A 46,372-nucleotide genomic window follows, 5' to 3' on the forward strand; every position below is an offset into this window, starting at 1 on the left:
AACTCCAAGTTCTCCACTAGCTCTTTTTCCCAAAATCAATCCATTCGCACCGTTAAGAAATGCATTTCGGGATGAAATGGTAGATCCAACGGCCGCAATTCCTTCCAATCTTACGGTAGAGGCTCCGCTTACCAATCCGGTGGAATGAGCATCTATAGGATTAACGTAGGGAAATGTAGGATTGGCCTGCTTCCAACCTGTCGGAAGCTCCACGCTTCCTTCGAAACCAGTCGAATAAGGGAAAGCGGAAATATACGTTTGATCTGGTACACGGACTTCAATATTATCTATAAAAACACCTCCTCGTGAACTGGTGGAACTGGCTCCAAAGTAAGCATTGTCATATTGTTGGAACCTGACAATAAATGAAGATGAAAGTGTCAATCCGTAATGACTTGCTAACCTGTCAATATCCAAGGGAGGCATTTTGCTGTAAACATTGCCCTGCCAATTACTCCCATCAAAGTCCAAGACTTTAATAAAGGTTGACCCATCATTATCACTTATATAAATTCCGTCCTCGGGATGGGTCTCATCGTAATAATTGTTCATGTAGAAATCCATTTCTACTTGAGAATAGGTGCTTAGGTCTAATTTAAGATCTAATCTATTGGTAACCAAGCCTCCTACCGAACTGGTCTTACCCATGGCTAAGCCATTGCTCCCTTGATAAAAAGCATTCCGTCCTTGTATCTGACTTTCGATCCCAACCACCGCATTCTCCGCACCTGGAATTGCTGTCCATTCTGTTTTCAGTGCGCCACTCTCAAAATCATCTTCAAAGATTACCTGTGAAAAGGCTGTGGGTAATCCCCCCAGTATATAAAGCATCAAACAAACAAAGTAAAATTTACTATCCATAGCGATTCAATTAAGGTTCTACTTAACAAAGTAATTGAGTCACGGTATAACTGTAAATATTTATCGTGAACCTATAGAATAGTTTCGTGAAGGTATCCAATACCAGTGTGAACAATTTCTTGAATATTTTTAAATACAATAGAATATCTTTCACACTAAATAATTTGTATTTAAAAAAGAAGCCAATTTTAAATAAGAGGTTATTTATAATAGCCTTAGAAATCAATTCATCAAGAAGTAAATCCCTATAAAATTAAAATTGAGTATAATAATTAATCCGTGTACGTTAACAATAATAATTACCATTCTAATCATTGCATAAAAAGCCACAAACTTCTACCGTACATATAAAAAACATCTTGAACACCTATTTTATTAATATAAAATGATTACATTAAAATATGGAATATGGATTTTGAATACAAAATATTACAGCTTAGTTACTTTAAATTGTCTTTCAAACCATTGAATTTACTGAACCACCCATAACCATTCAATGATTTACAACCTATAATAAATTTAATAATAAATAAAGCCTGAAATATACTGGATAATAGATAAAGTACCCATACCACCAAACCTATATGAAAGTCCTAATTGTAGAAGATGATCCTTTTATAGCCGATGATCTAAAATTTGAAATAAGCACAAGATTTCCTTCTGAAATTTCCGAAATAATTGGAGCCGCAACAAATTATGCAGATGCTGTTTCTTTGATCTATTCTTCGTCACCAGACTTGGTTTTACTTGATATTTCTTTAGGTGAAGACAAGGATGCAGGAATAAGGCTTGCCCATTTTATAAATCAACAGATATGTATTCCCATTATTTTTTTATCAGGTTTACCAAAGCAAATGGGCTTTGATCAAGCTAAATTTTTATGCCCTTTTGATTTTATTCATAAACCATTTGACCCAGACATCCTGGCTGAAAAAATTGAATTAGCCATCATTTATCAGTCTCAAAGAAAAAACCTGGGCCAAACAAATTTGACTTCTAACCCGGGAATTCATAATAAATTAATGGTAACTACAGGATTTAATGAAATCACGGCAATACCTGTTCGAGACCTAATTCTATTAGAGGCCGATGATAAAATCATTAGGGCTTTTACTACCAATAACAAACAAAGTATAGATTTCACTTCTCCAGGATTGAAGAACTTTTATCAAAACAATCTTTTTATGCTGAAGGACTTCTACAGACTCAACCGTAAACATGTATTTAATTTGAATATGGTTCACAAGATAAAAGACAATCATATATTTCTACCAAAACTCCCTAGTAGATTGGGAAATAACATAGAAGGTTTTTTCCAGTTACCAATTCCTAAAAATGGTGACAGTAAAAAGTTGCTTTATGCCAGATTGGGTTACAAAAACTAAATAGTTAACATCTTTTTCTTATTTTCAACTTTACTGAAAGCACAAAAAAGGCATGAAGAATATTCCCTCATGCCTTTTTCATGTAATAGTGCTAATTCTATTACTTTTTTGCTCTATGTTCTAAATAAGAATCGAGGTAGTGTTGATTAAGCTCATCACTGTCACCATACTTCTCCCTTGTCTCTTCCAACTTTTCGTGCATCATTTTTTGAACGTCTGCATAGGCTGGATCATCATATACGCTTTTCATTTCAGAAGGATCCTTTTCCAAATCATACAGTTCCCACTCGTCTATATCATAGTAAAAATGAATGAGTTTGTAACGCTTGGTAGAAACGCCATAATGCCTTTTAACCTGGTGTTCTGCTGGATATTCATAATAGGTATAATAAACGGCATCTCTCCATTCATCTGTCTTGCCTGCTACCAAATCTCTGAAAGATTCCCCTTGCATTTCTTCAGGAATAGCTACTCCAGCATAATCTAAAAAGGTAGGTGCAAAATCAAGGTTCTGAACCAACTGATCGAAACTGCTTCCTGCCTTAATTTCTTTGGGATACTTCATTAATAACGGAGTCCTGAAGGATTCCTCATACATAAAACGCTTGTCAAACCAACCGTGTTCACCCAAATAAAAGCCTTGATCAGAAGTATAAACCACAATGGTGTTTTCATCTAATCCGGTCTCTTTTAGGTAATCCAGCAATTCTCCAACACCATCATCTACAGATTTGATCGTTCTTAGGTAATCTTTGATATAGCGATTGTATTTCCATAAAGCCAATTCCTTACCACTTAGATTAGCATCCAACATGGCCTTATTTTTGGGTTCATAAGCAGCCAACCAATCTTCCAATTGCTCCGGATTCAATCGCTTTAATTGATTGAACAACCAGGTAGTGTCCCCATTAGTAGGGTCTATCTGAAATTTAAAATCATGTCCCCAACGGGCATCACCAGCAATTTCCATTTCCTGGGTTTTTGCAGCAGTACCTCTACCTTCGTAATCGTCAAAGAAATTAGCTGGAGGGTCAAAAGTTACATCATCATATAAAGTCAAATATTCTTGCGCAGGCTTCCAGTTTCTATGTGGAGCTTTTTGGTGGTAAAGCAAAAGAAAAGGCTTGTCTTCCTTTCTATCATTTTTTAACCAGTTCAATACAGCATCTGTGATAATGTCTGTGCAATAGCCTTCAATCTGCTTCATTTCCCCGTTAATGAGAAAATCAGGGTTATAATAATGTCCCTGACCAGGAAGCACCATAGAAAAGTCAAAGCCTTGTGGCAAACCATCCATGTGAATTTTTCCAATCATAGCTGTTTGGTATCCATTGGCTTGAAGCAATTTCGGAAAATTGTCTTGATCCCAATCGAAAGGTTGAATATTATCCACCTTGCCATTGATAAAACTGTGTTTACCAGTCAGCATTACCGCACGACTTGGTGCACAAATAGAATTGGTCACCGTGGCCCGTTGAAAAATAGCACCTTCATTGGCAATTCGATCAATATTAGGCGTTTCATTAAGACCAGAACCATAAGCGCTTATGGCTTGATAAGCATGGTCATCGCTCATTATAAAAATGATATTTGGCCGGGTATTTTCTTTTGCTTCCTCCGGTTTGCAACTTATAACACCTGCGCCAAAGGCTATGTACAGGCTTAATAGCAGTAGTCTTTTCATATTTTTTTATAGATCTATCGGTTTAAAAAGAAAATTAAGCCGTAAGTTAAATATTTAAATTTAAATTTTCACTTATCAATTCCCAGTACACTTTAATTAAAAAACAAACAGAATTAAAATTGATGGTCGCTTCTAAACCCCGCCAATCTAAATTTCTTTTCTTTTCAAGGCATTCACAGCATGATCTACCGCTCTGGCTGTAAAGGCCATATAGGTAAGGCTCGGATTTTGAGTACCTGTGGAAGTCATAGAAGACCCATCGGTGACATATACATTCGGGCAAGCATGCATTTGATGGTGACTACCTAAAAGGGAGGTTTTAGGATCTCTACCCATTCTTACTCCTCCCATTTCATGAATATCCAAGCCTGGTGCTTGACCACTGTCTTTTTGCACGATATCCTTACAACCGGCCTTTTCTAGCATTTCTGCTCCCTGGTCCAAAAAATCCCTAAGTGACTTTTCATCGTTTTCGTCATAGCCCACATCTACTCTCAGTTGCGGCATTCCCCATTTATCTTTTAATTCACTATCGAGGTAAACCTTGTTTTCAAGCTTAGGAATGGTTTCCCCCTGCATCATCATATAGACGCCCCAATCCCCCACTTCTGAGTTGGCTTCTTTAAAACCTGGTCCGAAATCTGTATTTCTTGAATTGCCCCAACCTCCTCTTCCGGCGGAATAAAAGGTCATGTACCCCCTGAGAAAATCCACCTCCTGTTTTTTCACATTTCTGAAATTAGGCATCATGATGGCTGTAGGTCTCCGCCCGTAATAGTAACTATCAAGAAAACCATCCATTTTCGCAGACAATGAACCTCTGTAATTGTGAAACGCAATATGGGTTCCTAACAAACCATTGTCATTTCCCAATCCTTCAGGAAATCGTTTGGATTTAGAATTAAGTAAAATTAGGTTTGAGTTTAAGGTAGAAGCATTAACAAATATCACCTTGGCGTAAAACTCAGTCGTCTCCATGGTCTCTGCATCCACCACTTGTACGCCTGTCACTTTACCTTTCACATCGTCGTAAATCAGTGAATGAACTACTGAATGCGGCCGAATCGTAAGATTCCCCGTGGCTTCGGCAGCAGGTAAAGTGGAGGAGTTAGAACTAAAGTAAGCACCAAATGGACAGCCTCTCTGACACATGCTTCTTGCCATGCACTTCCCTCGTCCCTGCGCCAAATGATGGGCCGCAGGCTGCGTAAGGTGGGCACATCTGCCAATTACAAAATTCCGATCAGGATAGGCTGCATTTACTTTTTGCTGAATGGATTTTTCAACCTTGTTCATTTCCCAAGCAGGTAAAAACTCACCATCAGGCAAGGTTTCCAAGCCATCTTTATTACCACTGACACCAATGAATCGCTCCACATAACTGTACCAAGGCGCTATGTCCTCATACCGTATAGGCCAATCTACCGCAAACCCATCTCTACCAGGCCCCTCGAAATCATATTTACTCCATCGTTGCACCTGCCTCGCCCAAAGCAAGGATTTGCCACCGACCTGATAGCCTCTAATCCAATCAAAGGGTTTGTCTTGAACATAGGGATGTTCCTTGTCTTTTACAAAAAATGATCTGCATCGTCTTTAAACGCATAACACTTAGAAACAATAGGGTTTTCTTTCTTTGCCTCAAGAGACATTTGACCACGTAGGGGGAATTCCCAAGGCGGCGTATGCATGGTTGGGTAATCTTCCTTGTGTGTTACATTTCTGCCTCTTTCAAGAACAAGGGTTTTTAAGCCTTTCTCGCAAAATTCCTTTGCTGCCCATCCTCCACTAATTCCAGAGCCAATAACAATGGCATCAAATGTATTGTTATTCATTTATATAGTATTTATTCGTACCGTAGTGATTCAATAGGGTCTAGTTTACTGGCTTTGTAAGCGGGCAATAGTCCAGAAAACAACCCCACCAAAATACAGACAACAAATGAAAAAATTATCCACACCCAGGGAATAAGGAACCCTCCCGGACCCACTGTATTGCCTACAATATTGCCTATACCAATCCCCATAATCACTCCTAGAACCCCTCCCATAACACAAATCACAATGGCTTCAATTAAGAATTGTTGGCGAATACGCAATGGTGTAGCCCCCATTGCTTTCCTGATACCAATTTCTCTGGTTCTTTCTGTTACGGACACCAACATAATGTTCATCAACCCAATAGATGCTCCTAAAAGGGTAATAAAGCCTATTCCAAAACCTCCAATCCGTAGGTACCCGGCTATTTCTTCAAGGCTATCTCCAAGGGTCTGAGATTTCACCACCTCAAACGAATCCTCCATACCTACACCATCTTCACGGACAGTACGCATAATGCCTGTTGCCTGGCCCATTTCGTTTTGTAACTGTAATGGGTCCTGTCCAGCGATGGTGATTGTATATCTAAAACTACCCCGGTTATCAAGGTTTCGAGCATTTAGAATTGGAATGATAATGGCCCGGTCAGCACCAGAATCACCTCCTACCCCTCCTTGCTTCTCCATAATCCCAACGATGGTATAACGTTTTCCATAGAATGAAATGTACTGATTTAGAGGGTCTTCAAAATCTTCAAAAAGGGTCTTTTGGATTTCCGTTCCTATAACACATACATTGTTCCCATATTCAATTTCTACATTACTAAAACTTCTTCCTTTCTCTATTGACACTCCCTTTATTAAAAAATAATTCTCGTCGCCACCGATTACCCGGCTATTGGGATTGGTTTTTTTTGAGGCTTTTTTAACCTCTGCAGAACCTGATACGAAGGTAGTAATCGTGGATACTCCTCTCTGATTGTATTTCTCCTTAAATTCCGAAGCTTCTCTAAAGGTAATGTTTGGGTAATTTTTGGGTGCGATTCCTGAAGAAGTGGCCCTTCCTCCGGAAAAACCTTTGCTTCTTACATCAAAGTTATTGGCACCAAAGCCAGAAAGGCTTTCTTCGATTTGCGCCTTCATTGCATCAATGGCCGTGAGCATTCCTACAAGGGATGTTATGCCAATTGCTATAATCAGACCGGTAAGGATGGTTCTGAGAAGGTTTGATTTTACTGATCTAAAGGCTTCTCTTATATTTTCGAGCAGATTCATAGCTTGTCCGTAATTGGCCAATAATTAATTTTATTCCTGTCTTTACCGTTAATATTAACCAAAAATACCCTTCCTAAAAAGGATTCAAGCGTTTTTAATTGTTTTTAACCTTGAGGAACAATAGCAAGTCTGAAAAACCTTAACCTAAAGAGAATGAGGCATTACTTGACTGCAGGTAAAGCACTTTCAGAAATCAATAATAATTGGAAGTGTCTTTATAGATTTAATTTTAATGCATTCTATCGCCTCTGATCTCCAAGTCCTTCAATACTTCTTTTTCATGTTCCAGCCATTCCTGCCAGCGCAATTCAACCATTTCGGGATCCTTGTATTTTTTAGCCAACTGGATAAAATTCACATAATGACCCGCTTCAGAAATCATGAGTTCATGGTAAAAATCGCACAATTCTTTGTCTTTCAGGTTTTTCCACAATAGCTTGAATCGTTCACAAGACCTGGCCTCAATGAGGGCATTCATTAATAATAACTCTGTTAGTTGATCACTTCGACTCCCTCCTTTTTTCAAGAAGGACTGAAGCTGAACAACATAATTGTCTTTTCTTGGAAAGCCAAACTTATATCCTCGTTTTCTTATTTGTTGCATCACAGCATCGAAGTGCTGCCATTCTTCTGCTACCACTGGGGTAAGGACATCTACCATCTCGTCAAATTCCGGGTATTTTATGATCAGTGAGATGCATGAAGAAGCCGCCTTCTGTTCACAATAAGCATGATCGACTAAAATAGCTTCCAAACTTATGCTCGCTATGTCTACCCACCTGGGGTCGGTAGGCAATTCCAAGCGCAACATTTTATTTTTGTCGATTCCTGCCAGCTCATTTTATCTTTAATCAAAAAAGTACCAACTTATCCCAACGTCCAACATGCCCTTTAGACCTGTATAATCTGGAGTAATAAAATAGCCATCATTAGACATTTGTCCCGCATTCAGATGATTGTATCTGAACAATACCCTTGTCCTGTTGATCCGGAAATTAAGAAATGCATCAGCAACTGGATAAGCATAAACATTGAAATTATCCTGTAGATAGAATTGCTGGGTGGCAGGCATGTAGGCCGGCGCATAATTGTCACTTCTATACCTTCCTTCTATACCCAACTGCACATAGACATGATCGTCAAATAATGGACCATCAAAGAAAAATCTGGTGTTTACAAAAAGTTCTGGGATACGAAATTTATCTGCAGCGCCTCCAGTTATCAAGGTGTAATAAGCCTCAGATTGCCAATGAAATTTTCCCGCAAAAACCAAATGGGATTCCAAGCCTGGAATTACCATAAAGGCTTCAGCCGAAATCTGTTCGGGCACCATTTCTTCATTGTAGAAAATGTAATTGTTAATTCTATTGATGGTTAAATTCGGTCTAATCTTGAAATTCTTAAAATCCCCTTTGATTGTACCTTTAATTTGATCTACTCCTGTACTTGAAAAATCATTGCTCCATTGATAATGATTGCCGCTATATTGCTGCTGCATCATATTTGGTTTGTAAAGCGCTTTGGTATAACTCACATCCAGAAATGGGGAAATGAATAATCCTTTTATGCGATAACCATCCGGAATAAGGTATTCCCCTTCTGCTTCAAAAATCCAGTTTTCATTTATTTCTCCCCTGAGGGCACCGCCAAGGGACAGCTCAGTAAAGGAGTTGTTGGAGGTGAAAAACCTACTGGCCATTCTTCCAGTCCTTAATTTTATAAATGCATTGTAATAAACAGGTCCAAAATCACCTTTAAACCCTACTTCATTCTTCCATTCGGAAAAATGATTGTGGTTGTTTGTTGTATCCTCTTTACTGAACAGGTTGTCTTCATTTTCTGAATTGAACCGATTACTATTAAAAAAGGTAGAGTCTGAAGTTCCTAAGTCAGAAAAGAAAGTTACAGCTTGTTTCTTTTTGTCAAATACATGATAAGCTTGCCATCCCTTTAATATTTCGTATTCCTGATAAAGGTGGTAATTCTGTCTTAAATCAACCGCTTTGGAGTTACTCAGCCATACCTTTGCATCCTCATAAGTAAAGTACAAGGAAGTTGTGTCTACACTTGGGGGTATAATCCCTCCTTGTTCATTTACATTGTGCTTCATCCTGGTAATGGTGCCCAACAAAAAATACTTGCCATTATCCGACTTATAATTGGAATGGATCTCATAAGAATCATTCACCACATTGTGGTCATCTCTTGTGGTTGGATTGAGTGTTTTGGTTGCCCTGATGGTATGGTAGCCTATCCCGATATTCCAATTAGGAGTGATGTTTCTGGCAAAGCCAATATCCAACTTGTTCCGGTTTCCTCCGCCAAAAAACGCCTCAATTTTTGTATAAGGAGATTTGGTGTTATAATACCGGATGCTGTCTGGAGTATTGTGGTAAATGTCATAGGAATGAAAGCCTGAAGTTCTACCAATTTGAGCGGGGACATCATAAAAAACAGGCCTGGCCGCTGTTCCCAGATTACCAAGGTCCTGGTATTTGTACCAGGTATTGGCCACGGCCTCATAATTGTGAAATCCCGTAAGAGAAGTGTCCAATTCCAATTTCTTGAACCTATTGTTCCTAATGAAATTTTCATAGTAATAAAGCGATGTTCTTGGCCCATAAACCATCTTAGTAGAATCGTCAAGCAAGCCTTTTTTCATGGCATTATTCCCTTTCTCCTCATCAGAGAGAGGCTCTTTAGGCCTTTGTTGCTGCTGTGCCATAGAAGGAGCCATTAATGCAGCAGTTAATGCTAACAGCACGAAGAAAATTCTTGTATTAAATTTCACTTTCTGCATTTTTGTTAATGATCATGCTTTTAATACTTTTTAAAAGCTGTTCTTCTTCTTTTTGCTCCATATCCACCTCCACAGGCAACACAAAAACCGGAATATTTTTTATCAATTCCAACAATTTATTGTCCTTCAATTTTACAGCATCTTTCTCTGTTGTCAAAATGCACACACTTTGGGCCGAATACTTTTTGTAAATATCGTTAATTCGCCCCATATCTTTTGGGGTATAGTAGTGATGGTCAGGAAAAGCCATTGTTTCCACCACCACTTTTTGCATAGCTTCTAATTTTAAACGTATTGGTTCAGGATCTACTATACCTGTAACCAAAATAAATTTATTGACTGGGTTAGGGAATTCTGGATTAATAGGATACGGCAGCCCATATTTAAGTCCTGCAAAAAAGATGGGTTTTTCTGCCTGTAGATAGGTTGAAACTTTCCCTTTGAAGCTGTCTTTTTCCTGCTGCTCCATATTATCCGGGCATTTGGTAACCACTATCATATCAGCCCTGTTTACATTCTTTCTTCCTTCTCTCAATCTACCCACTGGCAGAAGATAATCATTAAAGAATGGGCTTTTATAGGTTGTCAGCAAAATATTAAGGTCAGCCAAAAGATACCTGTGTTGGAATGCATCGTCGAGTACTATGGCCTCCACTTCTGGATTTTCTGCCAGTATCATGGGAATGGCAAGAATCCTTTCCTCTCCAACTGCCACAGTCACTTTATCTTTAAACTTAGAATAGATCTGGAAAGGCTCATCTCCTATTTCACTAGGAGAACTATCTCCCTGTGCCAATCTGTACCCAGTGGTTTTTCTTCCATAACCCCTACTTAATATAGCCAAATTAAAAGTCGATGAAAGGTGATTTATCAAAAACTCGACAAAAGGCGTTTTTCCGGTCCCTCCCACCGCCAAATTCCCAACAACAATTGTAGGCACCTCAAAAGGTTGACTTCTTTTAAGCCCTGCATCAAACATCCTGTTTCTCAATGAAGTGATCCCGTCGTAGGTAAGGGCAAATGGAAACAGTAAAAAATCAACAAAACGCATTGGTGTTTTTTTTGTAGTTTTGGGAGTAAAACGAAAGCAAATATATGGTTTATTTGATTAAGGATATCATATCTTATCTGGAAAACCTAGCGCCAACGGCCTACCAGGAAAGTTATGACAATGCAGGATTAATTGTAGGCAACCCCTTGGCCGAGGTAAATGGGATCATTTGTTCACTCGATGTTACGGAGGAAGTGGTACAAGAGGCCATAGAGAAAAAATGCAACCTTATAGTAGCGCACCACCCTATTGTTTTTAGAGGACTTAAGCGTTTGACCGGCAAAGACTATATAGAACGTACGGTAATTGCTGCTATCAAAAATGACATTGCTATCTACGCCATCCATACCAACCTGGATGCTGTAAGCCAAGGTGTCAACCATAAGATTGCGGAAAAAATAGGTTTATTGAAACCTCAAATCTTAGCGCCAAAAAAAGGCATTATATCCAAGCTCACTACCTTTATTCCCAAAGGAAATGTTGATGAGGTGGTGGAAGAATTATATGCTGCAGGTGCTGGAAATATTGGGAATTATTCCAATTGTAGCTTCCGGTCTGAAGGAATAGGAAGTTTTCTACCGAAAGAAGGGGCTAAGCCAACACTTGGGGAAAAAGGAGCGCTTTCGGCTATAGAAGAAACAAAGGTGGAATTAATATTTCCCAGTCACCTGGAAAATAAAATCATCAATACTTTAAAAACGGCACATCCTTACGAAGAAGTGGCTTATTACCTTCAAATTTTGGAAAACAAAAACCAAGAAGTAGGCTCTGGCATGGTCGGCACATTGCCAGAACCACTGTCTGGCAAAGATTTTCTGCTTCATTTAAAGGCATCGATGGGGCTGCAGGTAATAAAACATACAGCTATTTCGAATAAAAAAGTAAGTAAAATTGCAATTTGCGGAGGGGCAGGGATTTTTCTGCTGAGTCATGCCAAAAGCGCCGGAGCGGACGTTTTTGTGACTGCTGACATCAAATATCACGAGTTCTTTGATGCTGAAAAGGATATCTTATTGACCGACATAGGACACTATGAAAGTGAAATTTACACAAAAGAACTATTAAAAGACATATTGTCAGGAAAATTTAGTAATATTGCAACCTATTTGACAAATGTAATTACAAATCCTATAAGTTACCTATAGTACATGGAAAGTCCAGTCGCACAAAAATTAGAAGCAATTCTCAACTTACAAAATATCGATTCCCGTCTTGACGCAATATTTAAGGTGAGGGGAGCACTTCCTGAGGAAGTCCAGGATTTGGAAGATGAGATAATAGGATACGAAACCCGTTTAAGCAAATTTAATGCTGATATATCCTCCATGGAGGACGAAATCAAAAAGTACAAAGATGCCATAAAAGATTCCGAAAAGCTGATCAAAAAATACCAGGATCAGCAAATGAATGTAAGGAATAACAGGGAATATGATGCAATCACCAAGGAATTGGAATTGCAAGATCTCGAAATCCAGGTATCAAAAAAGAAGATTACCGAAACTCAGGTAAGAATTGAAAGCAAGCAAAAGGATATCGAAGCCCTTAATGACATCTTAAAGGACAGACAAAAAGATCTGGACCAAAAGAAAGGTGAACTTGATACCATCGTCTCTGAAAGTGAAAACGAAGAGAAGAAGCTTAAAAACGACATGGAAAAAGCTGCCAAAAAGGTAGATGCCAGGTTGATCAAATCTTACGACAAAATCAGAACCAATGCTAAAAATGGCTTGGCTGTTGTTTTGGTTAAGCGTGGTGCCTGCGGAGGTTGTTTCAATATAGTTCCTCCTCAAAGACAAGCTGAGATTAGAGAAAGAAAGAAAATCATAGTATGTGAGCATTGCGGTAGAATACTCGCGGGAGTTGAAGACGAAGTCGTCGAAGAACCAGCACCAAAGAGAAAAAGAAGCAGCAAAGCATAAATCTTAAAAAATCCGGAAATTAAATTTCCGGATTTTTTTTTACTTAATCCAATTCCCTTATTGACTCGTATATTATAATTGTATATATTACGATTCTATGAAAAAGGTATTATTGGTTCTTACGGCATGTATCCTCACATTTCTTTCTACTGCAAAAGAGAGATCTGACAAAACCTTTTTGATTATTTTTGACAAGGATGAGCTGGCTTATCACCAAGCGAATCCCAGTATCATGGAGGTGAATTTTTCAAACGCTTTCGATACCAAACTTTATTTGGGAAACTCTGAAACAGCTTTATTGGTAACTGTACCATTTGCAGATTGGACCGTTTGTGAAATGGGTCAGGCCATTGTAAAAGTATCCAAAAGCAAGGAATTACCCCTGGAACAGGTTGCATTTAGAATCATTGACATAGATGCAAGTCAACAAAATTTCAAATCATTGCTTTCAGAATCGCCAGATCAAAATACCAAAGCAAAAAGCCCTCTTGTAAAGCTTAACCTATAGCATCCTTGCTAATAGACGGAGAGGGGTGATAACTATCCAAATAAACGATGCCATCACTTTTCTCTTCCAAGACATAGCAACACAGGTTCTCATGCCTAAAAGCATCCATATACCTTAAATCATACCCCAATGCAACGGTCATAAGTATTCTAATGGCCCTACCATGCATACAAACCAGGATATTTTCGCCTCCTGTCTCAAGAATATGATCGAAAGCACGCTTTAAACGCTTTGCCACTTCTACTGGAGATTCTCCACCATCTATTTTGTGATCTAGTTCTCCAGTCGACCACCTTCCCAGCATGTCAAGATAATATTGGTTTTCCTGATGATCCATTGGCAATCCTTCATAATTACCCCAAGAGATCTCATTTAAATCCACCAATTTTTCCTCAGGTATTTCTGGATTTAAAAATTTTGCGATTGATTGCCGTGTTCTGATCAGCCCTGAATAATAAATATGATCAAAAGGAATACCTTTGAAATTCTCATAAAAAGCGGCTGCCTGCATTTCTCCTGTGGAATTAATAGGCGCATCAATACCACTTCCCTGTACTACTCCTTTAAGGTTATAGTCAGTTTGTCCATGCCTTACCACATATATTTTTTTTGTCCTCAAGATTTCCTTAATTTTGGTTCAAGGTTCAAAGAAAAAATTTTATCCCATATAACATGATATTTAAGAAAAAACCCGACACGGATTTTTTAAATAATCTTGGAAAGGACAATATGTCCGGCTTTCTAGAAATAAATTTCACTGATATAGGAGATGATTTCCTAGAAGCAGAAATGCCCGTAAACAATAAAACCAAACAACCCATGGGCTTGTTACATGGTGGAGCCAACGTAGTATTGGCTGAAACCTTGGGATCTGTTGCTGCTATGCTTTCACTTGAAAATGAAAATGAATACGCTGTAGGATTAGAAATCAATGCCAACCACCTACGATCTGTTAAAGAAGGAAAAGTAAAAGGCAAAGCGATGCCCGTTCACCTCGGAAGAAAAACACAGGTCTGGGAAATTAAAATTTGGGATGATAAAGGCAAACTATCCTGCATTAGCCGATTAACTGTGGCTATTTTACAAAAGTAAAACCTATGGAAGCCACCAATACATTAATAAACGCCTCCAAAGAGCTTGTGATTTCCTCGCTTTTGGTAAATGCGCTTAGAAACAATGCGGCAATAGCCATTTGGCGAAAACCAGGTTCGTCGACTGTTGAAGCCATTACTGATAAAGACCAGGAAGGATACATTGGTCAGCTAAAGGATTTGGATCGTCTCCCTCCGGGATTTATGATTCACCCCTTTATAAGCTCTCAACTACACCCTCCACTCTACATTAAAGCCACCAATTATTTTTCCTTCAATCTCAATGAGGAAGCAACTGATGCATCACAGATTGGAGAACTACCATACATAGGTGAAGGCAAGGCTGCAGAACTGGCGGTTGAAATCAGAAAGTTCATCCATAATTCACAGCCCAAGGCTACTGTTACGACTACAACGAAATCGAACTTTATCGAAACCGTTAATAAGGCCATTGAAGCAATCAATTCTGGAGAATTATTTAAAGTAGTCCCAGCAAAGGTGAAAAGCATTGAGTTACCCAATAATTTTGACCTGGCCTCAGTGTTTCTAAATCTTTGCAAAGCTTACCCAAATGCCTTTATCAATTGCTTTTATAGTGAAAAAACAGGGCTTTGGATAGGTGCGAGTCCCGAAACCCTGATTAAAACCAAAGGCGACAAATTCTTCACCATGGCTTTGGCTGGCACTCAAAAAGCAAAAGGAGAAAACCCACTCAAAAATGCTGCCTGGACGCAGAAAGAAATAGAAGAACAGGCTTTGGTAAGCCGTTATATAGTAGACTGCTTCAAAAAAATCCGACTTAGAGAATACAGTGAAATAGGTCCTAAAACCACAGTAGCAGGAGACCTTTTACACCTTAAATCGGAATTTTTAGTGGACATGAAAAGCACAAACTTCCCCCAGCTTGGCAGTGTGATGCTTGAACTTTTGCACCCAACTTCAGCCATTTGCGGTATGCCCAAAGAAAAAGCAATGGAATTCCTACATTCAGAGGAAACCTTTGACAGATCTTATTTCGCTGGATTCATTGGCCCTGTAAATATGAATGAGGAAACATCATTGTATGTTAATCTTCGTTGCGCTAAATTAGACAATAAAGAGACCTTGCTATTTGCCGGTGCAGGTATTACTGAAGACTCAGTACCGGAAAAAGAATGGGAAGAGACTGAATTGAAATGTAATATTATTGGCCAGTTTATTCAACCCAAAAAGTAATTTTGATACTTCCCCAACTCACTTACCTTGCCTCTATCTGTGCCAATAGCGGCATCACTGAAGCCATACTTTCTCCAGGTTCGCGCTGTGCGCCTATTTCCCTAGCCTTTATCCGCCATCCAGACATCCATTGCAGGGTGATACCAGATGAGAGGTCAGCCGCGTTTATAGCAATGGGTATGGCCCAGCAACGCAACAAACCTGTAGTACTGATTTGCACCAGCGGTTCTGCCGTGTTGAATTATGCACCTGCTATTGCTGAAGCTTATTACCAGCAAATCCCTCTTTTGGTTTTGACAGCAGACAGACCTGCCGAATGGATTGAACAATGGGATGGTCAAACCATTCGTCAGGAAAACATATACAGCTCTTATATCAAGTCAAGTTTCACTTTTCCGGATGAAGTCTCCCATCCCGATAAACTATGGCATGCTAAAAGAATAGCCAAGGAAGCCATAATCGAATCAAGTGAAGCACCCATGGGCCCTGTCCACATCAACATACCCTTGAGAGAGCCATTCTACCCAAGCCATAAAGAACAGTATCCTTTTGAAGTTACAGACCTTGAACCAACACTAGAGCTTCACCAAATATCATCCAAATTAAAAGAAGAAAGTGCCGTCCAGATTAAATCACAGCTAAATAAGTTTAAAAAAGTATTGGTACTGGCGGGTCAACAACGGCCAGATGCAAAAATTAAAGATTTACTAAAAACAATTGCTAAAAACCATCAGGCGGTGGTGGTAACGGATGTAATCAGTAATATGTCCCAGGAAAGTACAATTGAACACCATGACTTCTTTTTAGCAAATCAGACCAGTGGGATGGTACCTGACCTGATCATCAGCTTTGGTAAATCAATTATTTCAAAAGCCTTAAAGCTTTTTTTAAGGGAAAACAAAATAATACATTGGCACATTCAGCCACAAGGGCAGGTTCCAGATCCATTTCAGCATCTTAGCCAAATAATACGGCTGAGCCCAGCATCATTTTTGGATTTCTTTCAAAAAGAATCACCGCAAGTAAACGCAGATTTTGAGCAGGAATGGCGAAATAAAAATGCTACCATTAAAGCCAATTTACCCATGGTGCTAGCAAATGCGCCCTTTGGAGAGTTGAAAGCATTGGAAAAGGTATTAAACGCGCTTCCCTCCTATGGGAAAATACACATAGCCAACAGTATGGCCATTAGAAATGTGAATTTTTTAGGACTTAGGGGGGATGACCTGGAAATAATATGCAATAGAGGCACCAGTGGAATTGACGGCTCTAATAGCACAGCTGTAGGTTGTACCTTTACGACAAAGGAGCCAGTCGTTTTGCTCACTGGAGACATGGCTTTCTTTTACGACAGAAATGCTTTCTGGCACCAGTATAATTTACCCAATTTACGATTGGTCCTATTTAACAATCATGGCGGAGGGATTTTTAGAATGATAGATGGGCCAGCAGCATTGCCAGAAATGGCCGAATATTTTGAAACCCATCAAAAATTAAGTGCAGATAAAATGGCCAGCGAATATGGATTCCAATATCAAGCGGTACAATCCATGGAAGCATTAGAACTGGCGCTGAAAGAATTTTTCCAAACATCCGTTAAGCCAAAACTACTTGAGATTAAGAGTGACAGTGAAGTCAATACTGAGGCACTTAAAATGATAAAAGCAGCCTTGAAGGCTGGTTTATTCTGATCTTGAAGCATTAATTACGAATGGTTCGGTAGTTATTAATCTAGCTACCGCCCTTTGTTTTCAAGTTAAAATTTTGTCTAGGAATAATCCGTCGAAGCTAAATTTTCGTTAAATTTAAAGTGAAAATATTATTTTAGATCAAACATTGATATGTTTTTTCTACCTTTAACGCACTGATAATAAACCTTTAATTCATGCGACAGGAATTGACAGATAAAGAAAATGCCCCACTGGACAATATTGAAGATTGGGAGGCTGATTTAAAAGTAAGGTACCCCAAGCCAAAGTCCGAAGAGGCCAAAAGCAAAACGGACTACAGGAATTACCATGACTCTGAACGCGTAGCAACAGTCAAGGAATTTTACCGCCTCAATCATCAATATCAGACCGTTGATTTTGTTAGTCAAAAACAAGACGAGTTTCTAAAATTCGACAAGAAGGAGATGCCGTTTTGGGATGCTATTGATTACCTCAATACACTCGTGGATGATTCTGATCCGGACACCAGTCTCGACCAGCTGCAGCACCTACTTCAAACCTCGGAAGCCATAAGAGCAGATGGACATCCAGATTGGTTTGTACTAACTGGTTTCATACATGATTTAGGCAAAGTTTTGTGTTTGTTTGATGAACCGCAATGGGCAGTGGTTGGGGACACATTCCCTGTAGGCTGCAAACATTCTGACAAGATTGTCTATCCCGAATATTTTGATGCAAATCCTGACAGCAAGGATGAGCGTTACAATACAAAATATGGTATCTATGAAAAAAATACTGGGCTCGATAATGTTCAAATGTCATGGGGACACGATGAATACCTTTACCAAATCGTAAAAGACTTTCTCCCTGAACCTGCATTGTACATGATCAGGTACCATTCTTTTTATTCTCAACATAGAGAAAATGCCTACGATCATTTGATGAGCGATCATGACAGGGAAATGTTCAAATGGGTAGACAAATTCAATCCTTATGATTTGTATTCCAAGGTACCTGTTCCACCAGATGCCAAAGCGCTGAAACCCTATTATGAAGACCTGGTTGCCAAATATCTTCCCGCAACCCTGAAATTCTAATTGCCCTTTACAATAAACCCAAACCTTGATTGCTGCTCATCAAAAACTGAGCAGCAATTTAATTTTATATTATGCTCACGGCCATAACCTTCGTAGGATTTACATTATTTGTTGCAATTTTTTCCTGGTACAAATTACGCAAGGATGACATCAGCTCCAGAGATGGTTATTTTCTTGGAGGAAGGTCATTAACAGGTGGGGTTATTGCCGGGTCGATGATCCTTACCAATATTTCTACTGAACACCTTATAGGATTAAATGGTTCTGCCTATAAGAATGGAATGATCATTATTGCCTGGGAGGTCACCAGCGCTATTGCTTTGGTCATTGCTGCACTTTACTTTCTGCCCATTTACCTCAAGATGGGATTAACGACAATCCCTCAATACCTGGAACAAAGGTATGACAGCACCACAAAAACGATTGTAGCCTTTTTATTGATGGTTTCTTTTGTCGTCACCTTACTTCCAATAGTGCTTTACACTGGCGCCATTAATCTTGAGAGTATCTTCAATGTCTCCGAAGTATTGAATGTCAGTAGACCTGAAGGCATTTGGATCACAGTCATAACCATAGGCGTGGTCGGCTCCATATACGCTATTTTTGGCGGCCTAAAAGCCGTTGCGCTGTCTGATTCCATAAATGCTATAGGCCTACTTATAGGTGGCTTAATGGTACCTACTCTAGCGCTCTGGGACATTGGCGATGGCAATATTTTAGATGGGATAACAAAAGTATATGAATATGTCCCTGAAAAATTCGATGTGATAGGAAAAGCAGATTCGGTTTTGCCATTTAGCACTATTTTCACAGGACTGATGATCAACCAATTGTACTTCTGGGGGATGAACCAGACCATCATACAAAGGGCATTTGGTGCCAAAAACATGGCTGAGGCCCAAAAAGGATTGTTATTTACAGGAGTGATGAAGATTTTCATCCCTTTAATTATCGTGGTACCAGGAATAATCGCTTACTATTATTACGGTGATAAATATTATGACAACCAGGATTTTATTTATCCAGTACTATTAATGCGTGTTATGCCTTTGGGGTTGCTGGGCTTTTTTGCTGCAGTAGTTCTTGGAGCCATATTGAGTACATTCAATAGTGTTTTAAACTCGGCTGCTACAATATTTAGCTTAGACATTTATAAAAAACTAATTGACACTAATTCCAGTGACAAAAAGCTTGTTAGGGTGGGTCGATTAAGTTCTCTTGTCCTGGCAGTATTTGCGATATTGATTGCGCCTCTTGTTGGAAATGCCCCCGAAGGATTGTACCAATTAATGCAACAATTAAACGGTATCTTTTTTATCCCTATAGCCTCTATTCTAATTGCCGGATTTTTCATTCCAAGAATAACTGCCAATGGTGCCAAAGTCGGTCTTGTCACTGGCCTTTCATTTTACTTGTTGACTTCCTTCATATTTGATTCAGGGATACACTTTATTCATATTTGGGCCATTGAGTTTGTGATCAACCTTTTGGTAATGTTTGCCGTCAGTCATTACTTCCCCGGTAAACCCAATACATTCGTTAAAAAACCTCCCGTATTGGAAATGAAGCCTTGGCGATATGCCAAACCAGTTTCTCTAGGATTATGTATTGTAACAATTTTGATCTATATATGGCTAGGAAGTTAATCTCAAATCCAGCCAAAAAGCTAGATTTGAGATAGTGTTTCAGACCCCACTTAGGAAGTATTTTAAACTCAAAAAACAGCTACGAAGGTATAAATTTGGTGCCAAATAGTCCCTTAACCACCTGCTTGGGCACGTGGCACATAGAATTTCCCATCTGTCACTACCAAATCCTGTTCTCCGCTTGATTTAAGTGTTCCGCTAAATGTTCCGCGCATTGACACTGCTGTTATTTCACTTATTGCCACCTTTACATCGGAATCAAGACTTGCAGATAAATAGCTAGTTTGGCCCTCTCCATAACCGAGACTGGCCCCTTCAAGGTAAGCTGGTGACTCCGCTGTTGCTTCTATCTTCACTACCCCTGAATAACTCTTAGCTGTAATACTTTTATTGTCCAAAACCTGAATACTGAAAGAACTTGCAGAACGAACAGCTGAAATTCCTGCCCCATATTGTGCTCCAATTTCATATAAACTTCCTTGAGGAAAATGATCCGATGTAAATTCTTGTAAAACACCATTGGATTTAAAAGAAACCATGTATGCTCCTATTTTATCATCATCGTCATCATCACCGCCACTCATATTGCATGAGGTGATGGCTACCATAAGGCCCAAAATAAGAATTGCCATTTTTGTAAATTGATAAAAATGAAGCTTTTCAGGTAATCGTTTTAGATTTTTCATAAGTCTCAACCATTAATTAATTGTTTTAAATAATTTGAATTTTTATTAAGTAATATATTATTTAGCTACACACATACAAAATATTTACTAATATTTATTGTCAGAAAACAAAATAATTATACTATACACCTATTCACTTTTATTCATTAATCTTGTACTTATATTGAGTTGTTTCTAAAACAATGCCCATCCCTTTCCTTGCCTTTTTTCAAATCTTTTTAAGGTCGTATCCCAAAAATATTGGTGGATTAATATTCTATCATGGAGAGCTATTGGACCACCTCTTTGTGTTTTTTTTTGCACAATACTTCTACTATATTTCTTTTTGAATTCTCAGCCTAAAACACCTAAATACCAGTCTATTTTTGTATTAAGGTGGTATTTGCTCTTATAAGCGGTCAGCCTTTCTAATATTTTTTTTCTACTTTTGTGCTGTGGAAATTGGGAAACACAACATAGGGACATTAATAATCAGAATTGTTTTAACCAATTTACTGGCTATTTTTTTGCTTTTTCTTTCTGTTGCAGAAGGAGAAAAAGCCATGTACAATTTTCCGTCTTCTGAGCTACAAATTGGCGTTTTAGATTATGACTATTTAGACTTCCCAACTTCACTAACCAGAGTATTTTCCAAATATTCACCACAAAAAAATCTTTTATTACCCACTTTTTATTTGAAGGCCAATTATTACAATAGCCTGATAATAAATTCAATAAATACCCCCAAAAAAATCTGCACATCAGCTTCTCTAAAGCAACTTAAGCAAATCATTTGTTTGGTGATTTGTAAGAATGCACCCTGAGTTTATGCTGAGTTGAATACGCTAGTTATGCAACCATAACTGTATCAACGATTGTCAGTAGAAAATCCCTTAATAATCCAGTAAGATCTCCTATTGAGTATCTCAAAGGTATCATTGCTAGAAAACCATATTATCATTTTATTGAAATTTTAACTTTATTCAGAAGAAATGTTGAACAAAAACCAATGGTTCAGGTCTTCCTTTATGGAATACCGGACAGTAATCACGTTGCTTTATTTGGCTGGGATTGTTTTTACTACAGTGTCTTGTAGTGAAGGAAATGGGAAAAATAAAAAAAATGCTGAAGTACTGGAGGTCCCGGTCTTTACTTTAACCCCACAAAGTATTGAAGTTCCTCAGACTTATGTTTGTGACCTACAAGCCATACAGTTTGTTGAGGTGAGGTCTAAAGTTGAAGGTTTTGTCGAAAAAATATATGTTGATGAGGGGCAAAATGTAAAAAAAGGGCAACCATTGTTTCAATTGTCCTCTGCTGAATACAATGAATTGGTAAATTCGGCCAAGGCCAAACTGATGCAAGCTAAAGCCGAAGAGAAGTCTGCCAACCTGGAGGTAGAAAGACTTAAAGTGCTTGTCGACAAAAAAATCTATTCCAATTCTGAATTAGAATTAGCGCAATCTAAAAAAGACATGGCTCAGTCTTCCATTTTGGAAGCTCAATCCATGTTAAAAAACGCACAGGTTGGCTTATCCTATACTACCGTAAAGGCTCCATTTGACGGCATAGTCGATAGAATCCCTTACAAAACCGGTAGTTTGGTGAAAAGTGGTGATTTGCTAACAAATATTACAGATATCAGTGAAATCTTCGCTTACTACAGAATTACAGAAAACGAATACCTGGAATTTATGCGTGGTGAATTAGACAAGGGTTCAGACAATGACGAGATTGACCAACAAGTCAAAGAATCACTTCAAAAAGATCAAGAAGACATCTCACTTATCATGTCAGATGGTGTGGTCTATCCTTATAAAGGAAAACTAGAAACCATGGAAGCTGATTTTGAACAAGGCACAGGATCTATTGCCCTAAGGGTAAGGTTTCCAAATCCTGATCAATTAATCAAACATGGTGCTAGTGGTAAAGTGCAAATGAAAAGCATGATGAATGATGTTTTTCTTATCCCTCAAAAATCTACATTCGAGATTCAGGAGTATAACTATGTATACCTGGTAGATAGCGAAAACAAAGTAAATGTCCGTAGTTTCCGACCAATGGGAAGGCATGGGCTATTCTATATAGCTCAGGATTTCACCCCCAATGACAAGGTGGTTTTAGAAGGTATACAATTATTGAAAGACAATGTAACCGTCAAAACAAACCCAGTTGGGGAAGAAGAAATTTACAAATCCTTGGACCTAAGCCTTTAAAGGTTAAAAACACTTACGCATGTTTGATTTATTTATAAAAAGGCCTATCCTTTCGACGGTGATCTCTATTTTGATCACCTTACTCGGACTATTAGCGCTGTTTGGATTACCTGTAACGCAATTCCCGGAAATTGTGCCCCCGTCAGTAACTGTAACCTCCCAATACCGTGGAGCCAATGCCGAGGTTATTACCAAAGCGGTAACTACACCTCTGGAAAGAGCCATCAATGGTGTGCCAGGGATGACTTATATGTCTTCTGTAAACACCAATGACGGTGTGTCTGTCATTACTGTTTTCTTTAATGTTGGAACAGATCCAGATCAGGCTGCTGTCAACGTTCAAAACAGAGTGGCAACTGTAGTCGATGAACTTCCAGAAGAGGTTATTCGTGCAGGTGTAATGACTGAAAAGGAAGTAAACTCCATGTTACTCTACCTTAATCTCATCACATCTGACACTTCTCAAGATGAAAAATTCGTATACAATTTTGCTGACATAAACATCTTATCTGAATTAAAAAGGATTGATGGAGTAGGTAGAGCGGAAATAATGGGAAATAGGGATTACGCCATGAGGATATGGCTAAATCCTGACAGAATGGTGGCTTACAACCTCACCCCCCAAGACATCAGTGCTGCTATACAAAGTCAAAATGTAGAAGCAGCACCAGGGAAATCAGGGATTAGCTCAGACAGAGACCCTCAAGCACTTCAGTATGTATTGAAATACACAGGTAAATTCAACCAAAAGGAGGATTATGAAAACATCACCTTAAAAGCACTTCCTGATGGATCTCTATTAAAAATCCGAGACATAGCAGAGGTTGAATTTGACTCAGAAGATTACAATATGGTATCGATGACGGATGGTCAACCATCTGCCTCTATCATGATCAAGCAAAGGCCTGGTTCCAATGCAAGGGAGGTAATTCAGAATATTAAAGATAAAATGGCTGAATTGCAGGTATCGTCATTTCCTCCAGGCATGTCCTATAATATCTCCTATGATGTATCTCGATTCCTGGATGCTTCTATATCCGAGGTAGTGAAGACATTAATTGAGGCCTTTTTATTGGTTTCTTTTGTCGTGTTCATCTTCCTGCAAGACTGGCGATCTACACTTATACCAGCCATAGCCGTACCCGTTTCACTAGTTGGGACATTCTTCTTTATGAGTTTATTTGGCTTTTCGATCAATATGCTCACCCTGTTTGCAATGGTATTGGCGATAGGGATTGTGGTGGATAATGCCATTGTGGTGGTGGAAGCCGTACACGTGAAAATGCATCAAGATGGTCTAAATGCCCAAGATGCAACCTTTGCCGCAATGAAAGAGATTGGTGGTGCTATTATCGCTATTACCTTGGTAATGTCAGCTGTATTCGTTCCTGTTAGTTTCCTTTCAGGTCCGGTAGGTATATTCTACAGGCAATTTTCACTAACCCTAGCGATTGCAATTGTAATTTCAGGTATAAATGCCCTTACACTGTCTCCAGCATTGTGTAGTATTCTGTTGAAGCCAGTTCATCATGAAGGCAAAAAGAATATATTGAGCAGATTTTTCGTCAAATTCAACGAAAAATATGATGCTTTCTCAGGGAAATATGCCTGGCTTATAGGTAAAACTGCTGGTAGAAAAACATTAACCTTTGGTATTTTAATTCTGTTTTTTGCCCTTACCTATGGCATGACGCTGATACTCCCTTCAGGGTTTATCCCGAATGAAGATCAGGGTATGATTTACGTCAATGTAACCACCCCTCCAGGTTCCACTATGGACAGAACCCAGCAAATAATGGATGATGTACAGGCTTCAATTCTACCTTTTGACGAAGTGGAAACGATATCGACACTCGCTGGTTACAGTCTCCTTACAGAAACTGCAGGTGCCTCTTATGGCATGGGCATGATCAACCTCGTGGGTTGGGATGACCGTGATCAAAACGTCAATGACCTTATCGTCAAATACCAGGAAAGGACAGCCCATATTACTGGTGCATCTATTCAGTTTTTTGCTCCCCCTCCAGTTCCTGGATTCGGTAATGCTTCAGGGTTTGAACTGCAAATGCAGGACAGAACTGGCGGAGACCTGGCTTTTACAGCCTCAACAGTGGATGATTTTCTTAATGAAGTTAGGGCAAGGCCTGAAATACAAGATGTATTCACCAATTTTGACCCTTCTTTCCCTCAGTATATTCTTAGGGTAGACCATGACAAAGCTGCAAAGCTTGGTGTGGATATTCGAGAATCCATGGAAACACTTCAAAGTTTTATCGGTAGTTATTACAGCTCGAATTTCATTCAGTTTGGCCAAATGTACAAGGTAATGCTTCAGGCTTCTCCGGAATTTAGAACCAATCCGGAATCCCTGCTCAAAATGTACACCAAGAACAACACAGGCGAGATGGTTCCTTATTCCAACTTTGTGAACCTGGAAAGGATTTACGGACCAGAACAGTTAACGCGTTATAACATGTTTATCTCTGCCATGATCAATGGAGATGCGGCACCAGGTTATTCGAGTGGGGACGCCATCAGGGCAGTAGAAGAAACAGCCATCGCAACTCTTCCGAGAGGTTTTAATATTGACTGGTCTGGGATTACCAGGGAACAAATAGCTTCTGGAAATCAAGCGATCTATATCTTCCTTATATGTTTGGTATTCGTTTACCTTTTGCTTGCTGCCCAATATGAAAGTTACCTTCTCCCTCTTCCGGTAATTTTGTCATTGCCTGCAGGTATATTTGGTTCCTTTCTATTGTTGCAACTCACAGGTTTGGAAAACAACATTTATGCCCAGGTGTCCTTGGTAATGCTTATAGGTTTGTTGGGTAAAAATGCCATTTTGATCATTGAGATTGCTGTTCAATCCAGAGAAAGAGGAATGGGGATTCTTGAATCAGGGGTATTCGCTGCTGTTGAAAGGTTGCGGCCGATTTTGATGACCTCATTCGCTTTTATTAGTGGACTTATCCCACTTGCTTTGGCCAGTGGAGCTGGTGCAATTGGTAACCGAACCATTGGTACAGCTGCAGCTGGAGGTATGTTTATTGGTACTTTTGTGGGGATTATTTTAATCCCTGGCTTGTACGTGGCATTTGAGACGCTTTCGGTTTACCTAAACAAGAAGCCCGAGGTAACTCCTATCACTGAAAAGGCGATCAATTCTACTGATCTTAAAACATCCTAAGGAAGAACCGACAGCAATAATAATTTCTTGCTGTCGGTTCTAAAACTGAACAAAATCATGAACAAAAATTCATACCAATATATCGTTTATATCACCTTGGTGATTAGCAGCCTTACCGCTTGCAAGGTACAGAAAACCTCCCTGGAGGACATAAAAGCTCCTCCTACTACTTACCATGGTGCCCAAGTGGGAGAAGATAGCATGAATTTGGCGATGACCCAATGGCAAGCCTTTTTTGATGATGAGCACTTAAATGCGTTAATCGAACGTGGTCTGGAAAACAATCAGGACGTCGCTAAAACTTTGGCAAATATCAGGATCTCAAGAGCGGCCTTAAAAAGGGCAAAACTTGGACAACTCCCTGAACTAAATCTAACAGCTGGGTCAAGTGTGAGAAAGTTTGGTGATTACACCATGGATGGGGTTGGTAATGATGATACCAACCGTTCTTCGACTGTTCCTGATGACAAGAAAATCCCTACCCCTTATACTGATTTTATGATAGGTGCTGAGTTCAATTGGGAGCTTGATGTTTGGGGCAAATTAAACATGCGTAAAAAACAAGCGCTTTCAGAATACATGGCCTCTGTGGAAATGGGCAACCTTTCACGTACCTGGTTAATTGCAGAAATTGCTAAAAACTATTATAATATTATCGGTTTAGATGAGGAAATTGAAACTTTGCTGGCTAGCATTTCTTTTCAAGAACAAGCATTTGAACTTGGTAAAAGCTTGAAGAATGCCGGGAAAGAAAGTCAGTTGTCAATTGACCAGTTTGAAGCGCTAATGTTGAATTCTAAAGGGATCCTTGTAAAGAAACGAAGAGAACTAAAACAAGCAGAGCTAAACCTTTCTTATCTTTTGGGTACTTATCCAGAAAATATCCAAAGACAATCTCTATCAGAGGTCAATGTTTTACCTCCTGCTCTTGAATTAGGCTTGCCTTCTACGCTTCTTACGATGCGACCAGATATTAGAGCTGCTGAGCAGACTTTACAGGCCAATAACCTGGAAGTAGGTATCGCCCGAACTGCATTTTTCCCTACATTCAATCTCCATGGAATGGCTGGTTACAATGCATTCGAATTCAGTAAGCTGTTCCTTAATCCTGCCTCCATGGTATACCAACTAGGTGGAGGTTTGGTAGCCCCTGTATTCAATAGAAGCAGCATCAAGGCTACCTTTGAGACGGCCAAAGCCAGACAGAAAGTTGCCTTGTATGATTATGAACAAACTGTATTAGGTGGCTACCTGGAGGTTCTGGGATTGGTCAATGAATACCAAACTTTAAAAGAGGAACTAACCCTAAAAACGGATGAGGTACTTTTGCAAAGAAGATCCGTGGACAATGCCAATACAATGTTTAAAATTGGATATGCGGATTACCTGGACATGATCAACAGTCAATCCAATTCACTTGCCTCTGAGCTTGATTATATTGAATTAAAAATACAGCAGTTACAAAGTGTCGTTACGCTATACAGGGCACTTGGAGGAGGATGGCAGTAAAGTCACGTTCCCCACACTATAATTACTGTCCTTAATATAATCCCCAATGGCAATATTTGCCTTGGGGATTTTTTGTTAGTTGGGCAAAACTTTAAAGCAGTCCTAACAGAACCCAAAGTGCGATCCAATCTCATGAAGTAATTACTCGCTTTTATAAAGAGGCGGAGTACAGGCCATTACAAATCAAATTGTAATATTCGGAAAAACGTATTTAACGGCCTTTTTTTTAATGAAAACTATGGCTTAATTTCGCTTCTCAAAGTATTTATATCAGGTGGACCTACTCACCTAAAAACCATCCTTAATTTACGTTTATGTCAGGTGAATCGTTTCAGAAAGAGCTTTTTGATCAAATCAATTATTCTGAAAGCAGAATGACTGGTGAGTCCTATGACAATTGTAAATTCACTGGATGCGACTTTTCCAATAGTGATTTAAGGCGAATAGAATTCATAGATTGTCTATTTGTTAATTGTAACTTTTCCCTAACGAATATTGCTGATACCGCCTTTAAAAGTGTGGGCTTTGAACAATGCAAAATCATGGGGATCGATTTTGGTAAATGTGATGACTTTCTGTTTGCCGCTTCTTTCACAGGCTGTAACCTTGACTATTCGATTTTTCATGGTAAGAACCTAAAAAAAATCAAATTTGACCATTGTTCTTTAAAGGATGTTGATTTTTCAAATGCAGATTTAACGCTAGCTATTTTCGATAGTTGTGATTTATTGGCTGCCTCTTTCTTTAAAACCATCTTGGAGAAAGCAGATTTCAGAACAGCTTACAATTACAGCTTTGACCCTGAAAACAACAAGGTCAAAAAAGCAAAATTCTCTGTCACCGGACTTCCTGGCCTGTTGTCAAAATACAATTTGGATGTGGAGTACTGATGGGCTAATTAAACGCATTAGGAAACGATAACCATTTCAAGCATTCACCTAAGGCAACTTGAAAAGCACCTTTACGGGGCCTATTTTCAGGTAAAAGTTCAAAGGATTATTTTTCAATAAAAATAAGCCTTAGCTATATTAATTCGGCATTATTTTAGTGCATTTACTAATTCTTTCATTTTCAATTGTAAGCTTAGCACTCTTTTAATGTCAAATAAAAAACGAATATATGGCCTTACCTTTTTTCATTTGTATTTCTGGGAAGTCTTGTTGCCTTGTATTTTTTAAATGAAACTGTTCATCAGTTTTTTAATGAAGCCTGGGAAGTGCTTGGCAGCAATGATGAGCAGAGAATTTCGGATTGGGTGAGTCAATTTGAAATATGGGGGCCATTGATAATTGTTGGTGCCATGGTATTGCAGATGTTTATGTTCATCATCCCTTCCTTTCTTTTAATGGTGGTCACCATTATCGCTTATGGGCCATGGTTAGGTTCTGGCATTATCCTGGTAGCCATTTTCACTGCCTCCACCATCGGTTATGGCGTAGGGGTGAATTTTGGTACCCCCGTTATCCAACGAATACTCGGTGAGAAGACTGAGAAAAAAATTACAGGATTTTTGGAAGATTATGGCTTCTGGGCAGTAATCGTTACGAGAGTATCCCCTTTTCTATCCAATGACGCCATCAGCATCATTGCAGGGATGTTGCGAATGGGATACTGGAAATTCATTGCCTCCACAATGCTTGGTATCCTACCTTTGACCATTATAATTGCTGTTCTGGGCCAAAACAATGAAAGCATGAAGACTGGTTTGATTTGGGTAGGTGCAATAAGTCTCTTAGGTTTCATAGGCTATGTCTGGTGGGACAGAAAGCGAAAAAATAAAGAGAGCGTAAACCATTAAACAAAGGTTTTCAATGACTCAAAATAGACAAGCTATCGCTTACCGTTAAAAATTGGAGACAATCACTAAGCGCCTAGTCTGGGTTTAAATTTACTAAAGCACAAAAAAACCCCACATAGCCATCACTATGTGGGGTTTTTCACTTTTTTTTCAAAATTCCAACGAATCCTTGTGTGAAGCTAGACTTAAACAATTAATTAATTGTTCTCTACCCATTCACCATTTAGCATAACCTTTTTGATCGAATACATGGCTTTAATGTCTACTGAAGGATTACCTTCCACCAAAATCAAATCCGCCAATTTACCTTTTTCTATACTTCCCAATCTATCCTGAGTACGGAAATATTGTGCATTGATAATAGTACTGCTGGAGATAACATCTAAAGGACTAAGACCTGCTGCTACCAACAATTCCATCTCTCTTTGATAAGCAAGGCCTGGTGTTACATATTTACCACTATTGTGAGAACCTGTAACTATTTTCACCCCAGCCTTATGAGCCATGCCAACAAAGTCATGCATGTTTTTAAATCCTTCTGCCTCATAATCCTTTACTTCGCTGTCTCCAAATTGCTTTTCAAATGTGGCAAGTGTCGGTGACAACACCACATCATTTTTGGCGGCAAATTCAAGTACATCCTTCACCCTATCAGTAGACAAATCAATTTTAGACCATAAAAGGTACCTTCCAGCTCTTCTGTTGTTACTGTCTTCCTGAACTGATTTTCTAAACTCTTCTGCATCCTTAGGATCTGCGATAGAGGTTCCAAAAGAAGTAACATGCTCTATACCACGTAAACCAGCCATAATTGCATCGTCAGCATCAACCAACTCCAAATGTGCAACAACGGGAATATTGTAGAAATCAGCAGTTTTGACAACTGTTTCAATATACTTTAATGGAAGTCTAAAATAAATTTTAATTCCAGAAGAGCCATTTTTCACATACTCAGCAATTTGTGATCTGATGTGATCACCATCTCTTATCAAAGCCGCCTGCTGAACATACACACCTGGATAGCCATCAAGATGCGCACCCGTTACATATACCCTTGGCATTTTTGCTGTAGCAAAATGTTGGGCTTGATAAAACCTAATGGGATGACCTGGGTCTCTCATAGTTGTCACTCCATTTTTAAGAAGAGTACTTAATTGTTTATTGTTATTGGCACTGTGGAAATGAGAATCCACTAAACCAGGAAGAAGACTCATTCCTTTTCCATCTGTAATTGCTGCACCAGCAGGTATTTTCACCTGGTCCTTAGCGCCTACTTCGATTATTCGATTGCCCTGGATAACAATGGTTGCATTCTCCACAGCTGATCCTCCAAGACCATCTATCAACCTAACACCTACAATAGCATTTACCTTGTCATTGGAAGGTCCATCAGGTGGGTTAATTTCCAATAAAGATGGGTTTGCAGGAATGTTTTGTGAGAAAGCCTCACTGGACAAGAATAAGAAGCCCAGGCTCATGAAAAAAACTAGACATCTCGAAATTTTAGCTACAGTCATTGTTGTATTTTTTGTTTGAAGTTTTTCTTTATTGAGCCATCCAATTATGGTATATTATTAATTGAGCTGGCATTATTTATTAATCTGAAATACTGCGAGTAGATCCTAATCCACAAATAATCGAACAGTTTACGTTACCATAACCTAAAACTAAATGTCGGTCCGCCTAACCTGATCATGAACCATAAGAACGGAACCAATGCAATACTAAATCTAAGGGGTTATTCTCAATAATTGAAATTAAATTATACGAATGAACTATTTCCCTGAAGAAAAGTCGTCTTACTTGACCTTAGTCCATCCGTTTTCAGTAATGCCCGAAGTTTCTAAAGGATCAATTTCATAAAGGGTAGCCGTATCATTTTCACCTGAATACATGCCATTCATAAAATTACAGTCTTTTACTTTAGCTTGAATCCTAACTAAGGATTGGCCATCTCCTATGATGTTCATTGCATGGATGTTATTGATTTTTCCGGGCGAGGATTCTTTGCCGTAGCCTGTACCTCCTATAAGGATGGCTTCATAACGATCGTCTATTGACCTAAAAATTAAGCCATTGATATAAACATGATGAATTCCCGCTTCATCACTTGCTCTAATGGCTACCGCACGGTACTTGTTTTCACAGGAAACATTGGTAATCACTACTTGCTCTATATCATCTTCCGGCCCATACCACCTACTAGCGGTGACCATGCCAGAATTGATGTCACCATTCTTTTGGGGTTGATCAGGTTTTGTATCTAAGTTGGAAAGGGCTATAAAATCATCTCCTGTTACTCCAGATATATTATTGATTCTGAAGTTTTTGCAACCTTGTCTCAAGTTTATCCCATCCTTATTCGACACCATCAGCTGCTCTCCATTTACCGTTACAAATTCTTCATTAAAAATGGTAAGGTCAGATAGGTCAGCACCCACAGTGCGTTCAAAACTAATTGTCCAGCCATGCGTGTTTTCAAACCTTACATTTTTTATTTTAAAGTTTTTGACGTAGCCTATCAAAACCATGATATTTCTCCAGTCACTTTTTTGCTTCACTCCTGGTTTTCCAGCATCCGTTCCATAGCTAACCCTCCAATTTCCTTTCGCTTGTTCTTCCTTGGGGTTTAAGGTAATCATCCTTGCTCCATCGCCAGTAGCACGTGGGTTATCTGCACCCTTAAGAATAGGGTACCCTACTCCGTAAATGCTTATGTTTTCATTCCAAACTGGATTTTCAATACCCTCTCCCACATTGTCCGAGCGAAACAAGTTGTCTCTGCTAGTGTCAGATAATTGAAGTGTACAGTTGTCCAGGATGATGGTGATATTACTTGGCAGCAATAGGGCACTATCAATCATCCATATATTGGTACCGTTGTCATTAACACGTGGAATTCGCACCAGGTTAGAATTGCCACTAGCCTCTTGTATTGCTTGTAGTATACGTTCAGTGTCCGTGCCTTCAAATGAGTTTGGATTGATTTCTTCCCCCACTATAGCAACGGCATGAGCTGCTATGAAACAAGTGCTTAGAAAAAAGAAACTTAGGAAAAGGACTTTAATATTCTTTGACATTTTATGCTTTGAGTTCTAGGAAATAACGCTCGCTTTGAATTTTACCAACGTTCATATTATTAATAAAAACATGAATTTATCAAAATTCAGTGAATAAATTCAATTTTATCCCCAATAGAAATTTAAAAACAATCTTTAATGGACATCTGTTTACTGGTTAGGTAAAATACAAGTTAGAAACATCTCCGTTTTTCAGCTTGAAGGGCAAATAGAAATTTACCCAAATAAATGCTGTGGGTATTTTAGGATCGATTTCGTTTAAGAACTAGCAATCATTGATTAATTGTAAATATTTTCAACAGGATTATAGCGGCGTGAATAGGAAAAGGAATTGGATACCGAAGCTTGGTTTAAACCACTATACAATCAACACAAGGAGCTAACTGTTTCTTAGTATAGTGAACTTGTTAAAGTTCACAAAACAAGGTCTGAACCTAATGACACTTCCTCCTTTGGACTTAAGGAGGAAGATTAGTCAACCCATAAACCTAAACGCCAATGCTCAATACCTATCCAAGCACTTTACTCGGCATTATTGTTTTAAATTGGTATTCGGCTTGTTCCACAAAATCCTAGCAGTAAAAACGCTATTGTCTGCAGCTACATTTTCTTCTCCTCTCATATATTCGGCAACAGTAACCCAAGTCTCGTTTTGATTGACCTCCATTATTCCAAAATTACCTAATGCTACTCCCCTGTTGGGCACTACTACTTGCTCCGTATCACGGATTACCTGAAGGCTATCAGTATCTACCTGTGCCATAAAAAGTGGCGCTCTATGACGAAAAACCTCATCGTTATCTGCTCCCTTTCGGGTATATACCAGATATAAGGCGTCATTATGACTCACCCAATGTTGTTGCGTGTTATAACTACCCAAAATAGAATTATCGTTGAAGGTCCATTCCTTAGGAGAACTAAAATGCAGTCCATCTTTGCTTTTGGATACATAGGCACTCTTATCACTACGCATTGTTAGATAATATTCTCCCTTAAAAGAGGCAATGGAGGGTTCATATATTCCCCTCCCATGGTGAAGTATTAATTCATCTCCATGCGCTTTATAAATCAGGTTTTCACCATCAAAAGTACATCGAACAACAGTGGTACTAAACCCAAAATCATCACTTTTCATCAAATTACTTATACTAAAAGCCTCCTCTGGGTTAGTCAAAGCTAAAGAAGCCTGTTCCTCGGTAACCTTAAAATAAAATATAGGTAAGAGAATATCTCCATCAGGCAATTCAAGCCATTGAGCACTACCAGCAGCAGGTGCCATTAAAAGCTTTCCTTCATGATCTTTTTCAGGTAGTTCCAAGAATTTAGGAGAACTCCATTGTTCTGTTACAGGATCAAAATTGGCATAAACTACTTCCTTTTTCCAACCGTCGTGTGTTCTTTCGCTAGAATAAAAGGGAGAAGTGCCTATGTTTACCACTTTATTAGTTTTGGAATGCCATTGAGGCCACATATCAACTACCGATCGGTATCCACTGTCTTGTTCAATTATCGACAAAGAAGGTATGGGTTCAGGTTCAGACCAAGTTTGGCCCATATCCTCGCTTTGGACTTGATACAAATCATGGTAAACATCTGAGCCAGTTTTGAGGGTCTGCGACATTGTCGTAATCACCCTAAGCGGATCAGATGGTATGACTGCTGAACGTGCATGGGTCCATGTATATTCTTTTTCATTGCCCTTCGTAATTGTTTCTAGTTCTACTGAGAAAGTTTCACTTTCAGCAATACCTCCATCTTTACAGCCAATGACTAAACAGGTGGTAAGGAAAAATATAAATTTCATGACATTTTTTAACATGTGCTTATTGTATTAGTGTTTATCTGTGTTTAAATAGGTGAATAGTTTGCCCCTTCTTTCAGTTGGTAAAAAATACACAGTGACCCCTTTAGCTAAATTTGATTAAATTCAAAGTGAGGGCTTGAAGTTAAAATTAGTTCTTTGAGACCAAATGCAATCTAATTTGCTGTCCTTAATTTTGTATCAATTCTTCTTTTTATCAGTGCAAGGGTAACGGCCATATGTGCCGCATAATAAGTTGGCAGAATCAAAAAATTCAATTCGCGGTAACCAACAAATTCATAAAAGGCAATTATGGTATCGGAAAACAATACCAAGGCAACACCTAAAAAATAGGCCCACTTCACAAATGGTTTCAATTTCATTCCGGCCGCTGCCCCTATTGAAAAACAAGAAATCAGTGAATACAAAAGCGTAGCTATCATTAAAATAGTATCATCAATAGCGGGAAAAAGAAGAAAATAGAAAAATAATAAATACCCACTCAAAATAATGAAAGTAAATATTTTATGAATTCGCCCATTCATCAAGGCAAACCCCATATACCCTATGTGAGCAATTAGATACAATCCAATCCCCACAGAAAACATACTAAAACTATCGCCTTTGTTCGATAAAAACCAATCGCCTGCAATCGAAAAAAAGAAGGCCCCAAAAACATACCAAATATCTGGAGTGGTCTTTAAAACTTTTCGATACAAAAAAGCAAGTATAATAATACAACTTCCGGGAACACCTGCCTTGAACACAAATCCATAACTATTATTCGCAAAATAAGCCAACACTAAAGGTACAATGAGTAGTAAATAGGGATACTTTGTTATCGTATTTTTCATTTCTGTTATTTCAAATTTTTTATCAATCAATTCAAAATTGACTACATTGGGTTATCTCTTTTGTTTCTTTTATTCGTTTGCCTATGAATAAATTTCACGTGGTATTTCTTATGCATCTGAGCATTGCAATAATAAGCTACATTGTTTCAACACTTTCAATACCACTCCAAACTTGAATAAAAATATAGAGCCAATTGTTATGCTATTCAGGCGATGGATCCTTTTGATATTTTAAGTTTAATTAATTGGAGAAGTAGGGGCCATGGATTGAGGTGATTTTAAAACTCTCTTCCGAATCATCTAATATATAAATCAGGTAACTTTCCCCACCTGGATTAACTCGAACAACAATATGGCCTTGCTGACTTTTCAACTCATCAAGACCTGCTCCAATTACAACCCTGGTTGCATCCATTATATTTGTTGAAAAAATATCCCTTGGTCCCGGATATATTGCTGTTGAGGACATTCTCCTTAACACCGACGGAGAAGGGTGACTTGGCGCCCATGCATGGATGATATGTACCCTCGGTCTTACAGCTTGTAAGAATGATTCACTCATGGCATCATAATAGGCATGATGATTTGCCAAGCATACATCAACAGGTCCAGTGGCCAAACCAACCGGTGTTTCAATGTCTTTCCAATGGCCCAATTTCCTTGCCAAAAGATCTCCTCCACTATAATAATCAAACGCTCCGTACGATAGGCGAAAAGCAGTACTACAGAGATTTTCATCAGGGTAGTCACTTTCATCTATGCTTTCCATGGGTGGGAAATGGTTTCTCTTATTGGTTCCTGTACCTGTCCAAACCTGTCCATTGGCTGCTATATTTCTTATTTCAAAATTTGGATATTTTTCAGGCTCATTTATTAGGGCAAACTGGTCGCTGACGCCAACCTTAAACTGTTCTGCAGTCATACCTCTTTTATCCACCGAAGTATTCACAAACTGAATATAATTCTTCATGTAGTCAACGGTGGCCGGTTTGGGGTAATCATAGGATGGCCAATCGCGATCAACCAATTTGTTAATTGAAACATGTTCTGCAACTTCAGAAATACCCGCTAATTTATAGGTACCATTTTTAGATGATTTTACTTCAGGGTACAATTCTCCGATATGGTCGTAATGAAAATGAGAGAGAAGTGCATAGTCTATATTTTCACCAGGCAAACCTTGCATTACGTGCTTTATATACCTTGCAATCCATTCACCAGGGGTAAGACTATCGTTCGGTTTGGGATCGGTAACTCTTGGTTTTGGCCTTTGCGTAGCGCCAGCGTCAACCAGAAGTGTAGTGCCATCCGGAAGAATAAAAAAGGTGCTTTCCCCTTTCCCTGTATTGATATGGTGGATATCAAGATAGCCTTCCTCCCAAGCTGGAAAAACACTACTAATTTGGGGTTCTTGTGCCAATCCAGAAATGCTAATCAACATTAAAATTGATAAATAAATGGTTTCTTTTTTTATCATCGGTTTGTTGTTCGGTTTCTCTAAAATTAAAACGTGTGAATATGGACTTAAAATAAATATTCTAAAGCAAACCAAATGAGAAACTTCTCCTATTCTGCCTATAGAACTCTTCCAACCACTTAACATTGATTCAGATCAATCCAAATTCCTTTCAATTTAGTCACACCTAATTTTCAGTTATTCAGTTATAATGATTGCGCTATTAAATCAGATGAGGGCATAGCCATTTCATTGAGGTATTTTTCAAGATTGGTATAACCATCACCATTATAATCATCATTTCTATCTTCCGGATTATTTGGTTCTAATCCTCTCATCATTTCCCAGTAATCGGGCATTCCATCGTTGTCAGAATCCTTTAAAGCCACTCCCTGCTTCAAGTCAGGCCATCCACCCACTTGATTCTGTGAGTCGATTAAGCGGTTTGAGCCATCTATTACTCCTTCTAGGATCCTTTGATCAACCTTATCTCTGCTTTTTGATGCCCCGGCATATAAGAGAACCGATTCGTAGGCTTCCTGTGCTGTTTGAGTCGTTGGCATAAATTCTCCTTCTACCAACTCAGAAGAAAGTTCAAATTTTCCCCTTGTAGTGTTTTTGTATTTGCCCCAATTTGTATATTCAATGGCTGAATAATTGTCATTTGTCCACTCCTCATTCCATGGAAAAAGGTTTCCAAAAACATAACCATGTGCCCTTGTTGGAGCAAACTCAGACTTTACTTGCATTGGTTTCAACGATAAGTCGGTACTTTCTCCTGGTTTGTAGTAGTTATTTACCACGTTCACATTACAATTGCCGAAATTTGTCGGTGCTTTCCAATTGTAAATCAGGTTATTCCTAAGATCCACAACACGGGTCGAATCTGTGGCAACTCCACCTCCTAGAGTTGGATGACGTTCCCGGCTACTATGAAAAAGATTGTGATGTACTGAAACATTATTATCTAAATCTCTGAAAGACGCAAGCATGGCATGATCTAAGTTATCCTCATGCAGGCTGCGATTGAGGCTTTCACCATATATTGACCATTGCAGAGTGAAATTACCGCCTCTGAGATCGTGTATTCCATCAATACCCCAGCTAGCTGAAATATGATCAAAGATCACATCTGTTATCCCATTGGTTCGAATTGCGTCGGGATCACTTAAAGCAGATTTATCTTTATTTTCATCTCCATATCTTATTCGAATATATCTAATGACAATATCATGGGTATTATTTATTGCCAGCGTTCTGTCTTTTAGTGTAATACCATCAGCAGGTGCAGTTTGTCCGGCAATGGTAAGGTATGGTTTATTTATTGTTAGGTCGGATTTGAGCTCGATAGTTCCGCTTGTATGGAATACGATTGTCCGAGGGCCATCTGCAGATTCAATGCCATAGCGCAAAGAACCAGGCCCGTTATCATTCAGGTTTGTCACCTGATAAACATCTCCTCCACGTCCTCCCTTGGCAAAAGCTCCGTAACCTTCAGCTCCGGGGAAAGCTCTTTGACTTTCATTGACTACTTTATTCATTTTATTTGCATCTTCAAGATGCTGTTGATCATTACATGCAATAAATCCCGAAGCGATAATGAGCAATAAAAATATTCTTATCATTTTAAAATTGTTCTAATTTATTTTTGAGAAATCGGTGTTTGCTTCCACTATTTGCAGGTTTTTTTGAAAACGAGAGTATATCATGGATTTTAGTCTCTGTTAATATTATTATTCTCTTTTACTCTCATAAAACTGCTCTAGCAATTCACCCATTTGTTGCCGGTATTCCATCAATATTTCTGGATCTTTAGTGTATTCTGTATCTGTTTCAAACACTTCCGAACCAAAGTCTAGTACCTTCCTGGCCTTTAATACCAATCCCTGCTGATTAGGGTTTGCTTCTGCTATGTATTTTTCCAACATCATCATATAATCATAATCATCTAGTCCTTCACGAAGGATTTCTAGCCTTAATGATGGAACAGGGCCTGAAAGATATTTGGTTTTATCATTGTTTGGATCACGATTAGGTGGATAGAAAAGCATACCATCGCCATTACCAAATTCAGGAGCGGAACCGTAAGGAGTACCATATCCAGATTTATAGGTCATCGGATCTTCCCAGATATTTTGTACCGTTCCTTTGGGCATGGCACCGGAACTAGCTCCATTCCAGTGGTTAGAATTCCATACCAAAATGCCTTTCAAGTTATATCTATAGGACATCCATAACCACATACGCATATTAATGGCATCAGAATCGATAAAAAGATTTACATGAGGTTCCTTTGGCCAACACATTAGATAGGACCAAAACTCGCGGCCATTTTCGCTCCATTCTTTTACTTTTTCAGGGTCAACCTTGTATAAAACCGGGCAACCGACCTCCGTAACATCCATGATTTCCGGCCCCGGATTATTCTCTGTAATAAATCGGGTTAATTTAGGTGCTGCCCTATGGATGGTTTGCATCCCTTCACGAACAAAATCATATTCTTCATGCTTGGGTTCGTCCACCCAATAGAAATACTCTTTCCCTAGCCATCCGTTAGCTTCGAGATGATCTTGAAATCCTTTAAAGTAGAGGTCAGCCAGCTTTTCATATTCGGATGTACCATTAATAAAACCATTGAACCAACCTGTTTTTTTACCTATGTATGGCCCTGATCTCAATCCTGGAAAACCCGTACGAAACCCTGTAAAACCCATACCATCTAAATATTTACGTGCTTCTACATCAAATTCTGAAAAATCCAGTTTCAGGTCCAGGTCCTCCACTTTTTGCTCAAAATTCCCTTCGGGTAAAAGATTCTCTCCTGATGCCAGGTCTATAAATTGAAAATCATCAAACCACACCGTGCCCTCTTCTGAACTGCTTCCCGGTACATATGGGTAAAGTTGAAGGCTAGCGTACTTTGCATTTGCGGGGAATGGTCGGTAATCTGGTAATTCTTCATAAGTAATAAATCCTTCGGTATCAATAAAAAGCGTATCCTGTCGCCAGGTTTCACTTCCTTCGTACACTCCCCACTTTAAAGACATAGATATGGGCTTTTTTTCCTCATCGTAACACTTAACGGTAACAGTATATTTTTGATTTTCAGAAAGTACTTTGGCCTGCCATTTCAATAAATAAGGGTGATCGGGAATAATTTCAATCAAATCGGTAAAACGTGCTTCTCGCTTTCCGCTTATTTGATAAGTATATTTTCCTTCGTATACCGTATGAGGGTCGAAAGTACCTCCACTCCATGGAACACCTGTCACCTTGTAATTTACTGGGTAAGAACCATAAGGAGATATTTTATAATGCTTAAAATCCCTGAAATATTTTTCCCTTACCTCCTCTAATTCCTCTTTTGTTTCGAGGTTATGATACCTTTCAAGCATATTGCTATACAAGCCAAACCCTGAACGCATAAATGGCGTCTCCGGCAGTGCAAAATTCCAAACGTGAAGTTCCACGGGTATGGTTGTTTCCCATAAAGCTGATTTTAGCTTTACATTGGCCATATAACGTCCGGGAGCAGCATCTTTAGGAACATTCACCGAAAACCACAGTGGTTTATTGATCCCTGCTATTACATTGAAAGGTTTTTCGTGCAATGGCAATGGATCAGGGTACCATCCTGCACTGTGTTGCTTACCTGATGGTTTAGTGACATTAACGTAGTCTACTTCCCTAATAGTAACATTCAGGGATGGAATTAAATCACCATTTTTATTACTAAAATCAGAAATGGATACTGAAACATTAGTGAGATCAACTTCAGGGGACAATACAATCTGAAACCCTTCGGATTCATTTCGTGCAGACTGAATAGCTACCTTTCTTTTTTTTGTAGGAACAGGATCGTCACGCATAATTTTATACGTGCTTTCAGCCCACCAAACTTTACAAGAAGTATCCTTATTTACTAAAAATCCATAATCATTGGCATTTGCCGGTGAAAAATTTACAAACAGTAATAATAATAAAACAAGTTTCAACATGCGCTTAAATTCTAATTTTAAATAAAACAGGTTCTTAATAAAGAGTATTGATTTAGTATGCCTATAATGTGTACAAGGCTATTTATTCTCCAATCCCGTTAAATCAGACTGTACACTCACCTTCCCGACTTCATCAATAATTTTCGCTGAAAAATTTTCGCCTATCTCCATATTCGAAGAAGTCTTTATTTCTATTTCTTTACCCTTAGCAGAATTCTCTAAAAGAATCATCTCTCCTTGGTGATCGAACACACATCCGTGGATATTTATATGCGTTTTGCCAAATTCAGAGATGGTATTTGGTTTCAAATAATCAGGAAAGACCTCATTGCCATAAAACTTAAAAACCCTATTCTTTAGCCTTGAGTTGATGATGGAAATCATATTTACAGGAGTAGTAACCTGCACCAATGGAATGTCTTTGTCATAGAGGACTTTTACATTATCGAAAACAATGTTTTCTTGAACGGGGATTTTTGCACCGGGGTAATAAGAACGATTATACCTTCCCATGTCAAATTGAATAGAAAAAGGAATCCTAGGTTTTTCTAATTGGATATTCCTGAAAACGACATTTCGAACTCCGGCATTATAGGAAATTATCTCCTGGGTCATAACCCATGTTATACCATCAAGTACCTTGGTGCCACTTTTAAAATCCGGTCTGGTAGTTGATTCAAAAAGTGTGGCATCTGCAGGCATTTTTACACGATATATTCTCCCATCTGATACCACTGCATCCGACTGCTGTACTTTCATGCCTTTTTCCCAGTCGATCCAAGCACCTGCTAACATTCGACAGAAAAATCCAATCCGTTTTCTTGATCAAGGTCATAGCAGTTCTCGATGATTCCATCTTCAATCCACCCAATTTCAGGGTTTGAAGTAGAGTAATCCTGGGCATTCAATGCAATGGCATCGTCTAAGGTCTGAAATACTGCATCCCTGATGGTAAAACGTTTGCCTGGGCCAAAATGAATCCCGTCTTTTTGACCCTTGATAATTACATCTTCGATGATCACATCTTCAAATCTGTTTATTTGAACACCGAATTGGCAACCCGTCAAATCATAACAGCGAAACCCCTTTAATTTCAAATCCTTTATATAAGAGAATCCGATAATCCCTCTTAAACCCAAAACCAAATCAGAACAATTGTCTACTCCATTAACAATTATATGTAAGCCCTTCAGGGTGATATCCTCATTATAAGTTCGGGTAAGCGCACCTTTATTGATAAAAACCTGTGCGAAACGGCCTTCCTCATTAACTTTTTTTAGAAATACCCCTTTACCAAAAATAACTTCAGTATTACTATCAAGGTAAAGGGTAGCTGCTATTTTGTAGGTTCCGGGTTTCGCAACTATAATTGTTCCTCCCTGGTCCAGGGCTTTTTGCATTGCAACAACATTTTCCATACCCGTTGCCGCCGGTGAGAACCCAAAGGAATTGGCATCTGTAAACCCATTTGCTACCTCGGACTGGTTTGAATCGATCTGTTTTACCTTCTTGGTTTTATAAGTAGCGGCAGATAGTCCAACTGCCACTATAATTAGAAATAATGTAATTTTCGTTTTCATCAAAAATGCTTTAGGTTATTTAATGGGAGTATTAGTGGTTATTTTTTTTAGTTATTACTTTCAATTTCACCATTCCTTCAATCCATTAATCTTCGTTAGTTTTGCTGAGATAATATTCTCATTTATTCTTTATTAAAAAGGCCTAGTTATTGCACCTACCTATTGTATATATAGGTATTAATGTCCTGCATTTCCTTTTGATCTTTACCAATTAATAAGTTCAGGGTTTCCCTTCGTTCGTAGTCGAAATACTGAACTTCAATGTTGTGAAATCCTTTCTCCAAAGCCACGTAACCTTCTTTGAAAATCTCGTAGTGTACACCATCATTATCAATGATTTCTTCTCCGTCTATAAGAAGCCTGCTTCCATCAAAAGACTCTAAGAAAAAACGATAAACACTTGTTTCGGGGATCAATACGGTACCTTTAAACCTCACTGCAAAGTGGTCTTCGACACGGGGTTGTATTTTGGAAATGGATAATGAATCCACTGTAAATGTTTGCGTGGGTTTCAATTTTTCGAAATCCGGTAATACCGTAAAGTCCCCCTCATAATAATCTGCCACTACTTTTTTATCTGCTGTCTTTTGTTTTGGCTTTATGGGTAGTTTAATAAAGGTTTTAACCAGTTCCTTACTTTCACTGTTTACAGCACTTACCATCGCTGAAATAGTTGTAGTATTCTTTAAGACAATTGCTTTTTCTTTTAACTGTGCGGTTTTATACAACGCATCGTTTAGTCGATAATTAATACTTCCTTTGGTATTCAAATTTCTAATTAGAATTGCTGTTGAGTCGATAAAATATTGCTTTTGAGCACTAATAAAAGGGGCACTTAACCTTTGTCCATGATCCTTTTTCTCTTTCTCCCATGTATCAAATAGTACTCCGGTCGTGTCTATTGCATCAATACGAAGCTTATCCCCGTATAGCTGAATATTTAAAAAGTGATGTACGTTTCTTGATTTTGCCGAAAACCAATTGTCATCGTTTGGCACTTTTTTAAAATTGCCGCCACCTCCACCAGTCACAATATGAACTACGCCTTTTTCTTCGTTGATATGGTTTTTCCAAATCGGCCAACTCCGCTCGTAATCATGCACATGGCCGGAAAGGGTCAGGTCAACATCATAGGTTTCATAAAGATTTTTTAAGTGCAGAATATTGGGATCACCTTTTGTTGCAGTAGCCAGTAATGAACTTCTATAGGAAAACTTATCGGAAGTAAGTAATGGATGGTGATGGGCAACTATTTTCCAGCGTTCCTGAGAGGAAGCCAATAGTTCTTCCAATTTTCTGTATTGTTCGGACCCTGGAAGAACATCTTTATTTGTATCCACAAAAATCAGAATTAAATCGTCTTTTTTGATCGAATAGAATGCATTGTCATACGGAAGATTAAAATAATTGTAGAATTTTTCATCATTCATTTCATGGTTTCCGCTTGCTGGGTACAAGGGGGTATTGCTTAGTAAGTCTTTTGCCGGATAAAAAAACTCATCGGTCCAGTCATCTTTATTGGGGCCATACTGAACAAGATCACCCACATGGACAATAAATTGAGGAGCCTCTTCTGACATCAGTTCAACTATGCGTTTCCAAACTACTGGATTACCTTGTGTATCCCCAACCACTGAAAAGGAAATAGAGGATTGATCATAATTTGGGAGGCTTATAGGAGTAATAGGTCCCCTAAGTGTATCTCCCTTCAGCCCAATATTTAGTACCTGATAATAATAAAGCTCACTTTTGTTCAAGCCATTTACACTCAATTTGTGAAAAAATAAAGGGTTGCTTTCGGCTGCAACAACAGTCAATTCCGGTTTCAAAATATCAGCTTTACTCTTAGCTAGATGCAATTGCCCTTTTGCTTCCGATGATGTTTCCCAAATGACCTGAAATGAACTATCTGTGATTTCCTGAACATAAGGACTTACTACAAACTCAAATGATGCCGTTTGCTGTGCAAATACTTGATTGTTTAAAGAAAAGAGAATTGCAATTAAGTGAACCGTATATTTGAATATTTTCATTTGCCTATTTGGTGATTTTATAAAAAAATACTGAGCTGCAATTCAAAAAATTCCAGCTCAGTATCTGTTTATGAAACCTATTATTTAGTTACTTAAATTAGGGTTCATCCTTTCAGTAACAGGATAAGGTGCGAAGTAACGTGCCTTAGAAGGTTGGTTTACCAATGGATTTTCGTCAGGATGACGTTCTAGTACGGATGCTTCAACTCTTTCAAGCCTTACAAGGTCATACCAAGGGGCCGTTGTGAAATACCCTCCAGCAAATTCCCATTCTCGTTCCTGAACTACAGCATCACGGAATTCTTCTGTCGAAAGCCCCTCAGGGAGGTCTTCCAACCCGGCTCTATTCCTTACTTTGTTTACTGCCTCATAAGCAGATGCATCTGGCGAAGAAGACATCGCTTGCGCTTCTGCATAAACCAAAAGATTGTTGGCATGAGTTAAAGACACTTGTGGCCTGGAGTTTTTCCAATTCATTCCATCCCAAGGCTTATCCCAATCAATTTTTCCATCCCAATATTGTTTGTACCAAGGATGCTTGGAACTAAGCTCAGAATAGTGTTTTACAGATCCATCAGCCATTGGGAATTCCCACATGAAAATGGCATCTTTTCTAGGCCCATCAGGATAAGTTTCAAAAAAATTGATGTCTGCCATATAAACTTCCCAGCCACCATATTCACCTGGAACGCCACAAAGAGGACAACCCCACTCATTATCATTGTAGAAAGCTAAAACTACTTCATCACTTGATCTATTCTCATAGTTGAATTCTTTTGAATAAAGCTCTGCAATATCATCTACCAATCGATAGCCCCACCTGTCTGCATTGTCAATAACTTCTTTTGCTTTTTCTGCAGCAAGAGCATATTTTGATTGATCATTAAGCGGATAACCTGTCATTGATAAATATACATATGACAAAAGAGATTTTGCTGCACCATTTGTCCAGGCGACACCCTCTCTCCTTGCATCACCCGACCAATTATCAGGAAGAAACTCTTCCGCTATTTTTAAATCTTCAATCACTAAAGAATATATATCGGCAGGTCCTGTTAATTCTATCTCTGGAGAAAGCTCAGATTGCGAGTACCATACTGGAACTTCATTATACATACGAACTAAATGAAAAAAGGCATATCCCCTGATAAAATGTGCTTGTCCTGCTGCTAGTTCCTTTTGCTCTTGTGTAGCATCAGCATCTTGATAGTTCTCAATGATCATATTGGCTGCATTGATAACCTCATAGGATTTAGCCCAATAATTTAGCATTTCTCCATTGTCTGACTCCGTATCAAATATGTCAACTTCCACAAAATTTACGAAGGTAGATGTCTTGTCTCGTCCTGCCGCAGTATATGACAAGCTATACCCATAAAATTGGAGCTTGTTCATAATTTGGTAGATTCCTGTTACGGCCATTTCCAACTCATCGTTGGTAGAGTAAAATGTTTCAGGAAAGAGTTGCCCTTTTGGGTCAATATTTAGAAAATCTTCAGTACAAGACTGAAACAATGTAATTGATATTAATAGTATATATATCTTTTTCATCTTCAAATAATTTAACTGAATTAAAATTCTAGAGATACTCCCAATGTTACAGTTGATGGTATAGGTTGGGTACCCATATCTAATCCTCCCCAGGTATCCTCATTACCGGAAGCTGAAACTTCAGGATCGAAACCTTTATATTTGGTGAAAGTCAACAAATCCTCACCAGTAAGAGAGACAGCAAGATTTCCAATTTTCAGATAGTCCTTAGGTATATTATAAGTAAACCCGATGTATCTCAATCTTACCCAACTAGCATCCTCTATCCATCTTGTTGAATTCAGTCGCTTGTTATTATTTAAACTATGTATATTAGGCCATTCCGAGTCTGGATTCTCTGGTGTCCAATAGTCAGTTGCCGGATCTTTTAAGGTAATTGATCGAGCGTCACTATGAATAGAGGCAGCAGTAGCCCGTGTAATATTGAAAACATCCTGCCCGTGCATTCCCTGGAATAACACAGAAAGTTCAAAATTCCTATAGGCAAACAAACTGTTAAATCCCCAGGTGAACTTAGGGTTGGAGTCACCTATAGCTTGTCCATCATCCTCAAGGTTAATTACTCCGTCATTGTTTACATCTTCGTATTTATAATCCCCGGGGCTTTCACCGTATCTAGCAGC

Annotated in this window: 33 protein-coding genes and 2 pseudogenes; 14 read left to right on the plus strand and 21 right to left on the minus strand. The window is 38.7% G+C overall.

Going from position 1 to position 46,372, the window contains the following annotated elements; all coding sequences use genetic code 11:
* A partial coding sequence (locus ADICYQ_RS19975) for a hypothetical protein (protein WP_152520505.1) occupies positions 1-861 on the minus strand: 861 nt, incomplete at its 3' end.
* A 584-nt stretch (positions 862-1,445) separates the two neighbouring features.
* Here ADICYQ_RS19975 and ADICYQ_RS19980 point away from each other — a divergent pair.
* Complete coding sequence (locus ADICYQ_RS19980) at positions 1,446-2,246, plus strand: LytR/AlgR family response regulator transcription factor (protein ID WP_020893259.1); 801 nt, start codon at positions 1,446-1,448, stop codon at positions 2,244-2,246.
* 100 nt (positions 2,247-2,346) lie between these two features.
* On the opposite strand, the gene ADICYQ_RS19985 is transcribed toward ADICYQ_RS19980, so the two are convergent.
* The 6 genes and pseudogenes from ADICYQ_RS19985 to lpxK all read right to left on the minus strand — a co-directional run bounded on the left by ADICYQ_RS19985 (position 2,347) and on the right by lpxK (position 10,872).
* Positions 2,347-3,930, minus strand: coding sequence for a sulfatase family protein (locus ADICYQ_RS19985; RefSeq protein ID WP_020893260.1), 1,584 nt, complete (start codon positions 3,928-3,930; stop codon positions 2,347-2,349).
* Positions 3,931-4,077: 147 nt separating this feature from the next.
* Positions 4,078-5,765: pseudogene (locus tag ADICYQ_RS19990) on the minus strand (GMC oxidoreductase).
* A gap of 11 nt (positions 5,766-5,776) precedes the next feature.
* Complete coding sequence (locus tag ADICYQ_RS19995) at positions 5,777-7,021, minus strand: ABC transporter permease (protein ID WP_020893263.1); 1,245 nt, start codon at positions 7,019-7,021, stop codon at positions 5,777-5,779.
* A gap of 229 nt (positions 7,022-7,250) precedes the next feature.
* Complete coding sequence (locus ADICYQ_RS20000) at positions 7,251-7,832, minus strand: MiaE family protein (RefSeq protein WP_020893264.1); 582 nt, start codon at positions 7,830-7,832, stop codon at positions 7,251-7,253.
* A 36-nt stretch (positions 7,833-7,868) separates the two neighbouring features.
* A complete protein-coding gene (locus tag ADICYQ_RS20005) occupies positions 7,869-9,821 on the minus strand; it encodes a putative porin (RefSeq protein WP_040417245.1) in 1,953 nt (650 codons plus the stop codon).
* The gene (gene lpxK, locus ADICYQ_RS20010; RefSeq protein ID WP_020893266.1) at positions 9,802-10,872 is read right to left on the minus strand and encodes a tetraacyldisaccharide 4'-kinase; all 1,071 of its coding nucleotides are present in this window, start codon (positions 10,870-10,872) and stop codon (positions 9,802-9,804) included. Before lpxK ends, ADICYQ_RS20005 begins: the two co-directional genes overlap by 20 nt.
* A gap of 44 nt (positions 10,873-10,916) precedes the next feature.
* Between lpxK and ADICYQ_RS20015 the strand changes: the two genes are divergently transcribed.
* The 3 genes from ADICYQ_RS20015 (at position 10,917) to ADICYQ_RS20025 (ending at position 13,299) form a co-directional block, all read left to right on the plus strand.
* Complete coding sequence (locus tag ADICYQ_RS20015; protein WP_020893267.1) at positions 10,917-12,017, plus strand: Nif3-like dinuclear metal center hexameric protein; 1,101 nt, start codon at positions 10,917-10,919, stop codon at positions 12,015-12,017.
* 3 nt (positions 12,018-12,020) lie between these two features.
* A complete protein-coding gene (locus tag ADICYQ_RS20020) occupies positions 12,021-12,791 on the plus strand; it encodes a zinc ribbon domain-containing protein (RefSeq protein WP_020893268.1) in 771 nt (256 codons plus the stop codon).
* Positions 12,792-12,888: 97 nt separating this feature from the next.
* Positions 12,889-13,299, plus strand: a complete 411-nt coding sequence (locus ADICYQ_RS20025) for a hypothetical protein (protein ID WP_040417247.1) — start codon at positions 12,889-12,891, stop codon at positions 13,297-13,299.
* Here ADICYQ_RS20025 and ADICYQ_RS20030 read toward each other — a convergent pair.
* Positions 13,289-13,918, minus strand: coding sequence for a histidine phosphatase family protein (locus ADICYQ_RS20030; protein WP_020893270.1), 630 nt, complete (start codon positions 13,916-13,918; stop codon positions 13,289-13,291). The two genes, ADICYQ_RS20025 and ADICYQ_RS20030, sit on opposite strands and share 11 nt — an antisense overlap.
* 53 nt (positions 13,919-13,971) lie before the next feature.
* Between ADICYQ_RS20030 and ADICYQ_RS20035 the strand changes: the two genes are divergently transcribed.
* The 5 genes from ADICYQ_RS20035 (at position 13,972) to ADICYQ_RS20055 (ending at position 20,018) form a co-directional block, all read left to right on the plus strand.
* Entirely contained in the window at positions 13,972-14,391 is a 420-nt protein-coding gene (locus ADICYQ_RS20035) for a hotdog fold thioesterase (RefSeq protein ID WP_040417250.1), read from the plus strand.
* Between the two features lie 5 nt (positions 14,392-14,396).
* Positions 14,397-15,605 (plus strand): chorismate-binding protein, encoded by a 1,209-nt coding sequence (locus tag ADICYQ_RS20040; RefSeq protein ID WP_020893272.1) that lies wholly within the window; start codon positions 14,397-14,399, stop codon positions 15,603-15,605.
* Between the two features lie 2 nt (positions 15,606-15,607).
* Positions 15,608-17,296, plus strand: a complete 1,689-nt coding sequence (menD, locus tag ADICYQ_RS20045; protein ID WP_020893273.1) for a 2-succinyl-5-enolpyruvyl-6-hydroxy-3-cyclohexene-1-carboxylic-acid synthase — start codon at positions 15,608-15,610, stop codon at positions 17,294-17,296.
* Positions 17,297-17,490: 194 nt separating this feature from the next.
* Entirely contained in the window at positions 17,491-18,372 is an 882-nt protein-coding gene (locus tag ADICYQ_RS20050; RefSeq protein WP_020893274.1) for an inositol oxygenase family protein, read from the plus strand.
* Positions 18,373-18,443: 71 nt separating this feature from the next.
* On the plus strand, positions 18,444-20,018 hold the full coding sequence (locus tag ADICYQ_RS20055) for a solute:sodium symporter family transporter (RefSeq protein WP_020893275.1): 1,575 nt from the start codon (positions 18,444-18,446) through the stop codon (positions 20,016-20,018).
* 113 nt (positions 20,019-20,131) lie between these two features.
* On the opposite strand, the gene ADICYQ_RS20060 is transcribed toward ADICYQ_RS20055, so the two are convergent.
* The gene (locus tag ADICYQ_RS20060) at positions 20,132-20,704 is read right to left on the minus strand and encodes a hypothetical protein (protein WP_020893276.1); all 573 of its coding nucleotides are present in this window, start codon (positions 20,702-20,704) and stop codon (positions 20,132-20,134) included.
* A 971-nt stretch (positions 20,705-21,675) separates the two neighbouring features.
* Between ADICYQ_RS20060 and ADICYQ_RS20070 the strand changes: the two genes are divergently transcribed.
* The 5 genes from ADICYQ_RS20070 to ADICYQ_RS20090 all read left to right on the plus strand — a co-directional run bounded on the left by ADICYQ_RS20070 (position 21,676) and on the right by ADICYQ_RS20090 (position 29,396).
* On the plus strand, positions 21,676-22,899 hold the full coding sequence (locus ADICYQ_RS20070) for an efflux RND transporter periplasmic adaptor subunit (RefSeq protein ID WP_020893281.1): 1,224 nt from the start codon (positions 21,676-21,678) through the stop codon (positions 22,897-22,899).
* Positions 22,900-22,918: 19 nt separating this feature from the next.
* The gene (locus ADICYQ_RS20075; protein ID WP_020893282.1) at positions 22,919-26,089 is read left to right on the plus strand and encodes an efflux RND transporter permease subunit; all 3,171 of its coding nucleotides are present in this window, start codon (positions 22,919-22,921) and stop codon (positions 26,087-26,089) included.
* A 57-nt stretch (positions 26,090-26,146) separates the two neighbouring features.
* Positions 26,147-27,598, plus strand: a complete 1,452-nt coding sequence (locus ADICYQ_RS20080) for a TolC family protein (protein ID WP_020893283.1) — start codon at positions 26,147-26,149, stop codon at positions 27,596-27,598.
* Between the two features lie 314 nt (positions 27,599-27,912).
* On the plus strand, positions 27,913-28,488 hold the full coding sequence (locus ADICYQ_RS20085; protein ID WP_020893284.1) for a pentapeptide repeat-containing protein: 576 nt from the start codon (positions 27,913-27,915) through the stop codon (positions 28,486-28,488).
* A gap of 275 nt (positions 28,489-28,763) precedes the next feature.
* Positions 28,764-29,396 carry a TVP38/TMEM64 family protein gene (locus tag ADICYQ_RS20090; RefSeq protein WP_020893285.1) on the plus strand — a complete coding sequence of 211 codons (633 nt, stop codon included), beginning with the start codon at positions 28,764-28,766 and terminating at the stop codon, positions 29,394-29,396.
* A 197-nt stretch (positions 29,397-29,593) separates the two neighbouring features.
* Here the strand turns inward: ADICYQ_RS20090 and ADICYQ_RS20095 are convergent, their stop codons facing one another.
* From ADICYQ_RS20095 to ADICYQ_RS27480, 12 genes and pseudogenes are all read right to left on the minus strand, one after another.
* The gene (locus ADICYQ_RS20095; protein ID WP_081652402.1) at positions 29,594-30,913 is read right to left on the minus strand and encodes an amidohydrolase family protein; all 1,320 of its coding nucleotides are present in this window, start codon (positions 30,911-30,913) and stop codon (positions 29,594-29,596) included.
* Between the two features lie 282 nt (positions 30,914-31,195).
* Positions 31,196-32,476 carry a glycoside hydrolase family protein gene (locus ADICYQ_RS20100; RefSeq protein WP_040417255.1) on the minus strand — a complete coding sequence of 427 codons (1,281 nt, stop codon included), beginning with the start codon at positions 32,474-32,476 and terminating at the stop codon, positions 31,196-31,198.
* A 532-nt stretch (positions 32,477-33,008) separates the two neighbouring features.
* Positions 33,009-34,280 (minus strand): sialidase family protein, encoded by a 1,272-nt coding sequence (locus ADICYQ_RS20105; RefSeq protein WP_146947386.1) that lies wholly within the window; start codon positions 34,278-34,280, stop codon positions 33,009-33,011.
* A 173-nt stretch (positions 34,281-34,453) separates the two neighbouring features.
* Positions 34,454-35,131 carry a lysoplasmalogenase family protein gene (locus tag ADICYQ_RS20110; protein ID WP_020893289.1) on the minus strand — a complete coding sequence of 226 codons (678 nt, stop codon included), beginning with the start codon at positions 35,129-35,131 and terminating at the stop codon, positions 34,454-34,456.
* 241 nt (positions 35,132-35,372) lie between these two features.
* Entirely contained in the window at positions 35,373-36,608 is a 1,236-nt protein-coding gene (locus tag ADICYQ_RS20115; protein WP_040417259.1) for a ComEC/Rec2 family competence protein, read from the minus strand.
* Between the two features lie 185 nt (positions 36,609-36,793).
* Positions 36,794-38,212: a pectate lyase family protein gene (locus tag ADICYQ_RS20120; protein ID WP_020893291.1), complete on the minus strand. Its 1,419-nt coding sequence runs from the start codon at positions 38,210-38,212 to the stop codon at positions 36,794-36,796.
* A gap of 108 nt (positions 38,213-38,320) precedes the next feature.
* On the minus strand, positions 38,321-40,585 hold the full coding sequence (locus ADICYQ_RS20125) for a DUF4091 domain-containing protein (RefSeq protein ID WP_020893292.1): 2,265 nt from the start codon (positions 40,583-40,585) through the stop codon (positions 38,321-38,323).
* A 78-nt stretch (positions 40,586-40,663) separates the two neighbouring features.
* A complete protein-coding gene (locus ADICYQ_RS20130; RefSeq protein WP_020893293.1) occupies positions 40,664-41,380 on the minus strand; it encodes a hypothetical protein in 717 nt (238 codons plus the stop codon).
* Entirely contained in the window at positions 41,374-42,165 is a 792-nt protein-coding gene (locus ADICYQ_RS20135) for a glycoside hydrolase family protein (RefSeq protein ID WP_020893294.1), read from the minus strand. Before ADICYQ_RS20135 ends, ADICYQ_RS20130 begins: the two co-directional genes overlap by 7 nt.
* A gap of 155 nt (positions 42,166-42,320) precedes the next feature.
* On the minus strand, positions 42,321-44,198 hold the full coding sequence (locus tag ADICYQ_RS20140; RefSeq protein ID WP_020893295.1) for a metallophosphoesterase: 1,878 nt from the start codon (positions 44,196-44,198) through the stop codon (positions 42,321-42,323).
* Positions 44,199-44,282: 84 nt separating this feature from the next.
* On the minus strand, positions 44,283-45,749 hold the full coding sequence (locus tag ADICYQ_RS20145) for a RagB/SusD family nutrient uptake outer membrane protein (protein WP_040417262.1): 1,467 nt from the start codon (positions 45,747-45,749) through the stop codon (positions 44,283-44,285).
* Positions 45,750-45,769: 20 nt separating this feature from the next.
* Positions 45,770-46,372: pseudogene (locus ADICYQ_RS27480) on the minus strand (SusC/RagA family TonB-linked outer membrane protein); the annotation flags it as partial.

The sequence above is a fragment of the Cyclobacterium qasimii M12-11B genome (assembly GCF_000427295.1).
Taxonomy (GTDB): Bacteria; Bacteroidota; Bacteroidia; order Cytophagales; family Cyclobacteriaceae; genus Cyclobacterium; species Cyclobacterium qasimii.

Excerpts from the sequence above, each read along its gene's own strand:
- ADICYQ_RS19980 (WP_020893259.1), top strand. The coding sequence starts at position 1,446 with ATGAAAGTCCTAATTGTAGAAGATGATCCTTTTATAGCCGATGATCTA.
- ADICYQ_RS19985 (WP_020893260.1), bottom strand. The coding sequence starts at position 3,930 with ATGAAAAGACTACTGCTATTAAGCCTGTACATAGCCTTTGGCGCAGGT.
- ADICYQ_RS19995 (WP_020893263.1), bottom strand. The coding sequence starts at position 7,021 with ATGAATCTGCTCGAAAATATAAGAGAAGCCTTTAGATCAGTAAAATCA.
- ADICYQ_RS20000 (WP_020893264.1), bottom strand. The coding sequence starts at position 7,832 with ATGTTGCGCTTGGAATTGCCTACCGACCCCAGGTGGGTAGACATAGCG.
- ADICYQ_RS20005 (WP_040417245.1), bottom strand. The coding sequence starts at position 9,821 with ATGCAGAAAGTGAAATTTAATACAAGAATTTTCTTCGTGCTGTTAGCA.
- lpxK (WP_020893266.1), bottom strand. The coding sequence starts at position 10,872 with ATGCGTTTTGTTGATTTTTTACTGTTTCCATTTGCCCTTACCTACGAC.
- ADICYQ_RS20015 (WP_020893267.1), top strand. The coding sequence starts at position 10,917 with ATGGTTTATTTGATTAAGGATATCATATCTTATCTGGAAAACCTAGCG.
- ADICYQ_RS20020 (WP_020893268.1), top strand. The coding sequence starts at position 12,021 with ATGGAAAGTCCAGTCGCACAAAAATTAGAAGCAATTCTCAACTTACAA.
- ADICYQ_RS20025 (WP_040417247.1), top strand. The coding sequence starts at position 12,889 with ATGAAAAAGGTATTATTGGTTCTTACGGCATGTATCCTCACATTTCTT.
- ADICYQ_RS20035 (WP_040417250.1), top strand. The coding sequence starts at position 13,972 with ATGATATTTAAGAAAAAACCCGACACGGATTTTTTAAATAATCTTGGA.
- ADICYQ_RS20040 (WP_020893272.1), top strand. The coding sequence starts at position 14,397 with ATGGAAGCCACCAATACATTAATAAACGCCTCCAAAGAGCTTGTGATT.
- ADICYQ_RS20050 (WP_020893274.1), top strand. The coding sequence starts at position 17,491 with ATGCGACAGGAATTGACAGATAAAGAAAATGCCCCACTGGACAATATT.
- ADICYQ_RS20055 (WP_020893275.1), top strand. The coding sequence starts at position 18,444 with ATGCTCACGGCCATAACCTTCGTAGGATTTACATTATTTGTTGCAATT.
- ADICYQ_RS20060 (WP_020893276.1), bottom strand. The coding sequence starts at position 20,704 with ATGAAAAATCTAAAACGATTACCTGAAAAGCTTCATTTTTATCAATTT.
- ADICYQ_RS20070 (WP_020893281.1), top strand. The coding sequence starts at position 21,676 with ATGTTGAACAAAAACCAATGGTTCAGGTCTTCCTTTATGGAATACCGG.
- ADICYQ_RS20075 (WP_020893282.1), top strand. The coding sequence starts at position 22,919 with ATGTTTGATTTATTTATAAAAAGGCCTATCCTTTCGACGGTGATCTCT.
- ADICYQ_RS20080 (WP_020893283.1), top strand. The coding sequence starts at position 26,147 with ATGAACAAAAATTCATACCAATATATCGTTTATATCACCTTGGTGATT.
- ADICYQ_RS20085 (WP_020893284.1), top strand. The coding sequence starts at position 27,913 with ATGTCAGGTGAATCGTTTCAGAAAGAGCTTTTTGATCAAATCAATTAT.
- ADICYQ_RS20095 (WP_081652402.1), bottom strand. The coding sequence starts at position 30,913 with ATGACTGTAGCTAAAATTTCGAGATGTCTAGTTTTTTTCATGAGCCTG.
- ADICYQ_RS20100 (WP_040417255.1), bottom strand. The coding sequence starts at position 32,476 with ATGTCAAAGAATATTAAAGTCCTTTTCCTAAGTTTCTTTTTTCTAAGC.
- ADICYQ_RS20105 (WP_146947386.1), bottom strand. The coding sequence starts at position 34,280 with ATGAAATTTATATTTTTCCTTACCACCTGTTTAGTCATTGGCTGTAAA.
- ADICYQ_RS20110 (WP_020893289.1), bottom strand. The coding sequence starts at position 35,131 with ATGAAAAATACGATAACAAAGTATCCCTATTTACTACTCATTGTACCT.
- ADICYQ_RS20115 (WP_040417259.1), bottom strand. The coding sequence starts at position 36,608 with ATGATAAAAAAAGAAACCATTTATTTATCAATTTTAATGTTGATTAGC.
- ADICYQ_RS20120 (WP_020893291.1), bottom strand. The coding sequence starts at position 38,212 with ATGATAAGAATATTTTTATTGCTCATTATCGCTTCGGGATTTATTGCA.
- ADICYQ_RS20125 (WP_020893292.1), bottom strand. The coding sequence starts at position 40,585 with ATGTTGAAACTTGTTTTATTATTATTACTGTTTGTAAATTTTTCACCG.
- ADICYQ_RS20130 (WP_020893293.1), bottom strand. The coding sequence starts at position 41,380 with ATGTTAGCAGGTGCTTGGATCGACTGGGAAAAAGGCATGAAAGTACAG.
- ADICYQ_RS20135 (WP_020893294.1), bottom strand. The coding sequence starts at position 42,165 with ATGAAAACGAAAATTACATTATTTCTAATTATAGTGGCAGTTGGACTA.
- ADICYQ_RS20140 (WP_020893295.1), bottom strand. The coding sequence starts at position 44,198 with ATGAAAATATTCAAATATACGGTTCACTTAATTGCAATTCTCTTTTCT.
- ADICYQ_RS20145 (WP_040417262.1), bottom strand. The coding sequence starts at position 45,749 with ATGAAAAAGATATATATACTATTAATATCAATTACATTGTTTCAGTCT.